The sequence below is a fragment of the Mycobacterium arosiense ATCC BAA-1401 = DSM 45069 genome (assembly GCF_002086125.1).
Taxonomy (GTDB): domain Bacteria; phylum Actinomycetota; class Actinomycetes; order Mycobacteriales; family Mycobacteriaceae; genus Mycobacterium; species Mycobacterium arosiense.
The window spans coordinates 1-56,065 of the sequence record NZ_MVHG01000025.1 but is presented as its reverse complement, the minus strand read 5'-3'; the positions used below and the strand labels follow the sequence as shown (position 1 = coordinate 56,065).

Annotated in this window: 55 protein-coding genes and 2 pseudogenes (1 of these 57 cut by a window edge); 29 read left to right on the top strand and 28 right to left on the bottom strand. The window is 69.5% G+C overall.

Features of this window, described 5'->3' with window-relative positions; all coding sequences use genetic code 11:
* Both BST14_RS12735 and BST14_RS12730 read right to left on the bottom strand, forming a co-directional pair.
* Window positions 1-223 carry the 5' portion of an alkane 1-monooxygenase gene (locus tag BST14_RS12735; protein ID WP_083064808.1) on the bottom strand. Its footprint begins 1,037 nt before the window's first position, so only the first 223 of its 1,260 coding nucleotides appear in the window; the start codon lies at window positions 221-223; its stop codon lies off the left edge, out of view.
* A 103-nt stretch (window positions 224-326) separates the two neighbouring features.
* Window positions 327-1,844, bottom strand: a complete 1,518-nt coding sequence (locus BST14_RS12730; RefSeq protein WP_083064807.1) for an amino acid permease — start codon at window positions 1,842-1,844, stop codon at window positions 327-329.
* Window positions 1,845-1,907: 63 nt separating this feature from the next.
* Between BST14_RS12730 and BST14_RS12725 the strand changes: the two genes are divergently transcribed.
* Entirely contained in the window at window positions 1,908-3,326 is a 1,419-nt protein-coding gene (locus BST14_RS12725; protein ID WP_083064806.1) for an FAD-dependent oxidoreductase, read from the top strand.
* Here BST14_RS12725 and manA read toward each other — a convergent pair.
* The 4 genes from manA to BST14_RS12705 all read right to left on the bottom strand — a co-directional run bounded on the left by manA (window position 3,304) and on the right by BST14_RS12705 (window position 7,537).
* Entirely contained in the window at window positions 3,304-4,530 is a 1,227-nt protein-coding gene (manA, locus tag BST14_RS12720) for a mannose-6-phosphate isomerase, class I (protein ID WP_083064805.1), read from the bottom strand. The genes BST14_RS12725 and manA overlap by 23 nt on opposite strands.
* A gap of 8 nt (window positions 4,531-4,538) precedes the next feature.
* Window positions 4,539-5,639: a TobH protein gene (locus BST14_RS12715; RefSeq protein WP_083064804.1), complete on the bottom strand. Its 1,101-nt coding sequence runs from the start codon at window positions 5,637-5,639 to the stop codon at window positions 4,539-4,541.
* Complete coding sequence (locus tag BST14_RS12710) at window positions 5,636-7,036, bottom strand: phosphomannomutase/phosphoglucomutase (RefSeq protein WP_083064803.1); 1,401 nt, start codon at window positions 7,034-7,036, stop codon at window positions 5,636-5,638. Before BST14_RS12710 ends, BST14_RS12715 begins: the two co-directional genes overlap by 4 nt.
* 63 nt (window positions 7,037-7,099) lie before the next feature.
* On the bottom strand, window positions 7,100-7,537 hold the full coding sequence (locus BST14_RS12705) for a DUF3499 domain-containing protein (RefSeq protein WP_211280717.1): 438 nt from the start codon (window positions 7,535-7,537) through the stop codon (window positions 7,100-7,102).
* A gap of 201 nt (window positions 7,538-7,738) precedes the next feature.
* On the opposite strand from BST14_RS12705, the gene BST14_RS12700 reads away from it, so the two are divergent.
* On the top strand, window positions 7,739-8,161 hold the full coding sequence (locus BST14_RS12700; protein WP_066868494.1) for a metallopeptidase family protein: 423 nt from the start codon (window positions 7,739-7,741) through the stop codon (window positions 8,159-8,161).
* 53 nt (window positions 8,162-8,214) lie between these two features.
* Here BST14_RS12700 and BST14_RS12695 read toward each other — a convergent pair whose 3' ends face one another.
* Window positions 8,215-8,541, bottom strand: a complete 327-nt coding sequence (locus tag BST14_RS12695) for a WhiB family transcriptional regulator (RefSeq protein WP_083064801.1) — start codon at window positions 8,539-8,541, stop codon at window positions 8,215-8,217.
* Window positions 8,542-8,942: 401 nt separating this feature from the next.
* On the opposite strand from BST14_RS12695, the gene cofD reads away from it, so the two are divergent.
* The 4 genes from cofD to BST14_RS12670 are packed head-to-tail and all read left to right on the top strand — an operon-like array spanning window position 8,943 to window position 13,411.
* Complete coding sequence (cofD, locus tag BST14_RS12685; protein WP_083064799.1) at window positions 8,943-9,944, top strand: 2-phospho-L-lactate transferase; 1,002 nt, start codon at window positions 8,943-8,945, stop codon at window positions 9,942-9,944.
* Entirely contained in the window at window positions 9,941-11,290 is a 1,350-nt protein-coding gene (locus tag BST14_RS12680; protein ID WP_083064798.1) for a coenzyme F420-0:L-glutamate ligase, read from the top strand. The genes cofD and BST14_RS12680 overlap by 4 nt, the downstream gene beginning before the upstream one ends.
* Before the next feature lie 10 nt (window positions 11,291-11,300).
* Window positions 11,301-12,875 (top strand): Eco57I restriction-modification methylase domain-containing protein, encoded by a 1,575-nt coding sequence (locus BST14_RS12675; RefSeq protein WP_083064797.1) that lies wholly within the window; start codon window positions 11,301-11,303, stop codon window positions 12,873-12,875.
* Window positions 12,872-13,411: an NUDIX hydrolase gene (locus BST14_RS12670; RefSeq protein WP_083064796.1), complete on the top strand. Its 540-nt coding sequence runs from the start codon at window positions 12,872-12,874 to the stop codon at window positions 13,409-13,411. Before BST14_RS12675 ends, BST14_RS12670 begins: the two co-directional genes overlap by 4 nt.
* A 47-nt stretch (window positions 13,412-13,458) precedes the next feature.
* Here the strand turns inward: BST14_RS12670 and BST14_RS12665 are convergent, their stop codons facing one another.
* The 4 genes from BST14_RS12665 to rfbD form a co-directional block, all read right to left on the bottom strand.
* A complete protein-coding gene (locus tag BST14_RS12665) occupies window positions 13,459-14,313 on the bottom strand; it encodes a type IV toxin-antitoxin system AbiEi family antitoxin (RefSeq protein ID WP_083064817.1) in 855 nt (284 codons plus the stop codon).
* A 123-nt stretch (window positions 14,314-14,436) separates the two neighbouring features.
* A complete protein-coding gene (gene manB / locus BST14_RS12660; protein ID WP_169926083.1) occupies window positions 14,437-15,513 on the bottom strand; it encodes a mannose-1-phosphate guanylyltransferase in 1,077 nt (358 codons plus the stop codon).
* Window positions 15,514-15,526: 13 nt separating this feature from the next.
* Complete coding sequence (locus tag BST14_RS12655) at window positions 15,527-16,450, bottom strand: glycosyltransferase family 2 protein (RefSeq protein WP_169926082.1); 924 nt, start codon at window positions 16,448-16,450, stop codon at window positions 15,527-15,529.
* The gene (gene rfbD / locus BST14_RS12650) at window positions 16,410-17,327 is read right to left on the bottom strand and encodes a dTDP-4-dehydrorhamnose reductase (RefSeq protein ID WP_083064793.1); all 918 of its coding nucleotides are present in this window, start codon (window positions 17,325-17,327) and stop codon (window positions 16,410-16,412) included. Before rfbD ends, BST14_RS12655 begins: the two co-directional genes overlap by 41 nt.
* Before the next feature lie 97 nt (window positions 17,328-17,424).
* Here rfbD and BST14_RS12645 point away from each other — a divergent pair, with 97 nt between their 5' ends.
* From BST14_RS12645 to ctpC, 4 genes are all read left to right on the top strand, one after another.
* Window positions 17,425-18,897 (top strand): LCP family protein, encoded by a 1,473-nt coding sequence (locus BST14_RS12645; protein ID WP_083064792.1) that lies wholly within the window; start codon window positions 17,425-17,427, stop codon window positions 18,895-18,897.
* Between the two features lie 6 nt (window positions 18,898-18,903).
* Complete coding sequence (locus tag BST14_RS12640) at window positions 18,904-19,632, top strand: TIGR03089 family protein (protein WP_211280716.1); 729 nt, start codon at window positions 18,904-18,906, stop codon at window positions 19,630-19,632.
* 110 nt (window positions 19,633-19,742) lie between these two features.
* Window positions 19,743-20,024, top strand: a complete 282-nt coding sequence (locus BST14_RS12635) for a DUF1490 family protein (protein ID WP_083064791.1) — start codon at window positions 19,743-19,745, stop codon at window positions 20,022-20,024.
* 11 nt (window positions 20,025-20,035) lie between these two features.
* On the top strand, window positions 20,036-22,267 hold the full coding sequence (gene ctpC, locus BST14_RS12630; RefSeq protein ID WP_083064790.1) for a manganese-exporting P-type ATPase CtpC: 2,232 nt from the start codon (window positions 20,036-20,038) through the stop codon (window positions 22,265-22,267).
* A 3-nt stretch (window positions 22,268-22,270) separates the two neighbouring features.
* Here ctpC and BST14_RS12625 read toward each other — a convergent pair.
* Window positions 22,271-22,934: pseudogene (locus tag BST14_RS12625) on the bottom strand (cation efflux transmembrane domain-containing protein).
* Window positions 22,935-23,046: 112 nt separating this feature from the next.
* Here BST14_RS12625 and BST14_RS12620 point away from each other — a divergent pair.
* Together BST14_RS12620 and BST14_RS12615 are read left to right on the top strand one after the other, a co-directional pair.
* Window positions 23,047-23,970 (top strand): class I SAM-dependent methyltransferase, encoded by a 924-nt coding sequence (locus tag BST14_RS12620; RefSeq protein ID WP_083064789.1) that lies wholly within the window; start codon window positions 23,047-23,049, stop codon window positions 23,968-23,970.
* Between the two features lie 2 nt (window positions 23,971-23,972).
* A complete protein-coding gene (locus BST14_RS12615) occupies window positions 23,973-25,175 on the top strand; it encodes a CoA transferase (protein ID WP_083064788.1) in 1,203 nt (400 codons plus the stop codon).
* Between the two features lie 4 nt (window positions 25,176-25,179).
* Here the strand turns inward: BST14_RS12615 and BST14_RS12610 are convergent, their stop codons facing one another.
* Window positions 25,180-27,171 (bottom strand): serine/threonine-protein kinase PknD, encoded by a 1,992-nt coding sequence (locus tag BST14_RS12610; protein WP_083064787.1) that lies wholly within the window; start codon window positions 27,169-27,171, stop codon window positions 25,180-25,182.
* A gap of 33 nt (window positions 27,172-27,204) precedes the next feature.
* The gene (gene pstS / locus BST14_RS12605; RefSeq protein WP_083064786.1) at window positions 27,205-28,308 is read right to left on the bottom strand and encodes a phosphate ABC transporter substrate-binding protein PstS; all 1,104 of its coding nucleotides are present in this window, start codon (window positions 28,306-28,308) and stop codon (window positions 27,205-27,207) included.
* Window positions 28,309-28,429: 121 nt separating this feature from the next.
* On the opposite strand from pstS (BST14_RS12605), the gene BST14_RS12600 reads away from it, so the two are divergent.
* The 5 genes from BST14_RS12600 to pstA are packed head-to-tail and all read left to right on the top strand — an operon-like array spanning window position 28,430 to window position 33,514.
* Window positions 28,430-29,278: an ATP-binding cassette domain-containing protein gene (locus BST14_RS12600; RefSeq protein ID WP_438502154.1), complete on the top strand. Its 849-nt coding sequence runs from the start codon at window positions 28,430-28,432 to the stop codon at window positions 29,276-29,278.
* A gap of 35 nt (window positions 29,279-29,313) precedes the next feature.
* Window positions 29,314-30,441, top strand: a complete 1,128-nt coding sequence (gene pstS / locus BST14_RS12595; protein WP_083064784.1) for a phosphate ABC transporter substrate-binding protein PstS — start codon at window positions 29,314-29,316, stop codon at window positions 30,439-30,441.
* Between the two features lie 40 nt (window positions 30,442-30,481).
* Entirely contained in the window at window positions 30,482-31,618 is a 1,137-nt protein-coding gene (pstS, locus tag BST14_RS12590) for a phosphate ABC transporter substrate-binding protein PstS (protein WP_083064783.1), read from the top strand.
* A 20-nt stretch (window positions 31,619-31,638) separates the two neighbouring features.
* Window positions 31,639-32,664 (top strand): phosphate ABC transporter permease subunit PstC, encoded by a 1,026-nt coding sequence (pstC, locus tag BST14_RS12585; RefSeq protein WP_142279385.1) that lies wholly within the window; start codon window positions 31,639-31,641, stop codon window positions 32,662-32,664.
* Window position 32,665: 1 nt separating this feature from the next.
* The gene (gene pstA / locus BST14_RS12580; protein WP_083064781.1) at window positions 32,666-33,514 is read left to right on the top strand and encodes a phosphate ABC transporter permease PstA; all 849 of its coding nucleotides are present in this window, start codon (window positions 32,666-32,668) and stop codon (window positions 33,512-33,514) included.
* 4 nt (window positions 33,515-33,518) lie between these two features.
* Here the strand turns inward: pstA and BST14_RS12575 are convergent, their stop codons facing one another.
* From BST14_RS12575 to BST14_RS12555, 5 genes and pseudogenes are all read right to left on the bottom strand, one after another.
* Complete coding sequence (locus tag BST14_RS12575) at window positions 33,519-33,962, bottom strand: response regulator (protein WP_083064780.1); 444 nt, start codon at window positions 33,960-33,962, stop codon at window positions 33,519-33,521.
* Window positions 33,959-34,258 (bottom strand): annotated as a pseudogene (locus tag BST14_RS12570) (sensor histidine kinase); the annotation flags it as partial. The gene BST14_RS12575 and the pseudogene BST14_RS12570, both read right to left, overlap by 4 nt.
* Before the next feature lie 276 nt (window positions 34,259-34,534).
* Complete coding sequence (locus BST14_RS12565) at window positions 34,535-35,704, bottom strand: acyl-CoA dehydrogenase (protein ID WP_083064779.1); 1,170 nt, start codon at window positions 35,702-35,704, stop codon at window positions 34,535-34,537.
* A gap of 15 nt (window positions 35,705-35,719) precedes the next feature.
* Window positions 35,720-36,235 (bottom strand): 5-(carboxyamino)imidazole ribonucleotide mutase, encoded by a 516-nt coding sequence (gene purE / locus BST14_RS12560; RefSeq protein WP_083064778.1) that lies wholly within the window; start codon window positions 36,233-36,235, stop codon window positions 35,720-35,722.
* Window positions 36,228-37,490, bottom strand: a complete 1,263-nt coding sequence (locus BST14_RS12555) for a 5-(carboxyamino)imidazole ribonucleotide synthase (protein WP_083064814.1) — start codon at window positions 37,488-37,490, stop codon at window positions 36,228-36,230. The genes purE and BST14_RS12555 overlap by 8 nt, the downstream gene beginning before the upstream one ends.
* 110 nt (window positions 37,491-37,600) lie before the next feature.
* Between BST14_RS12555 and BST14_RS12550 the strand changes: the two genes are divergently transcribed.
* Complete coding sequence (locus BST14_RS12550; protein WP_083064777.1) at window positions 37,601-38,260, top strand: GtrA family protein; 660 nt, start codon at window positions 37,601-37,603, stop codon at window positions 38,258-38,260.
* On the opposite strand, the gene BST14_RS12545 is transcribed toward BST14_RS12550, so the two are convergent.
* The 3 genes from BST14_RS12545 to BST14_RS12535 all read right to left on the bottom strand — a co-directional run bounded on the left by BST14_RS12545 (window position 38,215) and on the right by BST14_RS12535 (window position 41,303).
* A complete protein-coding gene (locus tag BST14_RS12545) occupies window positions 38,215-38,733 on the bottom strand; it encodes a PH domain-containing protein (protein ID WP_083064815.1) in 519 nt (172 codons plus the stop codon). The two genes, BST14_RS12550 and BST14_RS12545, sit on opposite strands and share 46 nt — an antisense overlap.
* Window positions 38,734-38,919: 186 nt before the next feature.
* Entirely contained in the window at window positions 38,920-39,741 is an 822-nt protein-coding gene (locus tag BST14_RS12540) for a biotin--[acetyl-CoA-carboxylase] ligase (RefSeq protein ID WP_083064776.1), read from the bottom strand.
* A gap of 17 nt (window positions 39,742-39,758) precedes the next feature.
* Window positions 39,759-41,303: an FAD-binding protein gene (locus BST14_RS12535; protein WP_083064775.1), complete on the bottom strand. Its 1,545-nt coding sequence runs from the start codon at window positions 41,301-41,303 to the stop codon at window positions 39,759-39,761.
* 35 nt (window positions 41,304-41,338) lie between these two features.
* Here BST14_RS12535 and BST14_RS12530 point away from each other — a divergent pair, with 35 nt between their 5' ends.
* The 7 genes from BST14_RS12530 (at window position 41,339) to BST14_RS12500 (ending at window position 47,714) form a co-directional block, all read left to right on the top strand.
* Complete coding sequence (locus tag BST14_RS12530; protein ID WP_083064774.1) at window positions 41,339-42,979, top strand: acyl-CoA carboxylase subunit beta; 1,641 nt, start codon at window positions 41,339-41,341, stop codon at window positions 42,977-42,979.
* Window positions 42,976-43,194 (top strand): acyl-CoA carboxylase subunit epsilon, encoded by a 219-nt coding sequence (locus BST14_RS12525; protein WP_083064773.1) that lies wholly within the window; start codon window positions 42,976-42,978, stop codon window positions 43,192-43,194. The genes BST14_RS12530 and BST14_RS12525 overlap by 4 nt, the downstream gene beginning before the upstream one ends.
* Window positions 43,191-43,823 carry a Maf family protein gene (locus BST14_RS12520; RefSeq protein WP_083064772.1) on the top strand — a complete coding sequence of 211 codons (633 nt, stop codon included), beginning with the start codon at window positions 43,191-43,193 and terminating at the stop codon, window positions 43,821-43,823. The genes BST14_RS12525 and BST14_RS12520 overlap by 4 nt, the downstream gene beginning before the upstream one ends.
* A 22-nt stretch (window positions 43,824-43,845) precedes the next feature.
* Window positions 43,846-44,748, top strand: coding sequence for a sulfurtransferase (locus BST14_RS12515; protein ID WP_083064771.1), 903 nt, complete (start codon window positions 43,846-43,848; stop codon window positions 44,746-44,748).
* Between the two features lie 10 nt (window positions 44,749-44,758).
* Window positions 44,759-45,178, top strand: coding sequence for a SufE family protein (locus tag BST14_RS12510; protein WP_083064770.1), 420 nt, complete (start codon window positions 44,759-44,761; stop codon window positions 45,176-45,178).
* Between the two features lie 122 nt (window positions 45,179-45,300).
* Window positions 45,301-47,097, top strand: a complete 1,797-nt coding sequence (locus BST14_RS12505) for an acetyl/propionyl/methylcrotonyl-CoA carboxylase subunit alpha (RefSeq protein ID WP_083064769.1) — start codon at window positions 45,301-45,303, stop codon at window positions 47,095-47,097.
* A gap of 179 nt (window positions 47,098-47,276) precedes the next feature.
* Window positions 47,277-47,714 carry an STAS domain-containing protein gene (locus BST14_RS12500; RefSeq protein WP_083064768.1) on the top strand — a complete coding sequence of 146 codons (438 nt, stop codon included), beginning with the start codon at window positions 47,277-47,279 and terminating at the stop codon, window positions 47,712-47,714.
* Here the strand turns inward: BST14_RS12500 and BST14_RS12495 are convergent.
* From BST14_RS12495 to BST14_RS12470, 6 genes are all read right to left on the bottom strand, one after another.
* On the bottom strand, window positions 47,685-48,473 hold the full coding sequence (locus tag BST14_RS12495) for an RNA polymerase sigma factor SigF (protein WP_083064767.1): 789 nt from the start codon (window positions 48,471-48,473) through the stop codon (window positions 47,685-47,687). The genes BST14_RS12500 and BST14_RS12495 overlap by 30 nt on opposite strands.
* Window positions 48,470-48,907: an ATP-binding protein gene (locus tag BST14_RS12490; RefSeq protein ID WP_083064766.1), complete on the bottom strand. Its 438-nt coding sequence runs from the start codon at window positions 48,905-48,907 to the stop codon at window positions 48,470-48,472. The genes BST14_RS12495 and BST14_RS12490 overlap by 4 nt, the downstream gene beginning before the upstream one ends.
* A gap of 424 nt (window positions 48,908-49,331) precedes the next feature.
* Complete coding sequence (gene usfY / locus BST14_RS12485) at window positions 49,332-49,643, bottom strand: protein UsfY (protein ID WP_083064765.1); 312 nt, start codon at window positions 49,641-49,643, stop codon at window positions 49,332-49,334.
* Between the two features lie 47 nt (window positions 49,644-49,690).
* A complete protein-coding gene (locus tag BST14_RS12480) occupies window positions 49,691-50,074 on the bottom strand; it encodes a hypothetical protein (protein ID WP_083064813.1) in 384 nt (127 codons plus the stop codon).
* 171 nt (window positions 50,075-50,245) lie between these two features.
* Window positions 50,246-51,589 carry an L-lysine 6-transaminase gene (gene lat / locus BST14_RS12475; RefSeq protein WP_083064812.1) on the bottom strand — a complete coding sequence of 448 codons (1,344 nt, stop codon included), beginning with the start codon at window positions 51,587-51,589 and terminating at the stop codon, window positions 50,246-50,248.
* Between the two features lie 52 nt (window positions 51,590-51,641).
* A complete protein-coding gene (locus tag BST14_RS12470; protein WP_066880542.1) occupies window positions 51,642-52,094 on the bottom strand; it encodes an Lrp/AsnC family transcriptional regulator in 453 nt (150 codons plus the stop codon).
* Window positions 52,095-52,124: 30 nt separating this feature from the next.
* Between BST14_RS12470 and hglS the strand changes: the two genes are divergently transcribed.
* The 4 genes from hglS to BST14_RS12450 all read left to right on the top strand — a co-directional run.
* Window positions 52,125-53,375: a 2-oxoadipate dioxygenase/decarboxylase gene (gene hglS, locus BST14_RS12465; RefSeq protein ID WP_083064764.1), complete on the top strand. Its 1,251-nt coding sequence runs from the start codon at window positions 52,125-52,127 to the stop codon at window positions 53,373-53,375.
* On the top strand, window positions 53,372-54,901 hold the full coding sequence (amaB, locus tag BST14_RS12460; RefSeq protein ID WP_083064763.1) for an L-piperidine-6-carboxylate dehydrogenase: 1,530 nt from the start codon (window positions 53,372-53,374) through the stop codon (window positions 54,899-54,901). Before hglS ends, amaB begins: the two co-directional genes overlap by 4 nt.
* Before the next feature lie 60 nt (window positions 54,902-54,961).
* Window positions 54,962-55,633, top strand: coding sequence for a TetR/AcrR family transcriptional regulator (locus BST14_RS12455; RefSeq protein WP_083064762.1), 672 nt, complete (start codon window positions 54,962-54,964; stop codon window positions 55,631-55,633).
* Window positions 55,634-55,668: 35 nt separating this feature from the next.
* Window positions 55,669-56,065 (top strand): DEAD/DEAH box helicase (locus BST14_RS12450; protein WP_142279383.1); only part of this gene is annotated, 397 nt, incomplete at its 3' end.

Sequence of the window (56,065 nt, the reverse complement as noted above, 5' to 3'; positions counted from 1 at the left end):
GCAGGTCGAGAATCGGCAACACGATCCAGAGCAGGATCGGCCCGATCCACAGCGGCACCTGCGCGGCGGCGTGCCAGCCGAACCGGTTGAGGCCCCAGACGAGCGGCAACATCACGAACAGCGCCGTCGGCGCGATCAGCCCCATCAGCCACAGGCGACGCTTCCTGTCCCGCCAGACGAGCGGGTCGGATTGCTGTCCCGGCTGCGCGTCGAATGTGGTCATCTGCCAACCCTCCCTGTGAGTCACACCACGTCGAGGTTGGACAATACCGCCGTCTACGTCTTCTGTCTAGACAAAATATGTAGCTTTGTAAAGCACGGGGTGGCTAGGGCACCGGGCTGCTCGGATCGGCCTCGAGGGCGTCGCTGGGTTCGGCCTCCCCTTCCTCCCGACGGCCCTGCACCGAGTGCCAGTAGCCGTAGCCGGCGTAGATCGCCGTGCCCACCACCAGCCACACGGCGAATCGGACCCAGGTGAGCGCGGTGAGGTTGAGCATCAGCCACAGGCAGGCGCCGATCGACGCGATCGGGAGCAACGGCACCCAGGGCGCCTTGAAACCACGTTCCAGGTCCGGCCGGGTGCGGCGCAGGACGATCACGCCGGCCGAGACCAAGACGAAGGCGAACAGGGTCCCGACGTTCACCATCTCCTCGAGCTTGGTGATGGGGAAGACCGATGCGGTCACGGCCACCACCAGCGCGACCAGCACGGTGATCCGCACCGGGGTGCCATGCGAACCCGTCTTGGCCAGTGACCGCGGCAACAGCCCGTCGCGCGCCATCGCGAACAGGACCCGGCACTGGCCGAGCATCAGCACCATCACCACGGTGGTCAGGCCCGCCAGCGCGCCGATGGAGATGATCTTGCTCGCCCAGTGGATGCCGTTCGCGGTGAAGGCGGTGGCCAGGTTCGCCTGCCCGCCGCCCGGAACCGTCTTGAGTTGGGTGTAGGACACCATGCCGGACAGCACGACGGCAACCGCGACGTAGAGCAAGGTCACGATGCCCAGCGACGCCAGGATTCCCCGCGGCACGTCGCGCTGCGGATTCTTGGTCTCCTCGGCCATGGTGGCGACGATGTCGAACCCGATGAACGCGAAGAACACGATGGACGCCCCGGCCAGCACGCCGTACCAGCCGTAGTGGCTGCTGTGCGCGCCGGTCAGCAGCGACAGGACGGACTGGTCGATGCCCTTGGCCTCCCGACCGGCCTCCGCCTTGGGGATGAACGGCGAATAGTTGGCGCGCTTGATGTAGAAGACGCCGACCACCACGACGAAGATCACCACCGACACCTTGATCGCGGTGACCACCGCCGAGAACCTCGACGACAGTTTGGTGCCCAACGCGATCAAAGTCGCCACGCCGCCGACGATCACCAGCGCCCCCCAGTCGACCTGTGCCCCGCCGAATCTGGCCGTGCCACCGGCGAATCCGAAGACCGTGCCCAGATAGCTCGACCAGCCTTTGGCCACCACGGCGGCGCCGATCGCCAATTCCAGCAGCAGGTTCCAGCCGATGATCCAGGCCAGGAACTCCCCGAAGGTGGCGTAGGAGAAGGTGTAGGCGCTACCGGCCACCGGCAACATCGAGGCGAACTCGGCGTAGCACAGCGCGGCCAGCGCACAGGTGCCCGCCGCGATCACGAACGACACCCAGATGGCGGGGCCGGTGATGTCGCCGGTGGTGGACGCGGTGACCGTGAAGATGCCCGCGCCGATCACCACCGCGACGCCGAACACGACCAGGTCCTTCCAGGTCAGGTCCTTGCGCAGCTTGGTGTCCGGCTCGTCGGTATCGGCGATTGATTGCTCGATCGACTTGGTCCGCCATCGATTGACCATGCATTCGCCCTTTCCCAACGCTGGGAGCCATTGGTCCGTCACAGTACTGGGTACTCTCCGCCAATGCCGGATAGCGCAGCAACGGCCAGGGATCACGCCGTCGTCATCGGGGGCAGCATCGCGGGCCTTTGCGCGGCGCGGGTGCTCGCCGAGGCGTATTCGCGGGTGACCGTGTACGAGCGCGACGAATTGCCGGCCGAACCGGCGAACCGGGCGACCGTGCCCCAGGACCGACACCTGCACATGTTGATGGCGCGCGGGGCGATGGAATTCGAGGACCTGTTCCCCGGGCTGTTGGACGACATGGTGGCCGCCGGCGTGCCCAAACTGCAGAACCGGCCCGACTGCATCCACCTGGGCGCCGCCGGCCACGTGCTGGGCACCGGCCACACGTTGCGCGACGAGTTCACCGCCTACGTGCCCAGCCGCCCGCACCTCGAGTGGCAGTTGCGCACGCGGGTCCGCGGCATCGACAACGTCACCGTGGCGCGGCGCTCCGTGGCCGAACCGCGCTTCGACCCGGCGCGACAGCGCGTGACCGGCGTGCTGCTGGACCCGGCCGACCCGGACGGCAACGACCGGGAGTTCGTGGCGGCGGACCTGGTCGTCGACGCGGCGGGCCGGGGCACCCGGCTGCCGGTGTGGTTGACGCAGTGGGGGTTTGCGCGTCCGGTCGAACACGAAATGGACATCGGCATCCATTACGCCACCCAGCAGTTTTGCATCCCCGACGGGCTGATCGCGGAGAAGGTGGTGGTCGCCGGCGCTTCCCATGACGAGTCCCTGGGGATGGGCATGCTGTGCTACGAGGACGGCACCTGGGTGCTGACCACGTTCGGCGTGGCAAACGCCAAGCCGCCGAAGACCTTTCCCGAGATGTTGGAACTGGCGCGGCGGCTGCTTCCGGACCACCTCAACGCCGCGCTGACGCGCGCCGAACCGCTGGGCGATCCGGCGTTTCACGCCTTCCCGGCCAGCCGGTGGCGCCGCTACGACAAGCTGGAGCGCCTCCCGGCCGGCATCCTCCCCTTCGGCGATGCGGTGGCCAGCTTCAATCCCACCTTCGGGCAGGGCATGACGATGACATCGCTGCAGGCCGGTCATCTGCGCCGCGCGCTGCGACTGCCCGACGATCAGGTGGCCGCGGCGCTGAACCGGGCCACCGCAAAGAGCACCTTCCCGGTGTGGACGATGAACGCGATCGGCGACGTCACGTTCCACCACGCCGGCACGAAGGGAACCATCCCCTGGTGGTGGCGGCCCTCAGGGGCGCTGTTCGATCAATTCCTCGGCGCCGCCGAGACCGATCCCGTTCTGGCGGAATGGTTCCTGCGGCGCTTCTCCCTGCTGGACAGCCTCTATATGGTCCCGCCGCCGCGGATCATCGGCCGCGCCATGGCGCACAATTTGCGGCTGTGGCTGCGCGAGCGGCGCGAAGCCGTCAGACGGCGGCCCGCCCTCACAGCCCCACCGTCGCCCTGAACAACTTGGTGGGTTCGTGCGCGACCAACCGGATGGGGGCGTCGTCGGCCGCGACCCAGGCGGCCATCCCCCGTTTCAGCGTCAGCGAACCGGATTTGCCGTGCACCGTGGTGCAGCCCTGGCTGCACAACAGGATCTGCGGGCCGTCGTAGTGGCACGTCGCATCCACCTCGTGGCCGACGTACTCATCGTCGAGCTGCAGCAGCGCGACGGCGAACTCGTCGGTCGGCGTCTCATAGATCAGGCCGAAGCCCTCGCGGCGGATGGGCGGTCGCAGCTGCTCCTCGGTGGTGGGCGCGAAGTCCAGCACGCGCAGCAGCTCGGGCACGTCGACGTGCTTGGGGGTCAGCCCGCCCCGTAACACGTTGTCGGAATTGGCCATCACCTCCACCGCGAAACCGCGCAGGTAGGTGTGCAGGTTGCCGGCGGAGACGAAAATCGCCTCGCCCGGGGCCAGGGTGATGCGGTTCAGCAACAGCGCCGCCAGCACCCCGGCGTCGCCGGGATAGCGCTCGCCGAGCTCGAGCACGGTCTTGGCCTCGGCCGCGAATTCGGTTGCCCCCGAGCTGAGGTACGCGATCGCGCCGTCCAGCACGGCGGTCACCAGGACGTCGACGTCGGGCTGCGGCGCGGTGATCCACGTGGTGAACAGTGCGCGCAGGCCGTCGGCGTCGGACTGGTCGTTGAGCAGGTGGATGTAGGGGTCCAGGTCGGAGACGGCCAACGCCCGCAACAGGTCGACGGTGCGCGAAGCCTGCCGGAAGCCGGCCAGCGCCTCGAACGGGTGCAGCGCCACCAGCAACTCGGGCTTGTGCGACGTGTCGCGGTAGTTGCGCACCGGCGAGGTCAGCGGAATGCCGACCCGCTCCTCGCGCATGTAGCCCTCGGCCGCCTGCGCCGCACTGGGGTGCGCCTGCAGGGACAGCGGCTCGTCGGCGGCCAGCACCTTGACCAGGAACGGCAGCGCGTCGCCGAAGCGGGCCCGGGACGCCGGCCCGAGCTGTCCTTCCGGGTCGTCGACCAGCGCCTCGAGCAACGTGATTTCGCCGTTGTCCTTCTCCAGCCAGGCCGGGTCGCCCGGGTGGGCCCCAAACCAGAGTTCGGCCTCGGGGTGTGCCGCCGGCACCGGACGATCGGTGAACTCGGCGATGGCGGTACGCGAACCCCAGGCGTACGTTCTCAAGGCCCCGCGAAGCAGTTCCACTGTCGTATCTATCCCCGCACCAGTCGCATGTAAACCGCGGCCATTTCCAGCCGGACGGCCAATACTGCCAGTTGCTGCTCGGGGCTACCGGGCCCCCCCAGCGCCGGCGAAACGCCGTAACCGGCCGAGCCGCCGGGCCCGTCGGGCACGTCCTCGGCGGCGAGCAGGTAGACGTTGTCGAGCCCGGCGGTCCGCGCGGTCACGCCCGGCTGCTCGGCCGCCAGGACGACGGCAAGCACCCGCAACCGCGGCGGCAGCGGCCCGTCGATCTGTTCGTCGTGGAACAGGGCGGCGTCGGGATCCTCGAAGCCGTCCGATGCCGCGGCGCGCAGGGCGACCAGCGCGTCCGGCAGGCCGGTGGCCGGGGTCACCTGGTTCGCGACCCGCAACAGCACCGAGCTGCCGTGCCGGGCCAGCGCCAACGTCGCGGCGCCGTCGCCGGCCAGCGCGACCTGACGCTCGGCGATCCGCGCGGCCAGCAGTTTGGCCGGATTGGTGAACAGCTCGCGGGCGGCGCTGTTGCGCAGCGCCTCGGCGTCCAGTTCGTCGGCCAGCAAGCCCAGGTCGACCTCGGGCCGCGGGTCCAGGGCGTGCACCACCGCCAGGCCGGCGGCCAGATACCGGCACAGCCCGAATTCGTCGGGGACCCAGAGCCGGGGCGCCAGCACCGCCGCGCGCCCTGCGGTGGCGTCGCGCAGCGGGCCCTCGTACGGCGCCGCCACCACCACCCGGGCGCCACGGCGCAGCCCGGTCGCGGCCGCGCCGGCCAGCGCGGGATCGCCGGCATCGCCGCCCGCGACGATCAGCACGTCGAGCGGACCCACCCAGGGCGGTGCCTGGCCGGCGAGGACGAACGGTTGCGACGCCGCTCCGCCCAGCGTCGCGGCCAGCATCGTCCCGGCGGTCTCGGCGGTACCGCGGCCGGCCACCCAGATGACGCTGCGCGGACGGTCGTCCGCGCGCAGCGGGTCCAGCGCGTCCTCGTCGACCGCGGTTGCGATCGCGCGCGCCTGCGCACCGGCCGACGACGCCGCCCGCAGCAGGCCGCCACGGTCGGCCGCCAGCAGACCCTCGGTGTCCTCGAGATCCACCGCCCGGGTGGCGTTCACGGCGCGGCCTTCGCGCCCGCCGCGTTGGCCGCGCTGATCTCGGCGCTGATCTGGGCGACCACCGCGGCCACGTCCTCGGCCGTGCGCGCCTCCACGTTGAGCCGCAGCAACGGCTCGGTGTTGGAGCTGCGCAGGTTGAACCAGCGGCCGTCGCCCAGGTCGGCCGTCACCCCGTCCACGTGATCGAGGGAGTGGATCAGGGTGCCGAACGACTTGAGCACCGCTTCGGTGCATCTCGCGGCGTCGGCCACCGTGAAGTTGATCTCGCCGGACGATTCGTAGCGCTGGTAGTCCGCGGTCAACTCCGACAGCGGGCGGTCCTGCTCGCCGAGGGCGGCCAGCACATGCAGCGCCGCCAGCATCCCGGAGTCGGCGCCCCAGAAGTCGCGGAAGTAATAGTGCGCCGAATGTTCACCGCCGAAGATCGCGCCGGTCTCGACCATCAGCGCCTTGATGTAGGAGTGCCCCACCCGGGACCGCAGCGGCGTGCCGCCGCGCTCGGCGACCAGTTCGGGCACCGCGCGCGAGGTGATCACGTTGTGGATGATGGTCGCGCCGATCTCGCGGCCCAGCTCGCGCGCGGCCACCAGGCTGGTCACCGTCGACGGCGACACGGGGTTGCCGCGTTCGTCGACCACGAAGCAGCGATCGGCGTCCCCGTCGAAGGCCAGGCCGATGTCGGCGCCGGTCTCGCGCACGAAGGCCTGCAGGTCCACCAGGTTGGCCGGGTCGAGCGGGTTGGCCTCGTGATTGGGGAACGAGCCGTCCAGCTCGAAGTACAACGGCTGCAACGTGATCGAGCCGATCGGGCCGAGGACGGCGGGCGTGGTCAGACCGGCCATGCCGTTGCCCGCGTCCACGGCCACCCGCAGCGGGCGCAGCCCGGCGGTGTCCACCAGCGACCGCAAAAACCGCCCGTAGTCGGCCAGCACGTCGCGATCGCTGACGGTGCCGGGGTCGCCGTCGTAGCCGTCGACGCCGGCGATCACGTCGTCGGCGACTTGCCGCAGGCCGGTGTCGGCGCCGACCGGTTTGGCGCCCGCACGGCATAGCTTGATGCCGTTGTAGGCCGCCGGGTTGTGGCTCGCGGTGAACATGGCGCCGGGGCAGTCCAGCAGCCCGGAGGCGAAGTAGAGCTGATCGGTGGATGCCAGGCCGATGCGCACGACGTCCAGCCCCTGGCTTGTCACGCCCGCGGCGAACGCCGCGGCCAGCGTGGGCGAGCTGTCCCGCATGTCGTGGCCGATCACGACCTGGCCGGCGCCCTCGCCGCGCATCAGTTTGGCGAAGGCTGCGCCGAGATCGGTGACCAGCGGCTGGTCGAGCTCTTCGCCGACCAGCCCACGAACGTCGTACGCCTTGACGACACGGTGGACTGTCGCGGCGGGCCGAGACATGCGGGACTCCTGACGACGTGAACTCTTGGCCGTCAGCCTATCGGGCCACGAACCAGAGGCTAGCTAGTCGCTGGGATCGGGCAACACCCGCAGATGCCCGCGGCGTCGTCCGGACCGATGCTCGGGCGGTGCGAGCACGCTGCTGCTGGGCGCGGTGGCCTGGGCGCCACCAGGATGGCAGTGCGCATCGGCGAAGCCGTTCACTGCGGGGGGCGGCGCGCCGCGACGGCCTCCCTCGCGCACCGCGTCGGCGAGGGCGACAAGGTCGTCCTCGTCGGGGTGGGCGGGCTCGGAGAGCAGGGGTCCGGCGTGGCGCACCAGCTCCCACCCGCGTGGGGCGGTGATCCGGCCGGCATGGCTGACGCACAGGTCCCAGGAATGCGGTTCCCGCGCGGTCGCCAGCGGACCGACGACTGCCGTCGAGTCCGAATAGACGAACGTCAGGGTCGCCACGGCGTAGTGCGGGCACCCGGGCCGGCAACAGCGACGGGGAACGTTCACGAGCGAAAGGCTATCGTGCGCAAACGCCGCCGAAGCGCCGGACACGCGCAACCGGCCGGCCCTCGATGTGCAACCGTTACCATCGGCTCGATGAGTGAATCCCGCGGCGATTCGCGCAGCTCCCCCCGAAGAGATCGGTTTTACGACGGACCGGCTCCGCGCCGAGCCGCTACCCATCGACTCTTCCGCCGCGGGCGCGATATGCGCGGCCCGCTGTTGCCCCCGACCGTGCCGGGCTGGCGTAGCCGCGCCGAGCGGTTCGACATGGCGGTGCTGGAGGCCTACGAACCCATCGAGCGGAGCTGGGCCGACCGGCTGGGCGAACTGGACGTGGCGGTCGACGAGATTCCGCGCATCTCGGCCAAGGACCCCGACAGCGTGCAGTGGCCGCCCGAGGTGATCGCCGACGGGCCGATCCCGCTGGCGCGTTTGATCCCGGCCGGCGTCGACATCCGCGGCAACTCCACGCGGGCGCGAATCGTGTTGTTCCGCAAGCCGATTGAACGACGGGCGAAGGACACCGTCGAGCTCGGCGACCTGCTGCACGAAATCCTGGTGGCCCAGGTCGCCATCTATCTCGACGTTGAGCCGTCGGTCATCGATCCGACGATCGACGACGAATAACCGCCCCGGCGTCGGGCGTCGCAACGCTGCGCGCGCGTTGCGATCAGCGTGCGTCAGATGATGCCGCGCTTGAGGCGGCGGCGCTCACGTTCGGACAAACCGCCCCAGATGCCGAACCGCTCGTCGTGCTCGAGGGCGTACTCGAGGCACTCATGGCGCACCTCGCACCCCAGGCAGATCTTCTTGGCCTCGCGGGTGGAGCCACCCTTTTCGGGGAAGAAGGCCTCGGGGTCGGTCTGGGCGCACAGCGCCCGGTCCTGCCACTGATCGGCGGCCGGCTCGGGCTCGAAAGCGATTGGGGCATCAGGGACCACGGTCAAATGCGGCCGAGCGGGGCGGTCCAGTGCCGGGTCGATGTCAGTGTGCGGCGTGTTCGCCATGGCGCCTCGAAATGATTCGTAAGACATACGGTCGTCCGCCTCCTCAGCTTGATTGGAGAGAGAGTGATTGGTTTCCCACTGTTCTGATGTACAGACAATTCGAACAAGTGATCGAATCTCGGTCTGCGACACCGGAGTCGGCCGGCCAACCGGGAAATGACACTGTTGTGATTAGACACGGGTTGACCTGCCGGGTCAAGCACTTCGGCGCATTTCCATACCATCTCGTGATCGAATTTCGGCGTTTCTGTTGTTTTGGGCCTTCGGCGTGTCGATCACACAACCCTCAACTTTCCCACGAGTTGCCCACAACCGCTGGGCAACCGCAACTTTGAGGCACCCCCGACGGGCCCGCCACGGCGGGCTCGCCGGGCAGTACTGTCGTGCTTTGTGAGGCTTAAGTGAAGGTCACCGTTCTGGTTGGTGGGGTTGGCGGCGCCCGCTTCCTGCTGGGGGTTCAACAGCTGTTCGGGCTCGGTCGATTTCAAACGCAACGGCATCCGGACATCGAACCCAGCAGCCACGAGCTGACGGCGATCGTCAACATTGGCGATGACGCCTGGATCCACGGACTGCGAGTCTGCCCCGATTTGGACACCTGCATGTACACCTTAGGTGGAGGTGTAGATCCGGAGCGAGGGTGGGGGCACCGCAACGAAACCTGGCACGCCAAAGAGGAATTGGCGCGCTACGGGGTGCAGCCGGACTGGTTCGGGCTCGGCGACCGGGACCTGGGCACCCACCTGGTGCGCACCCAGATGCTCAATGCCGGCTATCCCCTGTCGCAGATCACCACCGCGCTGTGCGACCGCTGGCAGCCCGGCGCGCGGCTGCTGCCCGCCAGTGACGACCGCTGCGAGACCCACGTGGTGATAACCGATCCCGACGACGGCGGCCGGCGAGCCATCCACTTCCAGGAGTGGTGGGTGCGCCACCGGGCCCAGGTGCCCACCCATAGCTTCGCGTTCGTCGGCGCCGAAAAGGCGACCGCCACAACCGATGCCACGGCGGCCATCGCGGACGCCGACGTGATCCTGCTGGCGCCGTCGAATCCGGTGGTGAGCGTCGGCGCGATCCTGGCCGTCCCCGGCATTCGCGGCGCGTTGCGCGGGGCGCGCGCCCCGATCGTCGGCTACTCGCCGATCATCGGTGGAAAGCCTCTGCGCGGCATGGCCGATGCGTGCCTGTCGGTGATCGGGGTCGAGTCCACCGCCGAGGCGGTCGGACGCCACTACGGCGCGCGCCGCGACACCGGCATCCTGGACGGCTGGCTGGTGAGCGAGGACGACCACGCCGACATCGCCGGCGTGGCGGTGCGCTCGGTGCCGCTGGTGATGAGCGACCCGAAGGCGACGGCCGAGATGGTGCGCGCCGGTCTGGAGCTGGCGGGGGTGAGCCCGTGACGCGCGCCGGCGAGCACGGCGCCGCCGCCGCGATCGAAATCCTGCCCGTGGCCGGGCTGCCCGAATTCCGGCCCGGCGACGATCTGGGCGCGGCCCTCGCCGCGGCCGCGCCGTGGCTGCGCGACGGCGACGTCGTGGTGGTCACCAGCAAGGCGGTGTCCAAATGCGAGGGCCGGCTGGTGCCGGCGCCGCGCGATCCCGAGGAGCGCGACCGACTGCGGCGCAAGCTGGTCGACGACGAAGCCGTCCGGGTGCTGGCCCGCAAGGGCCGAACCCTGATCACCGAGAACCGGATCGGCCTGGTGCAGGCCGCCGCGGGCGTGGACGGATCCAACGTGGGGCGCGACGAACTGGCGCTGCTGCCCGTCGACCCCGACGGCAGCGCGGCCGCGCTGCGGGCCGCACTGCGCGAGCGGCTCGGGGTCGATGTCGCCGTCGTCATCACCGACACGATGGGGCGCGCCTGGCGCAAGGGTCAGACCGACGCGGCCGTGGGCTCGGCGGGTCTGGCTGTGCTGCACGGTTATTCGGGGGCCGTCGACCAGCACGGCAACGAGCTGTTGGTCACCGAGGTGGCGATCGCCGACGAGATCGCGGCGGCCGCCGATCTGGTCAAGGGCAAACTGACCGCGATGCCGGTGGCGGTGGTGCGCGGCCTGTCCGTGACCGACGACGGCTCGACGGCGCGGCAATTGTTGCGGCCGGGCACCGAGGACCTGTTCTGGCTCGGCACCGCCGAGGCCCTCGAGGCGGGCCGGCGCGAGGCGCAGCTGCTGCGCCGCTCGGTGCGGCGGTTCAGCGCCGAGCCGGTGCCGGCGGAGCTGCTGGAGGCCGCCGTCGCCGAGGCGCTCACCGCGCCGGCGCCCCACCACACCCGCCCCGTGCGGTTCGTCTGGCTGCGGACCCCGGCCACCCGGACCCGGCTGCTGGACCGCATGAAGGACAAGTGGCGCGCCGACCTCGCCGGTGACGGCCGGCCCGCCGATGCGATCGATCGCCGGGTGGCGCGCGGCCGGATCCTCTACGACGCGCCCGAAGTCGTCATCCCGTTCCTGGTGCCCGACGGCGCCCACTCCTATCCCGACGCCGGGCGCACCGACGCCGAGCACACCATGTTCACCGTGGCGGTCGGCGCGGCGGTGCAGGCCCTGCTGGTCGCGCTGGCGGTGCGCGGGGTAGGCAGCTGCTGGATCGGCTCGACGATCTTCGCCGCCGACCTGGTGCGCGCCGAGCTCGGGCTGCCCGCCGACTGGGAGCCGCTGGGCGCCATCGCCATCGGCTATGCCGCCGAACCGGCCGGGCAGCGCGATCCGGCGGACGCCGATGATCTGCTGATCCGCAAGTGATACTGAGCCCATGACGTTCGCGGGCAAGGCGGCGGCCACGGCCGACAAGCTCCGCGGCGGCTACTACACCCCGGCCCCGGTGGCCCGCTTCCTGGCCGGCTGGGTCCGCGGGGCCGGGCCCAGGATCGTCGAACCCTCCTGCGGCGACGGCGCCATCCTGCGCGAGCTGGCCGGCCTGAGCGGCCGGGTCCGCGGCGTCGAGCTGATCGCGAGCGAGGCGGCCAAATCGCGCCGGTTCGCGCCCGTCGACAACGCGAGCCTGTTCGGCTGGCTGGCCACCGCCGAGCGCGGCGGCTGGGACGGCGTCGCCGGCAATCCGCCCTACATCCGATTCGGCAACTGGCCCGCGCCGCAGCGTGATCCGGCGCTGGAGATGATGCGGCGCGAGGGCCTGCGCCCCACCCGGCTGACCAACGCCTGGGTTCCGTTCGTGGTGGCGAGCACCGTGCTGGTCCGCGACGGCGGACGGGTGGGATTGGTGCTGCCGGCCGAGCTGCTCCAGGTCACCTACGCCGCACAGTTGCGCGAGTTTTTGCTGAGCCGATTCCGCGAGATCACCCTGCTGACCTTCGAGCGCCTGGTCTTCGACGGCATCCTGCAGGAGGTCGTGCTGTTCTGCGGTGTGGCGGGCAGCGGTCCCGCCCGCATCCGCACCGTGCACCTGCCAGACGTCGACGCGCTGGCGCGGGCGGACCTGAACGGCGAATTTGCACCCGCGCTGCTGCACGAAAACGAGAAGTGGACCAAGTACTTCTTGGACCCCGGCGCCATCGGGCTGTTGCGCGCGCTGAAGGGTTCCGGCACCCTGCCGAGGCTCGGCGCGGTCGCCGAGGTGGACGTCGGCATCGTGACCGGGCGCAACGCCTTCTTCACGTTCACCGACGCCCGCGCCGGGGAGCTGGGGTTGCGGCCGCACTGCGTCCCCCTCGTCTCGCGCAGCGCCCAGCTGTCCGGGCTGATCTACGACACCGATTGCCGGACAAGCGATGTCGCCGCCGGGTACCGCAGCTGGCTGCTCAACGCGCCGCGCGAGCCGGCCGACGCCGCGCTGAGCGCCCACATCCGCGCCGGCGAGGCCGCCGGGGTGCACCGCGGCTACAAGTGCTCGATCCGCAAGCCGTGGTGGCGCACACCGTCGCTGTGGCGGCCCGACCTGTTCCTGCTGCGCCAGGTCCACAAGGCGCCGCGGCTGACCGTCAACGCCGCCGCGGCCACCAGCACCGACACCGTGCACCGGGTGCGCGTGACCGCCGATGTCGACCCGGCCGCGCTGGCCGCGGTGTTCCACAACAGCGTGACGTTCGCCTTCGCCGAGATCCTCGGCCGCAGCTATGGCGGGGGCGTCTTGGAACTGGAGCCCCGCGAGGCCGAGCAGCTGCCCGTTCCCCCGGCGGCGCTCGCCGATGCCGGGCTCGCCGGCGACGTGGACCTGTTGCTGAAGGCCAACGAGATCGACAAGGCGCTCGACATCGTCGATCGGCACGTGCTGATCGACGGCCTGGGACTGCCGGGCGAGGTGGTGGCCGACTGCCGCGCGGCGTGGGCGTCGTTGCGGGATCGGCGCAACCGGCGGGGGTCGCGATGAGCGTTCGCGAGTCGGCGGTCGCGATGCTGTCCGGCTGGGAACCCCCCGACGCGGCCCAGGATTCGCTGCGGGACGCCGTGCTGGCCTTCGTACAAGCCCGCAGCGATGCCTGCAATCGCGAGTGCGTGCCCGGCCACCTCACCGCCTCGGCGCTGGTGCTCGACCACTCCGGCGACCGGGTGCTGCTGACCCTGCATCGCCGCCTGGGCCGGTGGGTGCAGCTGGGCGGTCACTGCGACGACGACGACGCCGACATCGTCGCCGCGGCGCTGCGCGAGGCCACCGAGGAGTCCGGGATCGACGGGCTGCGCATGCCGCCCCGGCTGGCCGCGGTGCACGTGCATCCGGTGGTCTGCTCGCTGGGCGTGCCGACCCGCCATCTGGATCTGCAATTCGTCGCCCACGCGCCCGCCGGGGCGCGGATCGCGATCAGCGACGAGTCCGACGACCTGCGGTGGTGGCCCGTCGACGCCCTGCCGGACGGAACGGATCACGCGCTGGCCTATCTGGTCGCCCAGGCCATGCGAGCGCGATAGCTCACCGAGATCGACGCCAGCGCGGGAAAGTTCGAGTAGATCGCGCGCTAACGTCGATCTGGGCGATAGCCGCGGCGCATGAGTGCCCGGCGCGTACGTTCGACGATCTCTTCGGGTCGATGTTCGGCGACGACGCGGATCACGATCCAGCCCATGTCGGTCAGTCTCGCCAATCGATTGATGTCCTTGACGAATTGCTTTCGATCGGTGCGATGTTGGTCGCCGTCGTACTCGACCGCGACCATGAACTCCTCCCAGCCCATATCGAGCAAACTCAGTGTCCGCCAGCCGTCGTTCACCGGAATCTGGGTCGCCGGCTTCGGGAAGCCGGCTTCGATGAGAAGCAACCGTAGCCAGCTTTCCTTCGGCGAAGCCGCGCCCCCGTCCACCAGCGGCAACACCTCGCGTAGCCGACGCAGGCCACGAGCGCCGCGGTGGCGCTTAGCGAGTACGGCAACGTCTTCGAAAGAGAACGGCGCGGCATGCATCAGCGCGTCGAGACGGGCCAGGGCGAGACCGCACGGTAGGTGGCGGCCGAGGTCAAAAGCGGTGCGGGCAACCGAGGTCACGGGTAGCCGCCTGATCGTGGTCATTTCGTCGGCCCCGAGTACTTCGTTGCGGACGATGAGTCCTGCCTGGGGGCGGGCACTTCGGGCGACCAACTCGATGGCCGCGCTCGTATCGACCCACCGCGCACCATGCAGCGCGGAAGCCGCGACGCCTGAAATCACCGCCCTTCGGCGCGACCACAACCAGGCACCATAAATGCGTTCGTCCAGTGTTGGTTCATGGCGTTTCGGCACGTACACGTCACGGAAGATCGGCCTATGCCACCGGCGTAGTTGGTAGTCGGTCAGCATTGCCGCGGCGACCGCTTCGCTGCCGATAAACACCTTGCCCATGGCCGAGATGGTGGACGAGACCACCGACACCTCACCGAGATCGACGCCAGCGCGCGAAAGTTCGAGTAGATCGCGCGCTAACGTCGATCTCGGTGCTACGCCCGAGCCACGCGCGCCGGGCCGCTAGACGTCCGACGAGTAGCGGATCCCGCCGTCGGGAATCGACACTCCCGGCCACACCCGGGCGCCACGCAACAGCTCGCAGCGCGCCCCGATATCGGCGCCGTCGCCGATCACCCCGTCGCGGATCAGCGCCCGCGGGCCGATGCGCGCGCCGAAGCCGATGATCGAGCGCTCGATCACGCTGCCCGCCTCGACCTTGACCCCATCGAAGATCACCGCGCCGTCCAGTCGCACACCCGGGCCGATCTCGGCGCCGCGCCCGACGACCGTCCCGCCGATCAGCACCGCGCCCGGTGACACCGCCGCGCCGTCGTGCACCAGCTGCTCGCCGCGATGGCCCTGCAGGGCCGGCGACGGCGCGATGCCGCGCACCAGATCCGCCGAGCCGCGGACGAAGTCCTCCGGGGTGCCCATGTCGCGCCAGTAGCTGGCGTCGACGTAGCCGCAGACCTTGACGCCGGGATCGGACAGCAGCGCGGGAAACACCTCGCGTTCCACCGACACCTCGCGCCCGCGCGGGATCCGGTCGATCACCGGCCGCGAAAACACGTAGCACCCGGCGTTGATCTGGTCGGTCGGCGGATCCTGGGTCTTCTCCAAGAACGCGGTTACCCGGCCTTCCTCGGTGGTCACGCAGCCGAACGCCCGCGGGTCGCCGACCCGGACCAGGTGCAGCGTGACGTCGGAGCCCTGCGTGGAGTGGAAGTCGAGCATCTGGCCCAGGTCGGCTCCGGAGAGCACGTCGCCGTTGAACACCATCACGGTGTCGTGCCGCAGATGCCCTGCGACGTTGGCGATTCCGCCGCCGGTGCCCAGCGGCCGCTCCTCGGTGACGTACTCGATCTGCAGGCCCAGCTTGGAGCCGTCGCCGAACTCCGCCTCGAACACCGCCGCCTGATACGACGTGCTCAGGATGACGTGCTCGATGCCCGCCGCGGCGACCCGCGACAGCAGATGCGTCAGGAACGGCAGCCCGGCGGTGGGCAGCATCGGCTTGGGCGCCGACAACGTCAGCGGCCGCAGCCGGGTGCCCTTGCCCCCGACCAGGATCACCACATCGACTTGCGGACCGCCCACCAGATCTGCCATCTCAGCGTCGCCCTTCCAGGAGTTTCTGCCGCCCGGCCTTGCGCTGCGCGTTGCGCACCATCAGGCGGGAGCGCACCGCCAGCGACACGCGCAGCGTCCAGCGCAGCGGAGCGCGCGACCAACCGGAATGCCGGTCGGCCAGGAACGTATACGTGCTCTTGTGGTGGGCGGCCAGGTGGTTGGCGGGATCCCCGCCGGTGGAGTGGCCCTTGTGGTGCAGCACCTCGGCTGACGGCACGTAGACGGAAAGCCAGCCGGCCTTGCCGAGCCGGTCGCCCAGGTCGACGTCCTCCATGTACATGAAGTAACGCTCGTCGAACCCGCCGATCTGACCGAACGCCGACCGGCGCACCAGCAGGCACGACCCCGACAGCCAGCCCACCGGCCGCTCGGTGGGCTCCAGGCGCTCCTGGCGGTAGGCCGCCGACCACGGATTGCCCTTCCAGAAGGGCCCGACGACGGCGTGCATGCCGCCGCGGACCAGGCTGGGCAGGTGCCGCGCCGACGGGTACACCGACCCGTCGGGATCGCGGACCAGCGGGCCCAGCGCGCCGGCGCGCGGCCAGCGCGACGCGGCGTCGAGCAACGCGTCGATGCTGCCCGGGCCCCATTGCACGTCGGGGTTGGCGACGATCACCCACTCGCCGTCGCGATCCAGTTGTGCGACGGCGCGATTCACCGCGGTTCCGTAGCCGAGGTTGGCGCCGGTGTAGAACAGCCGCACGTTGGGGTAGCGCTCGACGGCCGCCTGCGGGGTGCCGTCGGTGGAGCCGTTGTCGGCCAGCAGCACGCACACTTCGCGCTCGGTGGCCAGCGACAGCGAGGCCAGGAAGCGCTCCAGGTGCGGGCCCGGTGAATAGGTCACCGTCACGACCGGCAGGACGTCAGTCACGCGTAGAGGGTAACGGTCGATCGGCCGCGACATCGCCAGCTGCGTTGGTTCCAGAGGCGGCCAGCGCCGCGGTAAGCGCGGCGCGCCAGGGCCGCAGCGGCCGCAGGCCCGCCGCGACGGATTGACCGCTGCCCAGCGCGGTGTAGGCGGGCCGGGGGGCCGGCCTCGGGACTTGTGCGGTGGTGACCGGTCGCACCCGCGTCGGGTCGGCGCCGCATTCCTCGAAGACCGCGCGGGCCTGCTCGAACCGTGAGCAGGCGCCCTCGTTGGCGGCGTGCAGGATCGGACCCGGCACCGAAGAGTCGACGATCTGCAACAGCGCGGCGGCCAGGTCTCCGACGTAGGTCGGCGAGCCGGTCTGGTCGCCGACCACATCGACCGGGCCGTCCCCGGCGGCCAGCCGACGCATGACCGCGACGAAGTCCTTGCCGGTGCCGCCGGTGTAGACCCAGGCGGTGCGGACAACCACGGCCTCGGGCAGCGCGGCGAGCACGGCCCGCTCTCCCGCCAGCTTGCTGCGGGCGTAGACGCCCTGCGGCGCGGTCCGATCGGTGGGCTCGTACGGCCGGGGCGCAGCACCGCCGAAGTCCCCGTTGAACACGTAGTCGGTGGAGACGTGGATCAACCGGGCGCCCGCCTTCGCGCAAGCCGCCGCGATGTGCCCGGGGCCGGTTTCGTTGATAGCGAACGCCCGCGCCTCGTCGCTCTCGGCCCCGTCAACGTTGGTGTAGGCCGCGCAGTTGATGACGACGTCGCCGCGCTGCACGATCCGCTCGGCCGCGCCGGGATCGGTGATGTCCCACTGGGCCGACGTCAGCGCCAGCACGTCGCGGCCCTGACTCGCCGCCAACGAGGTCAAATAGCCGCCCAGCTGCCCACCGGCGCCGGCGATCACGATCCTGGCTGACATGGTTCGAGTTTGGCATGGCACGAAAAGCCGGGCCGAAGGCCGGGCACGCGGGCGCCGGCTAACCATGAAGCTCCTGTGTCGCAAGTAATGTAGTGGGATGCCTGTGCAACGTGTGGTTCGTGTGATTGCCACCGCGCTGACGCTCGCGGTCGTCGTCGGCACCGGGATCGCGTGGAGCAACGTCCGGTCCTTCGAAGACGGCATCTTTCACATGTCGGCACCCTCGCTGGGCAAGGGCGGCGACGACGGCGCGATCGACATCCTGCTGGTCGGCATGGACAGCCGCACCGACGCGCACGGCAACCCGTTGTCGCAGGAGGAATTGGAGACGCTGCGGGCCGGCGACGAGGAAGCCACCAACACCGATACCATCATCTTGATCCGCATCCCCAACAACGGGAAGTCGGCCACCGCCATTTCGATCCCGCGCGACTCCTACGTCGCGGCCCCGGGGCTGGGCAAGACCAAGATCAACGGCGTCTACGGCCAGACCCGGGAGGCCAAGCGAGCCGAGCTGGTCAGGGCCGGCGACTCCGCCACCGACGCGGCCGCCCAGGGCACCGAGGCCGGCCGCGAAGCCCTGATCAAGACCGTCGCCGACCTCACCGGCGTCACCGTCGACCACTACGCCGAAATCGGCCTGCTGGGCTTCGCACTGATCACCGACGCCCTCGGCGGCGTCGACGTCTGCCTCAAAGAGCCGGTCTTCGAACCGCTTTCGGGCGCCGACTTCCCCGCCGGCCCGCAGCGGCTCAGCGGCCCCGAAGCGCTCAGCTTCGTACGTCAGCGCCACGAGCTGCCGCGCGGCGACCTGGACCGGGTGGTGCGCCAGCAGGTGGTGATGGCATCGCTGGCCCACCGGGTCATCTCCGGTCAGACGCTGTCCAGCCCCACCACGGTCAAGCGGCTGGAGGCCGCCGTCCAACGCTCGGTGGTGATCTCCGCCGGTTGGGACGTCATGGATTTCGTGCAGCAGATGCAAAAGCTGGCCGGCGGCAACGTCGCCTTCGCCACCATCCCGGTGCTCGACGGCGCCGGCTGGAGCGATGACGGCATGCAGAGCGTGGTGCGGCTGGACCCGCATCAGGTCGCCGACTGGGTCGGTGGCCTGCTGCACGAGCAGGAGCAGGGCAAGACCGAGGAGATCGCCTACACCCCGGCCAAGACCACCGCCAGCGTCGTCAATGACACCGACATCAACGGGTTGGCCGCGGCGGTGTCAGACGTGTTGAGCGCCAAGGGTTTTGCCCCTGGCACGGTGGGCAACAACGATGGCGGGCACGTCAAGACCAGCCAGGTGCGCGCCGCCAAGAGCGACGACCTGGGGGCCAAGGAGGTCGCCAAGGAACTCGGCGGGCTGCCCGTGGTGGCCGACACCTCGCTGGCGCCGGGCGCGGTGCGGGTGGTGCTGGCCAACGACTACAGCGGCCCGGGTTCGGGCCTGTCAGGCGACGCGACGATCATGCCCGCGAAGGTGTCCACCGCCGGCGCGGTGGCGGCCGACCCCAAGGTCCCGGCGCCGTCGCCGATCCTGACCGCCGGCTCCGACAAGCCCGAGTGCATAAACTGACGACCTGTGCCGCAACCGATCACGCTGAGCGGGGCCATCCTCGATCCGATGCTGCGGGCCGATCCGGTGGGACCCCGCATCACCTACTACGACGACAGCACCGGCGAGCGCATCGAATTGTCCGGCGCGACGCTGGCCAACTGGGCGGCCAAGACCGCCAACCTGCTGCGCGACGAGCTGGGCGCCGGGCCGGCCAGCCGGGTGGCGATCCTGTTGCCCGCGCACTGGCAGACGGCGGCGGTGCTGTTCGGGGTGTGGTGGATCGGCGCCGAGGCGGTGCTAGCTGGCCCCGGCGACCTGGGCGTCGACATCGCACTGTGCACGGCCGACCGACTCGACGAGGCCGACGACGCGGTGGCCGGCGGCGAGGTGGCGGTGCTGTCGCTGGACCCGTTCGGCCGCCCGGCACCCGACCTGCCGATCGGCGTGACCGACTACGCCACCGCGGTGCGGGTGCACGGCGATCAGATCGTTCCCGAAGCGCGGCCCGGTCCGGCGCTGGGCGGGCGATACGCCGACGAGGTGCTGGCCGATTGCGAAACCTCCGCCGCGGCAAGGGAATTGACATCCGCTGACCGGGTGCTCTCCGGCGCCTCGTGGTCCGGGCCCGCCGAGCTGGTGGATCACCTGCTGGCGATCATGGCCGTCGGCGCCTCACTGGTACAGGTGGCCAACCCCGACCCGGCCGCGCACCAGCGCCGGATCGAGACCGAAAAAGTCACCCGGGTGCTGTAGCGAGCCCCGACCCCGCCCACGCCACCGATACATATTGATATCGCTATATTTCGATGTTAACGTCGTGCGGGCATGGGGTGAACGCGAGACGAGAAAGGAAGGTTGCGGCGATGGCGGTGTACGGGCTCTTGGCGAAGGCGGCAGGCACGGTGGTCACCGGCTTGGTCGGCGTGACGGCCTACGAGGTGGTGCGCAAGGCAGTGGCCAAGGCGCCGCTGCACGAGACCGCGGTGAAGGGCGCCGAGCTCGGACTGCGCGGCACCCGCAAGGCCGAGGAGGCCGCCGAGTCGGCGCGGCTGCGGCTCGCCGACGTCATGGCCGAGGCGCGCGAGCGCATCGGCGAGGAGGCCCCCACCCCGTCGGTCGCCGCCACCCACGACCACGAGCACTGATTCGGTTCGACATGGAGCTGGCCCTGGTCCCCGACATCGCAGCCGAGGAGCGAACCGAAGACTCTGGGCTGCAGGTCATTTCGGATGCGGCCGGACGGATGCGGGTGGCCGTCGGGTGGGTGCGCGCCGACCCCCGGCGTGCCGTGGCGGTCGAAGAGGCCGTCGCCAAGTGCGCGGGCGTTCGCGTGGTGCACGCCTACCCGCGAACCGGGTCGGTCGTCGTCTGGTATTCGCCCCGGCGCACCGACCGGTCCTCGGTGCTGGCCGCCATCGGCGAGGCGGCGCACCTCGCCGCCGAACTGATCCCGGCCCGCGCGCCGCATTCGGAGGAGATCCGCAACGCCGACGTGCTGCGCATGGTGATCGGCGGCGCCGCGCTGGCCCTGCTGGGGGTGCGCCGCTACGTCTTCGCCCGCCCGCCGCTGCTGGGCCCCAGCGGCCGGCTGTTCGCCACCGGCGTCACCGTCTTCACCGGCTATCCCTTCCTGCGCGGCGCGCTGCGCTCGTTGCGCTCGGGCCGGGCCGGAACCGACGCGCTCGTCTCGGCGGCGACCGTGGCGAGCCTGGTGTTGCGGGAGAACGTCGTCGCGCTGACGGTGCTGTGGCTGCTCAATATCGGTGAGTACCTTCAGGATCTGACGCTGCGGCGGACCCGCCGCGCCATCTCCGAACTGCTGCGCGGCAGCCAGGACACGGCGTGGATCCGGCTCGACGGCGGCCCCGAGGCCGGCACCGAAGTTCAGGTGCCCATCGACACCGTGCAGATCGGCGACGACGTGGTGGTGCACGACCATGTGGCCATCCCGGTCGACGGCGAGGTGGTCGGCGGCGAGGCGATCGTCAACCAGTCCGCGATCACCGGGGAGAACCTGCCGGTGGCCGTGGCTCTCGGCGCGCACGTGCACGCGGGCTCTGTGGTGGTGCGCGGACGCCTGGTGGTGCGCGCCCGCGCCGTGGGCAACCAGACCACCATCGGCCGCATCATCGCCCGGGTCGAGGAGGCCCAGCACGATCGGGCGCCCATCCAGACGGTCGGCGAAAATTTTTCGCGCCGTTTCGTTCCCACCTCGTTCATCGTCTCGGCCATCACGCTGGCCGTCACCGGAGACGTCCGCCGCGCGATGACCATGCTGTTGATCGCCTGCCCGTGCGCGGTGGGCCTGGCGACGCCGACCGCGATCAGCGCGGCGATCGGCAACGGCGCCCGGCGCGGCATCCTGATCAAGGGCGGCTCGCACCTCGAACAGGCCGGCCAGGTGGACGCGATCGTGTTCGACAAGACCGGCACGCTGACGGTCGGGCGCCCGGTGGTGACCAACATCATTGCGCTGCATTCCGACTGGCAGCCCGAGCAGGTGCTCGCGTACGCGGCGAGCTCGGAGATCCACTCCCGGCATCCGCTGGCCGAGGCGGTGATCCGGTCCACCGAGGAACGCCACATCACCATCCCGCCGCACGAGGAGTGCGAGGTCCTGGTGGGCCTGGGCATGCGGACCTGGGCCGACGGCCGGACCCTGCTGCTGGGCAGCCCCGGGCTGTTGCGCGCCGAGAAGGTGCGGGTGTCCAAGAAGGCCTCGGAGTGGGTGGACCGGCTGCGCCGTCAGGCCGAGACCCCGCTGCTGCTGGCGGTCGACGGCAAGCTGGTGGGGCTGATCAGTTTGCGCGACGAGGTGCGGCCCGAGGCCGCCGCGGTGCTGAAGCAGTTGCGCGCCAACGGTATTCGTCGCATCGTGATGCTCACCGGGGATCACCCGGACATCGCCGAGGTGGTCGCGGGCGAGCTCGGGATCGACGAGTGGCGCGCCGAGGTGATGCCGGAGGACAAGCTCGCGGCGGTGCGCGACCTGCAGGACGAGGGCTACACCGTCGGCATGGTCGGCGACGGGATCAACGACGCGCCCGCCCTGGCCGCGGCCGACATCGGCATCGCCATGGGGCTGGCCGGCACCGACGTCGCCGTCGAGACCGCCGACGTGGCGCTGGCCAACGACGACCTGCACCGGCTGCTCGACGTGCGCGATCTGGGGGCCCGCGCGGTCGACGTCATCCGGGAGAACTACGGCATGTCCATCGCCGTCAACGCCGCCGGGCTGATCATCGGCGCGGGCGGGGCGCTGTCCCCCGTGCTGGCCGCGATTTTGCACAACGCCTCGTCGGTGGCGGTGGTGGCCAACAGTTCCCGGCTGATCCGCTACCGGCTGGATGCGCCGCGCGGCGCGGCGAACGGCGATCGCGCCGGCTAGGAGTCAGCAGCCGCAGGCGTGTCCGCGCCAGGCGTGGACACGCCTGCGGGACGGCGATGCCGGCGATCCCGAGCCCGATCGTGGGGTCGATCCACCAGCCGCCGGACCACAGCGCCGTCGCCGCCAGGCCCGCCAGCACACCGGCCGACTGCGCGGCACACAGGTAGTTCTGGGTGCCCTCGCCGCGGGTGGCGCCCGAGTCCAGCCGCGTGCCGAGCCGATGGTTGGCCCAGCCAAGCGCCAGCATCAGCACCGGGGCGACGGCGGTCAGCCCCATGCCGATCACCGACGGGTCGGCGTGGTGTCCGTCGGTCAGGTCGCGCAGCGACTCGGCGGCGACGTAGGGGGCCGTCAGAAAGAACGACACCGCCACGCCCCGCTGCGCGCGTCGCTCGGCCGACTTACTCAGCGTGCGGGAGCCGCTGAAGCGCCACACCACCATCGCGCTGCCCAGCGCCTCGGCCCCGCCGCCCAGCGCCCACCCGGTGAGCGCGACCGATCCGACCGCCAGCCCCTGCCACAGCCCGACGACGCCTTCGACGAGCACCGCGGCCAGGCTCAGCCAGGCGAGCCGCCGCGCCGCGTGGGCACTGCGCCGCCAGGCGATATCGCGCGTGACCGCGCGCGGCGACTCGGCGATCGGGGCCAGCGTTTCCACTCGGCCCATGCTAGGGCGGGCCGGCTCGGGGCCGGGACGCGAAACGGCCGGGAGACCGTATCGTTATTCTGGCTAACCAGCCTCGCAAGGGGCTCGAAAGGGATTGCGGAAGGATTGGGGAGTGGCGCGCACCAACGACGACACCTGGGACCTGGCGACCAGCGTGGGAGCGACGGCCACCATGGTGGCCGCCGGGCGCGCCCGCGCCACCCTGGACGGGCTGATCGACGACCGGTTCGCCGAGCCGCTGGTACGCGCTGTCGGTGTCGACTTCATGACCCGCTGGGCCGCCGGCGAACTGGACTCCGCCGATGTCGACCAGCCCGGCGCCCCGTGGGGCATGCAACGCATGACCGACATGATGGCCGCCCGCACCCGCTACATCGACGCCTTCTTCGCCGAGGCGGGCGCCCAGAAAGATCCGGCCATCGACCAGGTGGTCGTCCTGGCCTCCGGCCTGGACGCCCGCGCGTATCGGCTGGCGTGGGCGCCGGGCACCACGGTGTTCGAGATCGACCAGCCGCAGGTCCTCGAGTTCAAGGCCGCCACCATCGCCCAACTCGGCGCCCAGCCCACCGCCGAGGTGCGCGCCGTTGCGATCGACCTGCGCCACGACTGGCCGTCGGCGCTGCGCCAGGCCGGCTTCGACACCGGGCGCCCCGCCGCCTGGGCGGCCGAGGGACTGGTCGGCTTCCTGCCGCCCGAGGCCCAGGATCGCTTGCTGGACAACATCACCGCCCTGTCCGCCGACGGCAGTCAGCTGGTGGTGGAGGTCTTCGCGAACACGGGGATCAACGGCGACGCTTTGAACGCCGCGAGCGAGAAGTGGCGGCGCAATGGCCTGGACATCGCCCTGGGCGAGCTGGGCTTCCCCGGCGAGCGCAACGACGTGGCGACCTATCTGCAGCAGCGGGGCTGGCAGCCGGTCCGCACCCCGCTCAACCAGCTGCTGGCCAACCACGGACTGCCGCTGCAGTCGACCGACCCCGATGCGCCCTTCGCCCAGAACTACTACTGCACCGCGGTGCTGAACAAGACGGGGTGACGATGCCGAACAGCAAGCCCGCCAAGCCACTTGACGGATTCCGGGTGCTCGACTTCACCCAGAACGTCGCCGGCCCGATGGCCGGACAGGTGCTGGCCGACCTGGGCGCCGAAGTCATCAAGATCGAGGCACCCGCCGGCGAGGCCGCCCGGCACATCACGGCCGTCCTGCCCGGGCGCCCGCCGCTGGCCACCCTGTTCCTCCCCCACAACCGCGGCAAGAAGTCGGTGCTGGCCGACCTGCGCAGCGACGAGGTCACCGAACAGATTCTGCGGCTGGTCGATACCGCGGACGTTGTGTTGGAAGGGTTTCGGCCCGGAGTGATGGAACGCATGGGCCTGGGCCCCGACGAGCTGCAATCGCGCAATCCCAAGCTCATCTACGCGCGCCTGTCGGCGTACGGCGGCAACGGGCCGGAGGGCAGCCGGCCGGGCGTCGACCTGATGGTGGCCGCCGAGTCGGGCATGACCACCGGAATGCCCACGCCCACCGGCAAACCCCAGATCATCCCGTTCCAGCTCGTCGACGCGGCCAGCGGTCACGTGCTGGCCCAGGCGGTGCTGGCCGCGCTGCTCAACCGCGAGCGCCATGGCGTCGCCGACGTCGTGCGGGTCGCCATGTACGACGTCGCGGTCAGCCTGCAGGCCAGCCAGCTGACCATCCATCTGAACAAGCCGACCGAGACCCCCAAGCCCGATGCACCAAAACCTAAGCGGCGCAAGGGCGTTGGCTTCGCGACTCAACCATCGGACGCCTTCAAGGCCGCCGACGGTTACCTGGTGATCAGCGCGTACGTGCCCAAGCACTGGGACAAGCTGTGCGAGATCATCGGCCGGCCCGACATGCGCGACGACGAGCGGTTCGTCGACCAGCGCGCGCGGGCGCTCAACTATCCCGAACTGACCGAGGAACTCGAGAAGGCGCTGGCCGCCAAGACCGCCGACGAATGGGTGCGGCTGCTACAGGAGGGCGGCCTGATGGCCTGCCACGCCTACACCTGGAAGCAGGTGGTCGGCACCGCGCTGTTCGCCGAGAACGAGCTGGCCCTGCCGGTCGGCGAGGGCGAGCACGAGGTCACGGTAATCCGCACCCCGGCACGGTATTCCAGCTTCGAGGCCTCATCGGCTGGCTGGGTCACCGACCCTCCCCCGGCCCTCGGCCAGCACACCGAGGAGTACCTGGGCGCGTCTCAGCCCACGCCGTAGGCTCTCACGGCGTGAGCTTGACCACCCGGTCGTTGCCGCGGTCGGCGGCGTAGACGTTGCGGTCCTTGTCGACCGCCACGGCCAACGGCGTGTTGAGTCCGTCGAACGGCAGGACGGTCGGCGCGTTCGAGCCCGCCGGGAACTTCACCACGTCACTCTTGTCGTGTTCGGTGACGTAGACGGTGCCGCTGTTGTCCACCGCGATGCCCCATGGCACAGAGATGTTTTGAAACGGCAACTCCGTCTGAGTGTTTGAATTGACGTCGAGCTTCACGATCCTGTTGTTGTCGGTGTCGGCGACGTACACGGTGCCCGCGGCGTCGACGGCCACGCCGTCGGGATTCTTGAGCCCGTTGAACGGCAACTCGATCTGGGTTTTGGATCCGGCCGCCAGCTTCAGCACCCTGCTATTGCCGCGGTCGGCGACGTACACGCTGCCCTGGCTGTCGATCGCGACGCCCTCGGGATAGCTCAGACCGGTGAACGGCAGCACCTTCTGGTCGTTGGAGCCGGCGGCCAAACTGACCACCCGGTTGTTGAAGTCGGCGACGTACACCGTGCCCGCCCCGTCGACCGCCAGACCCTGGGGCTGGTAGAGCCCGTGGAACGGCAGCACCGTCGTGGCGTTCGAACCGGCCGTCAGCTTCACCACCCGGCCGTACATGCCTTCGCTGGTGACGTAGACGTCGCCGGCGCCGTCCAGCGCCACCCCGCCCGGGGACAGGCGGAAATCAATACCGTTGAACGGCAACACACTTTGACCGGACGCCTGCTCTGGCCCCGAGGACCGCGTGGACAGGTAACCGGTGACCGCCATGATGAAAGCGACGAGGGCGACGAGCGCGATCGCACCGACGATGATCCACTGCCTTCGCTTGCTGTCGATCGGCGCAGGGCGCCTCCCGAAGTCCGGCCCGGACCCGTAGGCGTGGCCGAATGTCGTTGGTGCGGGGCGAATCAGCGACGGGTTGCGGCCGGAGCGCTCCGACCAACCGGCGCCACCCGTTCTCGACGCCACCGGACCGGCCATGGTCTCGGCGCCGGGCCATGGGACCACGGAGTGTGGCTCGCGCTCCGGTCGCTGGCCCGATGCCTCGGCGCGCTGGGCCGCGCTCTCCCCCTCGCGCAGGATCGTGGTGGCCTTCCGCTGCTCGGATGTGGTCAGCGCGTCGTGGGCGGCGGCGGCGAATTCGCCGGCGGTGCGATAGCGCTCCTCGGGATGCTTGGCCATGCCCTTGGCGATCACCTGATCCAGGGCGGGCGGAAACGCGCCGGGACGCATTTGGCTGGGCGGTAAGGCCGTCTTCGTCAGATGCGCGGCGACCAGCCGTTCGACGGTGTCCGCCCGGTACGGGGGCGATCCGGTCAGGCACTCACTCAAAACGCATGCGAGGGAATAGATGTCGACGCTGTGGGTGACATCGTCGTCGGTGAATCGTTCCGGGGCCATGTAGTAATACGTTCCGATCGCGGTCCCGACCTGGGTCAGCCCCGGATCGGACGCGGCCCGCGCGATGCCGAAATCGGCCAGGTACGCGAAGTCGCTGGGAGTGACCAGGATGTTGCCCGGTGTGACGTCACGGTGGGTCACCCCGGCGGCGTGCGCCGCGTCCAGCGCGGCGGCCACCTGGCTGATGATGGCGATCGCCCGCGGCGCGGCCAGCGGGCCATCCCGGTGCAACAGCGTGCCCAGGTCGACGCCATCGACGAGGCGCATCTCCACAAAGAAGCGCCCGTCGATCTCGCCGTAGTCGTGGATCGGCACCACATGCGGTTCGGTCAGCCGCCCCGCGATGTCGGCCTCGCGCTGCAGGCGGGCGCGGAACTCCGGATTGCCGGAGAACTGCAGCGAAATCAGTTTCAGGGCCACCAAGCGCCGCTTGCGCGTGTCCTCGGCCTCGTACACCTCACCCATGCCGCCCTGACGCAGGAGCCGCACCAGCCGGTAGGGGCCGAACCAGGACCCGACCCGCGAGGCCGGCCCGTTATCGCTCACCGTCGAGCCCCTTTCACTCGTCCTTTACGTCGGTCAGGAAATCGCATTGACCGCGCTCGACAGCTTCGTGGTGAACGAGCTGGGCAACGGGATGGAACCGTACTGGTCCAAACCGTCCTGACCCGGACCGATCGCGGCCTGCATGAACGCCTTCACCGCCTTGCCCGTGGCCGCGTCCGGATAATTCGAGCAGACGATTTCATAGGTCGCCAGCACGATCGGGTACGCGCCCGGCTGTGTCGGCTTGTAGAACGACGACGTGTCCAGCACCAAATCCTTGGAGTCCGAGCCCTGGCCCTGGAAGGTCGCCCCGGCAATCGTCTTTTCGACGGAGTCCTTGGTGATCGGCACCGCGTCCGGACCCGCCGACGTGATGATCGACGCCATGCTTAACTGCTTGCCCACCGCGAAGGACCACTCGTTGTAGGTGATCGACCCCTCCGTGTTCTGCAGCAGCGCGGACGTGCCGTTGTTCCCCTCCGCGCCCTGCCCGACGCCGCCGTTGAACGTCTCGCTGCCGCCCTTGCCCCAGGCCCCGTCGGACGCGCCGTCGAGATACTTCTGGAAATTGGCGGTGGTGCCGGATTTGTCGCTGCGGAAGATGACCGTGATGGGCGTCGACGGCAGGTTCAGGCCCGGGTTGATGGCCTTGAGCGCCGGATCGTCCCACTTGGTGATGGTGCCGTTGAAGATCTTCGCGGCGGTGGGCCCGTCCAGCTTCAGCCCGCTGACGTTGCTGAGGTGGTAAGTGATCGCGATCGGCCCGAACACCGTGGGCAGATCCCACGCCGACGAACCGCATCGCTGCGCCGCCCGGTCGTTCTGGCCGGTCGACGGGTCCAGGGGGACATCTGAACCCGCGAGATCGGTTTGGTTGTTCAGGAATTCGGTCACGCCGGCGCCGGATCCGTTGGCGTTGTAATCCAGCGTGTAACCCGGGCAGGCCCGCACGTAGGCGTAGACGAACTGCTCGATGGCGTTTTGCTGCGCGGTCGAGCCGCTGTCTTTGAGCACCTTCTTGCCGCCGCAATCCACCGACGCCTTGGCGCCGGACGAGTTCGAGTCGCCGCATCCCGCCAGCGCGAGGGCCACGGCGGCCACCAGGCTCGGTGCGACGCCAACTCGAGCGAACCTCACAAAACTCCTTCGATCGTCAACAAAAGTTAACCAATCGCGAATATACAAACCCTTGACAAAGAATGAGAGGTTAATGAGTGGTGACCGCGGGCCGGGCGCAGACACGTAGCATCGGTTGTCAATGCGTCGCGAACAACAGTTACCGGCCGCAGGTGCGGCTCCTGTCGCCGATGATGGTGGCCGGCCCATGCGGGCGATCGACCTGACTCTGGGGTTCGGCCCCAAAACGGTCCTCGAGCAGGTCAGCCTCGACTTTCCCGCTCGTTCCGTCACCACCCTGCTGGGTCCGACCGGCTCGGGCAAGACCACCTTCCTGCGCACCCTGAACCGGATGAACGACAAGGTCTCCGGATTCCGGCACAGCGGTGACGTCCTGCTGGGCGGGCGCACCATCTTCGCCGACCGCGACCTGATGGAGTTTCGCCGCAGCGTGGGCATGCTGTTTCAGCGGCCCAACCCCTTCCCGATGTCGATCATGGACAACGTGGTGGCCGGCGTGCGCGCACACAAACTGGCGCCGCGCAAGCAATTCAGAAATGTCGCCGAGGCCCGGCTCACCGAGGTCGGCCTATGGGACGCGGTCAAGGATCGGCTCGGTGACTCCCCGTTCCGGCTCTCCGGGGGCCAACAGCAGTTGTTGTGCCTGGCCCGCGCGCTCGCGGTGAACCCGGACGTGCTGCTGCTCGACGAGCCCACCTCGTCGCTGGACCCCACCACCACCGAGAAAATCGAGGGACTCATCCGGTCCCTCGCCGACCGGCTGACCGTGATCATGGTGACCCACGATCTCGCGCAGGCCGCCCGCACCGGCGACCGGACCGCCTTCTTCTTCGAGGGCAGGCTGGTCGAGGAGGGGCCGACCAAGCAGTTGTTCCTGTCGCCGAAGCATGAGGAGACCGTCCGCTATTTCGCGCCGTTTCGGCCGGCGGCGGGGTCCTCGCACGCGGCCGGGATCGCGGAAAGCCCATAGCGGGAAGGGCTCGCCGGGGAAGAGGAAGCGAGGACGTGAAGAGTCGTCTGGGCACGCTGCTGGGGCTGCTGGCCATCGCGCCGCCGGCCCTAGGGGTCGCGGCCTGTGGTTCGCATGCCGCCAGGGGCGGTGCGCCGAGCACCGGGCCGACCGCCGGCAGCGTCGCCACCACCCCGGCGACGTCCACGATGGAGCTCTCCGAAACCGGCAGCACGCTGCTCTATCCGCTGTTCAGCGAGTGGGGCGCCGCGTATCGCGCGAAATACCCGAACGTCACCGTCACCACCCAGGGCAGCGGCTCGGGCGCGGGGATCTCCCAGGCCGCGGCCGGGGCGGTCGTCATCGGCGCCTCCGACGCCTACCTGTCCGCGGGCGACACGGCCGCGCACCAGGGGCTGATGAACATCGCGCTGGCCATTTCGGCGCAGCAGGTCAACTACAACCTGCCCGGCGTCCACCAGCACCTCAAGCTCAACGGCAAGGTGTTGGCCGGCATGTACCGGGGCGCGATCAAAACCTGGAACGACCCGCAGGTCGCCGGCATCAACCCCGGCCTGCAACTGCCCGACACCCCGGTGGTTCCGCTGCACCGCTCCGACGGGTCCGGCGGCACGTTTCAGTTCACCCAGTACCTGTCCAAGCAGGATCCCGACGGCTGGGGCCGCTCGCCCGGCCTCGGCACAACGGTCGCCTTCCCGGCGGTGCCCGGCGCGCTCGGCGAGAACGGCGACGGCGCCATGGTGACGGGCTGCGCCGCGAACCCCGGCTGTGTGGCCTACACCAGCATCGGCTCGCTCGACGAGGCCGACGAGCACGGCCTCGGCGAGGCCAAGCTGGGCAACGCCTCCGGCAAATACCTGCTGCCCACGGCTAAGAGCATCCGGGCCGCGGCGGCCGCTTTCGCCGCGAAAACCCCGCCGAACCAGGCAGCCTCGCTGATCGACGGCCCGGCCGCCGACGGGTATCCGATCGTCAACTACGAGTACGCGATCGTCAACGAGCACCAGCGCGACGATGCCACCGCCCAGACGCTGCAGGCCTTCTTGCACTGGGTGATCACCGCCGGCAACGGCCCGTCGTTCCTGGACACGGTTCACTTCCAGCCGCTGCCGGACCCGGTGGTGAAGTTATCGGACGCCCAGATCGCCAAGATCGGCGGGTGAGCACGGTAACGCGAGGCGCACAAAGGAAAAGGAGAAGAAGGTGAAAGTTCGCTTGAGTAAGTTGGCGGCCGCCGCCGCGACGGCGCCCTTGGTGTTGGCCCTCGCGGTCGGCATGGCGGCGTGCGGTTCGAACTCGCAGAACGGTTCGCCGACTCAGGGCGGGGGCGGGCCGGTGGCGACGACGCCGGCGTCATCCCCGGTGACGTTGGCGGAGACCGGCAGCACGCTGCTGTACCCGCTGTTCAACCTGTGGGGCCCGGCCTATCACGACAAGTACTCGAACGTCACGATCACCACGCAGGGCACCGGCTCCGGCACCGGGATCTCCCAGGCCGCGGCCGGGGCGGTCACGATCGGCGCCTCCGACGCCTACCTGTCCGAGGGCGACATGGCCGCGCACAAGGGATTGATGAACATCGCGCTGGCCATTTCGGCGCAGCAGGTCAACTACAACCTGCCCGGTGTCACTGAACACATCAAGCTCAACGGCAAGGTGTTGGCCGCCATGTACAACGGCACCGTCAAAACCTGGAACGACCCGCAGATCGCCGGGCTGAACCCCGGCGTGAACCTGCCGGCCACGCCCGTGGTTCCGCTGCACCGCTCCGACGGTTCCGGTGACACCTTCCTGTTCACCCAGTACCTGTCCAAGCAGGACCCCGACGGCTGGGGCAAATCGCCCGGCTTCGGCACCACCGTCGCCTTCCCGACGGTGCCCGGCGCGCTGGGCGAGAACGGCAACGGCGGCATGGTGACCGGCTGCGCGGACACCCCAGGGTGCGTGGCCTACATCGGCATCAGCTTTCTCGACCAGGCCCAGCAGAAGGGGCTCGGCGAGGCACAGCTGGCCAACGCCTCGGACAAGTACCTGCTGCCCGACGCCAAGAGCATCCAGGCCGCGGCCGCCGGCTTCGCCGCGAAAACCCCGGCGAATCAGGCGATCTCGCTGATCAACGGCCCGGCCGCCGACGGGTATCCGATCGTCAACTACGAATACGCCATCGTCAACAGCGGTCAGAAGGACGGCGCCACCGCCCAGACCCTGCAGGCCTTCCTGCACTGGGCGATCACCGACGGCAACAACGCCTCGTTCCTGGACAAGGTTCACTTCCAGCCGCTGCCGGCCGAGGTGGCGAAGTCGTCGGACGCCCAGATCGCGAAGATCAGCGGCCAGTAGGGGGTTCGGTGACCGACTTGATGGCGGGCGCGCTGGAGCGGGTCCGCGGCGCGCGCCGCCCGGGCCTGGCCATCCGTTCCCTGGGTGCGGTGGGCGCGGTGGTTCCGCTGCTCGCGCTCGTGTTCGTGCTCGCGACCCTGCTGCTCGAGGCGCTGCCCGCGATCAGGGTCAACGGCCTGCACTTTTTCACCGCCACCGAGTGGAACCCCGGCAACACCTATGGCGACGCCGTCGTCACCCGTGGCGTGCGACATCCGGTCGGCGCCTACTACGGGGCGTTGCCGCTGATCGTGGGCACCCTGGCGACCTCGGCGATCGCCCTGGTCATCGGGGTCCCGGTGTCGATCGGGGCGGCGCTGGTGATCGTGGAGCGGTTGCCCAAGCGTCTCGCGTCGGCCATCGGGATGGTGCTCGAATTGCTCGCCGGCATCCCCAGCGTCATCGTCGGCCTTTGGGGGGCAATGACATTCGGGCCGTTCATCGCCCACCACGTGGCCCCGGTGATCGCCCGCAACGCCCCGGACGTGCCGGTGCTGCGCTACTTGCGCGGCGACACCGGTAACGGGGAGGGCTTGTTGGTGTCCGGGCTGGTGCTGGCGGTGATGGTCATTCCCATCATCGCCAGCACCACCCGCGACCTGATCCGGCAGGTGCCGGTGCTGCCGCGCGAGGGCGCCGTCGCTCTGGGGATGACCGACTGGGAGTGCGCGCGGCGGGTCACCCTGCCGTGGGTGTCGAGCGGCATCGTCGGCGCCGTGGTGCTCGGGTTGGGGCGCGCGTTGGGCGAGACCATGGCCGTCGCCATGGTGTCGGGCGCGGTGCTGGGCGCGATGCCCACCAACATTTACGCGACGATGACCACCATCGCCGCCACCGTTGTGTCGCAGCTGGATTCGGCGATGACCGACTTCACCAACTTCGCGGTGAAGACCCTCGCCGAGGTCTCCCTGGTGTTGATGGTGATCACGTTGCTGACCAACGTCGCGGCCCGGGCGATGGTGCGCCGGGTGTCGGGCACGGCGCTGCCGGTGGGACGAGGTGTCTGAGATGGTCCGTGCCCGGCGCAAGGTCGTCAACGCGCTGTCTTGGGGCGCGTGCGTGTGCTGCCTGGCGGTGGTGGTCGGGCCGACGCTGTGGATGCTCATCGAGGTCGTCGGGCGGGCCCTGCCGGTCTTCACATGGAATGTCCTGACCGAGAGCACCCGCGGCAACGGCGGCGGGCTGCGCAACGCCATCATCGGCACGGTGGTCATCGGTGTCGGCGTCCTGCTGGTCGGCGGCACCGTCAGCGTGTTGACCGGGATCTATCTCTCCGAATTCGCCGGCGGCAGAACGCGTTCCATCCTGCGGGGCGCCTATGAGATCTTGTCCGGCATCCCGTCGATCGTGCTCGGCTACGTCGGCTATCTGGCGCTGGTGGTCAAGTTCGGATGGGGGTTTTCCCTGGCGGCCGGGGTGCTGACGCTCTCGGCGATGAGCATCCCGTACATCGCCAAGGCCACCGAGTCCGCCCTGTCGGCGGTGCCCACGTCCTACCGGGAGGGAGCGGAGGCGCTCGGGTTGCCGCTCGGTTGGACCCTGCGCAAGATCGTGCTCAAGTCGGCGATGCCCGGCATCGTCACCGGCCTGCTGGTCGCGCTCGCGCTCGCGGTCGGCGAGACGGCGCCGATGCTTTATACGGCGGGCTGGTCGAATTCCGCCCCGACCGGCAAGCTCACCGACTCACCGGTGGGCTACCTGACCTATCCGATCTGGACGTTCTACAACCTGCCGTCGAAGGCGGCTCGCGACCTGTCCTACGACGCGGCCTTCCTGCTGATCATCTTGGTGTTCCTGCTGATCGTGCTCGGTCGGCTGATCACCTGGTTCGCGCGGCGGCACTCCGAATCCGGGTAGCCCGTCAGCCGGTCGCCAGCCGCACCACCTGAACGAAGAACTCGTCGATCTGCCGGACGGCCTTCATGAACTGATCGAGGTCGACGGGCTTGGTGACGTAGGCGTTCGCGTGCAGCTTGTAGCTGCGCAGGATGTCTTCCTCCGCCGAGGAGGTGGTGAGCACCACGACTGGGATGCGGGAAAGGTCGGGATCCGACTTGATCTTCTCCAGCAGCTGGCGGCCGTCGTATTTGGGCAGATTCAAATCGAGCAGGATGAGATCGGGCCGCGCCGCGTCGGCGAATTCGCCGCGCCGGTAGAGGTAGTCCAGGCCTTCCTGCCCGTCGTGGGCGACGTGCAGCCGGTTCTTGAGCTTGTTGTGCTCGAACGCCTCTCGCGTGATGAGCTCGTCGCCCGGATCGTCCTCGACGAGCAGGATGTCGATCACTCGGCCTTCGGGTGTCGTCATTGATGCACTCCTTCCAAAGCGACCGAGTCTGCGTCCTCGACCGGTTCGGGCATGGGCAGGGTGAATTCGAATCGGGTCCCGTCGGTGTAGGACGTGTCGATCCGGACCGTGCCGCCGTGGTGCTCGATGATCTTCTTGACCAGCGCCAGGCCAACTCCGGTGCCGGCGTACACATCCCGGCCGTGCAGCCGCTGGAAGATCACGAACACCTTGTCGGAGAATTCCTCAGAAATGCCGATGCCGTTGTCCGCCACGCTCAGCAGCCACTGCCCGTCGTGGGTGCCGGTGCCCGGCGCGGTCGTCCTCGACCAGCAGCAACGACAACGACTGCCAACCCGCCGCCGGGGCGGCAACAGCGTGCGTCGGTGTCAATTCCCGGCCATCTGTGAACGGGCAGGGGGCGTCACGTTCTGCAGCGCAGACCCCCTTGCCGCGAAGACCCTTTGCTCTGTGACGGTTGGTCGGACGTAGTCGGTACCTGTTTACCGGCTGTCGGTGTGGACTTCACGCACCGAGTGGAGAACCTGGGCGGTCCGGCGCACCATTTCGCAACGGCACCGCCGGAAAAGGGATCAGCGCAGCAGCGCCCGCGACATCACGACGCGCTGAATCTGGTTGGTGCCCTCGTAGATCTGGGTGATCTTGGCGTCGCGCATCATCCGCTCGACGGGGAAGTCGACGGTGTACCCGGCCCCACCGAACAGCTGCACCGCGTCGGTGGTGACCTCCATCGCCACGTCGGAGGCCAGACACTTCGACGCCGCGGAGATGAAGCCCAGGTTGGCTTCGCCACGCTCGGCGCGTGCGGCGGCGTGGTAGACCATCAGCCGCGCGGACTCGACCTTCATGGCCATGTCGGCGAGCATGAACTGCACGGCCTGGTTGTCGCTGACCGGGCGGCCGAACTGCTTGCGCTCCTTGGTGTAGGCGATCGCGGCGTCCAGCGCGCCCTGGGCGATCCCGACCGCCTGGGCGCCGATGGTGGGCCGGGTGTGATCCAGCGTGGCCAAGGCGGTCTTGAAACCGGTACCGGGCTCGCCGATGATCCGATCACCCGGGATGCGGCAGTTCTCGAAGTACAGCTCGGTGGTCGGCGAGCCCTTGATGCCGAGCTTTTTCTCCTTGGGCCCGACGGTGAACCCCTCGTCGTCCTTGTGGACCATGAACGACGAGATGCCGCCTGAGCCCTTGTCGGGATCGGTCACCGCCATCACCGTGTACCAGCTCGACTTGCCGCCGTTGGTGATCCAGCACTTGGCGCCGTTGAGGATCCAGTCGTCGCCGTCGGCCTTGGCCCGGGTCCGCATCGAGGCCGCGTCGCTGCCGGCCTCCCGCTCGGAAAGCGCATAAGACGCCATCGCCGTGCCGTCGGCGATCGAGGGCAATACCTGCTTCTTCAACTCGTCAGAACCGCGCAGGATCAGCCCCATGGTGCCCAACTTGTTGACCGCCGGGATCAGCGACGCCGACGCGTCGACGCGGGCGACCTCCTCGATCACGATGCACGCCGCTACCGAGTCCGCGCCCTGCCCGCCATACTCCTCGGGCACATGCACCGCGTTGAACCCCGACGCGTTCAGCGCCTCGAGCGCCTCCTGCGGGAACCGCGAATTCTCATCGACATCCGCGGCGTGCGGAGCGATCTCCTTCTCCGCCAGCGCCCGGATCGCCGCCCGCAACTCCTGGTGCTCCTCGGGCAATCCGAACAGATCAAACGTCGGGTCTCCGGCCCAACCAGCCATCGTGGCCTCCTATTACTACTCGCCGGTAACTTTACCCTGACGCTGCTGCAGCGCCTCATCCTTGGCCTGCACGCTGTCGGCCAGCCGCTGCTGGAAGTCCACAATCCGCGCCCGCAGCGCCGGGTCCGACGATGCGAGGATGCGCACCGCCAGCAGGCCGGCGTTGCGGGCTCCCCCGATCGAGACCGTGGCCACCGGGACCCCGGCGGGCATCTGCACGATCGACAGCAGCGAGTCCAGGCCGTCCAGGCGCGCCAGCGGCACCGGCACACCGATCACCGGCAGCGGCGTCGCGGACGCGACCATGCCCGGCAGGTGCGCGGCTCCCCCGGCCCCGGCGATGATCACCTCGATGCCGCGCCCGGCCGCGTCGCGCGCGTAGTCGAACATCACCTGCGGGGTGCGGTGCGCCGAGACCACCCGAACCTCGGCCGGCACGTCGAACTCGGCCAGCGCCGCCGCGGCGTCGGCCATCACCGACCAGTCGCTGTCGCTGCCCATGATCACGCCGACCCGAGGAGCTTTACCCATGCGGATCCCATCCGTCCGTCCACTGCGCGCGTGACAACCAGTGTGCCGCCAGCTCGGCGCGCTCCCGCAGCTTCGCGACGTTATCTCGATCCGCCGGCCCGGAGCCGACGAAGTTGACGTGGCCGACCTTGCGGCCGGGTCGTTCCTGCTTGCCGTACAGATGGACGCGCGCGTCGGGCATCCGCGCGAACAGGTGGTGCAGCCGCTCGTCGACGCTCATCCGCGGGATTTCGGGGGCGCCCAGCACGTTGGCCATCACCGTCACCGGCGCCAGGGCATCGGTGTCACCGAGCGGGTAGTCCAGCACCGCCCGCAGATGCTGTTCGAACTGGCTGGTGCGCGACCCGTCCATGGTCCAGTGCCCCGAGTTGTGTGGCCGCATCGCCAGCTCGTTGACCAGCAGCTCGCCCTCCACGGTCTCGAAGAGCTCGACGGCGAGCAGCCCTACCACGCCGAGCTCGGCCGCCAGCCGCAGCGCCAGCTCCTGCGCGGCGGCGGCGCGTTCGCCGGACAGCTCCGGCGCGGGCGCGATCACCTGCACGCAGATCCCGTCCCGTTGCACCGTCTCGACGACCGGCCACGCGGCACCCTGACCGAACGGCGACCGGGCCACCAGGGCGGACAGTTCCCGGCGCAGGTTCACCTGCTCCTCGGCCATCACCGGCACGCCATCGGCCAGCAACGCCGTCGCGATCTCGCGGGCGTGCAACGGATCACGCGCCATCCGCACCCCGCGCCCGTCGTAGCCACCGCGGACCGCTTTGACGACCACCGGCCCGGCGATGCGCCGCGCGAAGGCGTCGAGTTCGTCGACGCTGCCGATCCCGGCGTAGCGGGGGACGGGGACGCCGAGGGCCTCGAGCCGGCGGCGCATGACGAGCTTGTCCTGCGCGTGCACCAGGGCCTGCGGCGGCGGCGCCACGTTGACGCCCTCGGCGACCAGCTTGTCCAGCAGTTCGTTCGGCACGTGTTCGTGGTCGAAGGTCAGCACGTCGGCGCCCGCCGCCACCCGGCGCAGGTCGTCGATGTCGGTGTGCGAACCGATGACGACGTCGGGCGCGACCAGCGCCGCCGGCTCGTCGGCGGAGGTGGCCAGCACCCGCAACGTCTGCCCCAGGGCGATCGCCGCCTGATGGGTCATCCGGGCAAGCTGGCCGCCGCCGACCATCGCCACGACGGGGACGTCGCGGGGGACGGTTCGGGAGGCGGCGCAGGGGGCGGCGCCCGGCGGGCGTGTACTCGGCACGGCCATCATGGTGTCACGGCGAAACAATTCGGCGCTAAAGGCGTGTTGACCGGGGTCGACACCGAATTGTTACGCACAATTTTGCGTCGAATTTGTGTCCGTCCGTACACTGACGTGTTGTGTCCTTCGCCGAAGCCACGATTTCGCGTCTGCCTAGGGTTATGCAGCCCTATTTGCTACGCCACCACGAACTGATCAAATTCGCCATCGTCGGCGGAACCACATTCGTCATCGACTCGGCGATTTTCTACACGCTGAAGCTGACAATTCTGGAGCCCAAACCGGTGACCGCAAAGGTGATCGCCGGCATTGTCGCGGTGATCGCGTCCTACGTGCTGAACCGGGAATGGAGCTTCCGCAATCGCGGGGGCCGTGAGCGTCACCACGAGGCGTTGCTGTTCTTCGCGTTCAGCGGCGTGGGGGTGCTGCTGTCCATGGCGCCGCTGTGGTGCTCCAGCTACGTGCTGCAGCTGCGCCAGCCCACGGTGTCGCTGGCGGTGGAGAACGTCGCCGACTTCGTCTCGGCCTACATCATCGGCAACCTGCTGCAGATGGCGTTCCGGTTCTGGGCGTTTCGGCGCTGGGTGTTTCCCGACCAGTTCGCGCGCGACCCGGAGAAGGCGCTGGAATCCGCGCTTACCGCCGGCGGCATCGCCGAGATCTTCGAGGACGAGATCGAAAACGACAACGTCACGCTGCTGCGCGCCTGGCGCAGCCGGGCCGATCGGCCGGGTCAGCTGGGCGATTCGTCGGAACCCAGGGTGTCGAAGACTTCGTGATACAGCAGCGCGTGCACCTCGCGCAGCCGCGGAATGTCGTAGAACTCCAACGGATCTTGTGACGCCGATTCGATGATCAGCGTCCCGGTGCGGAACATCCGTTCGGTGATGCGGTCGCGGAATTCCACGCTGTTGATGCGGGCCAGTGGGATGTCGATCCCGGTGCGCGTGGCCACCCCGTGCCGAAACATCACCCGCCGGTTGGTCACCACGAAGTGGGTGGTCAGCCAGCTCACAAACGGCCACAGCGTCAGCCAGCCCACGATCACCAGCCAGACGCCCCAGATGACGCCGTGGATGATGTTCTTGGCGAGCTGCTCGAAGTGCGTCGAGTCGAGGTAGCCGGAGCCGAACGCGGCCAGTCCCGTCACCGCGATGAGCACCAGCACCGGCCAGATCAGCCGTTTCCAGTGCGGGTGGCGGTGCACGATGACGTGTTCGCCGGCGGCCAGGACGTTATCCGGATAGCCCATGCCCGCCGACATTAGCTGCGCGCCGCGCCAATCCGCGCACAACTAGCGCAAATGGTGGCGAGCCGCATCGCCCGGCTCGTGCTGATGTGGCGACCCGCATCGCCCGGCTCCGCCGCGCTTGCGATCGCCACTAGCGCAAATGGTGGCGACCCGCATCGCCCGGCTCCGCCGCGCTTGCGATCGCCACTAGCGCAGATGCACCACGTCGCCCGCCGCGACGACGACGGTCTGCCCGCTTGCCCCTCCCGTTTCCAGGCACAGTCTGCCCTGATCGTCGATGGCGCCGGCGATCCCGTCGACCCGTTTGCCGCCGGGCAGGTGCGCGCGCACCCGGTTGCCGATGGTCAGGCTGCGCTCCCGGTAGTCGGCGGCCAGGCCCCAGTCGGCCCCCCGCGCGGCGCGCCAGCCCACGATCCGCCGCCCCAGCTCGCGCAGCAGGGCCGACACCAACGCGGTGCGGTCCGGCGCCGCGACGCCCAGGTCGAGCAGCGAGGTGGCCCCGTCGATGCCGGCCGGAGCCTCAAACACGTTGAGCCCCAACCCGATTACCACGACCGGCTTGGCCACCTCGGCCAGAATTCCGGCCAGCTTGCCCGGCGAATCCGGCGGGCCGGCCAGCACGTCGTTGGGCCACTTGAGACCCACCCGCGCCCACGCCAGTAACGGCGTCACGGTATCGACCACCGCCACGCCGGTGGCCAGCGGCAGCCAGCCCCATCCGGTGGTCGGGACGTCGACCACGCTGACCCCGACCGACATGGTGATCTGGGCCCGCGGCGTGGCCGACCAGCCGCGGCCGTGTCGGCCGCGCCCGGCGGTCTGGTGCTCGGCGATCAGCACCGCGCCGGCGACGTCGTCGCCCGCCGCCGCGCGTGCCAGCAGGTCGGCGTTGGTGGAGCCGGTCCGCTCGACGACCTCGAGCTTGCGCCAGCCCAGCCCGGTGCCGATCAACTCGGCGCGCAACGCGCCCTCGTCCAGCGGTGCCCGAAGCGGATCTCGTCCCGTCACCGCACCCAGCCTAGAACTCAGGGCCGACGGTCACGCATGTCCAGCACGGCCAAATGGCTGAACAGCATGCTGGTTCCGATCGGGTTGCCGCCGCCGGGATACGCCGTGCCGCTGGGCGCGGCCATGGTGTTTCCCGCCGCGTAGAGGCCGGGGATCGGGTCGCCGGCGGTGTCGAGCACCCGCGCCGCGGCGTCGGTGCGCAGACCGCCCTTGGTGCCCAAATCGGAGATGCCGAACGCGGCGGCGTGATACGGCGGTGAGTCGATGGGCACCAGCGGCGACGCGCCCGCCGAGAAGGCGCGGTCGAAGGCCTCGTCGCCGCGGCCGAAGTCCTCGTCGACGCCGGCGGCGGCAAAACCGTTGAACCGGGCCACGGTTGCGGCCAGCCGCTGGCCCGGCACCCCGATCTTGGCGGCCAGCTCCTCAAGGGTGTCCGCGGTGTGCCACAGGCCGGCGGCGACGTACTTCTCGGTCTCGACGATGGCGACGTTGGCCGCCTTGACCGGCGGCACCTCGCCCTCCTTGTGGTCGTAGATCATCCAGTACGGCAACGTGATCGAGCCGTCGGCCAGTTGGGCGAGGATCTCGCGCCCGGCCCGGTCGTAGGCCCGGGATTCGTTGACGAACCGGTCTCCGTGCTGGTTGACGAAGATGCCGCCGGTGAACCACAGCGCGAAGGCGGACCGGCCGTCGGGATGCGTCATGCCCGGCGACCACCAGGCCTGGTCCAGCAGGTCGGTGTCGGCGCCCGCGGCGATGCCGGCCTGCAGCGCCAGGCCGAGGCTTCCCGGGCCGCCCATGGTGTCCCGCGACGTTCCCGGCACGCCGTAGCGGCGACGCAGCTCCTCATTGGCTTCGAAGCCCCCGGCGGCCAGCAACACCCCCCGCCGGGCGCGGATCGCGCGGCGCTCGCCGGCGGTCTCGACGATGGCGCCCGCGACGCGACCGTCCGAGAGCACCAGCTCGACCAGCGCGGCGTCGCGGCGCAGCGACGCCGTCGGGTACTGGCCGATGGCCTTGAGGAACCGCGCGATCAGGGCGCGGCCCCCGACGTAGTAGTCAGGCGGGGGCTCGATGCCGAGCCGGTCGGTGTCCAGCGGCCCGCGGATCGCCTCGCGGAATTCCGGGGCGGCGGCCACCGCCAGCGGCTTGGCCGCGATGTGGCGCTGACCGTCCAGCCGCGCCTTCGGCGCCTTGCCGTAGTAGTCGGGCCAGGGCAGCGGCACGAACTTCAGGTTCGGGTCGGCCTCCAGGTACTCGATCAGCCGGGCGCCGCCGCGGACATAGGTCTCCTGCAGCTCGCGCGGCGTGCGGTCACCGACCACGGCCCGGTAGTAGGTCAGCGCGTCCCCGATGGTGTCGTCGGTGCCGGCGCGCAACAGCACGGGATTGCACGGGAACCAGACGCCGCCCCCGCCGGAGTAGGCGGTGGTGCCACCGAATTTGGGCGTCGCCTCGACCAGCAGCACGTCGAAGCCCTCGCGGGCCGCGGTGTAGGTACCGGTCACTCCGCCGCCGCCGGAACCCGCGACCAGCACGTCGCATTCGGCCGCCCAGTCCATCAGCGGAGACTAGCGCGCCGCTAAGCTCGACTCCCATGACGAGCGTTACCGACCACACCGCGGAACCCGCTGCCGAACACACCGTCGACATCCACACCACCGCGGGCAAGCTGGCCGAGCTGCACAAGCGCCGGGAAGAGTCGCTGCACCCGGTGGGCGAAGAGGCCGTCGAGAAGGTGCACGCCAAGGGCAAACTGACCGCCCGCGAGCGCATTCTCGCCCTGCTCGACGAGGACTCGTTCGTGGAGCTCGACGCGCTGGCGCGGCACCGCAGCAAGAACTTCGGCCTGGAGAACAACCGGCCGCTGGGTGACGGCGTGATCACCGGCTACGGCACCATCGACGGCCGCGACGTGTGCATCTTCAGCCAGGACGCCACGGTGTTCGGCGGCAGCCTCGGCGAGGTGTACGGCGAGAAGATCGTCAAGATTCAGGACCTGGCGATCAAGACCGGGCGCCCGCTGATCGGCATCAACGACGGCGCCGGCGCGCGCATCCAGGAAGGCGTGGTCTCGCTCGGCCTCTACAGCCGCATCTTCCGCAACAACATCCTGGCCTCCGGCGTCATCCCGCAGATCTCGCTGATCATGGGCGCCGCCGCGGGTGGGCACGTGTACTCTCCCGCGCTGACCGACTTCGTGGTGATGGTCGACCAGACCAGCCAGATGTTCATCACCGGGCCCGACGTCATCAAGACCGTCACCGGCGAGGACGTCACCATGGAGGAGCTCGGCGGCGCACACACCCACATGGCCAAGTCGGGCACCCTGCACTACGTCGCCTCCGGCGAGCAGGACGCCTTCGACTGGGTTCGCGACCTGCTGGGCTACCTGCCGCCCAACAACGCCACCGACGCGCCCCGCTACGCCGAACCGCATCCCCCGGGCGCCATCGAGGACAACCTCACCGAGGAGGACCTCGAGCTGGACACGCTGATCCCGGACTCGCCCAACCAGCCCTATGACATGCACGAGGTGATCACCCGCATCCTCGACGACGACGAGTTCCTGGAAATCCAGGGCGGTTACGCGCAGAACATCGTCGTCGGGTTCGGCCGCGTCGAAGGCCGGCCGGTGGGGATCGTGGCCAACCAGCCCACCCAGTTCGCCGGCTGCCTGGACATCAACGCCTCGGAGAAGGCGGCCCGGTTCGTGCGAACCTGCGACTGCTTCAACATCCCGATCATCATGTTGGTGGACGTTCCGGGCTTCCTGCCGGGCACCGGCCAGGAGTACAACGGCATCATCCGCCGCGGCGCCAAGCTGCTGTTCGCCTACGGCGAGGCCACCGTCCCCAAGATCACCGTCATCACCCGCAAGGCCTACGGCGGCGCCTACTGCGTGATGGGTTCCAAGGACATGGGCTGCGACGTCAACCTGGCATGGCCGTCGGCGCAGATCGCCGTGATGGGCGCCTCGGGTGCGGTCGGGTTCGTCTACCGCAAGCAGCTGAGCGAGGCGGCCAAGGAGGGCCGCGACGTCGACGCGCTGCGCTTGCAGCTGCAGCAGGAGTATGAGGACACTCTGGTCAACCCGTACGTCGCCGCCGAGCGGGGCTACGTCGACGCGGTGATCCCGCCGTCGCACACCCGCGGCTACATCGCCACCGCGCTGCGCCTGCTGGAACGCAAGATTTCCCACCTGCCCCCCAAGAAGCACGGGAACATTCCGCTATGACCCAGCCGCACGAGCCGCACATCCAGATCCTCAAGGGCGAGCCCACCGTCGAGGAGGTGGCGGCCCTGGTCGCGGTGCTCGGTTGCGCCGGCGACGCGCCGGCGCCCGAACAGTCCGAGCGGACCCGGTGGGGTCTGCCGGTCGACCGGCTGCGGTTCGCGATGACCAACTATCAGCGGCTCACGTTCCAGCAGATGACCCACATGCGGCATTGACCCGCCTGGTGCTGGCCTCGGCCTCGACCGGCCGGCTCAAGGTGCTGCGCCAGGCCGGTGTCGATCCGCTGGTCGTGGTCTCCGGCGTCGACGAGGACGCCGTCGCAGCGGCGCTGAGCCCGGACGCGTCGCCCGCCGATGTGGCGTGCGCCCTGGCCGAAGCCAAGGCGCACCAGGTGGCCGGCGAGCTGGACGACGACGTTGCGGCCGATTGCGTCGTCCTCGGCTGTGATTCGATGCTGTCGGTCGGCGACCGGCTGTGTGGCAAGCCCGGGACGGCCGAGGCCGCCGCGACCCAGTGGCGCCTGATGGCCGGACGCTCCGGCGGCCTGCACACCGGGCACTGCCTGCTGCGGATGCACGGCGGCGCCATCACCCACCGCGAGGTCGAATCCCGCTGCACCACAGTACATTTCGCTACCCCTTCGGATCCGGACCTGCGGGCCTACGTCGCACACGGGGAGCCTCGGCGGGTGGCCGGGGGCTTCACGCTGGACGGCCTGGGCGGCTGGTTCGTCGACGGCATCGACGGTGACCCGTCGAACGTGATCGGCGTCAGCCTGCCGCTGCTGCGGTCGCTGCTGGCGCGGGTCGGGCTCTCGGTGTCCACGCTGTGGGCCACCAACTGAGCCTGGCGGTAGGCTCGGCAACGTGGCATTACCCCCCGATCCAAGCCCGACATTGTCGTCCTACGCCCACCCCGAGCGACTGGTCACCGCCGACTGGCTGTCCGCCAACCAAGGCACCCCCGGTCTGGCGATCGTCGAATCCGACGAGGACGTGCTGCTCTACGACGTCGGTCATATCCCCGGCGCGGTGAAGGTCGACTGGCACACCGACCTCAACGACCCCCGGGTCCGCGACTACATCGACGGCGCGCAGTTCGCGGAGTTGATGGACCGCAAGGGCATCGCCCGCGACGACACCGTGGTGATCTACGGCGACAAGAGCAACTGGTGGGCCGCCTACGCGCTGTGGGTGTTCACGCTGTTCGGCCACCCGGACGTGCGGCTGCTCAACGGCGGGCGCGACCTGTGGCTGGCCGAACGCCGGGAGACCACGCTGGAGGTCCCCACCAGGACCTCCAGCGGCTACCCCGTCGTGACCCGCAACGACGGGCCCATCCGCGCCTTCAAGGACGAGGTGCTGGGCATTCTCGGCAGCCAGCCGCTGATCGACGTGCGCTCCCCGGACGAGTACACCGGCAAGCGCACGCACATGCCCGAGTACCCGGAGGAAGGCGTGTTGCGCGGCGGCCACATCCCCACCGCGCGGTCGATCCCGTGGGCCAAGGCCGTCGACGAGAGCGGGCGGTTCCGCAGCCGCGAGGAACTCGAGGAGCTGTACGGCTTCATCGAGCCCGACGACAAGACCGTGGTGTACTGCCGCATCGGCGAGCGGTCCAGCCACACCTGGTTCGTGCTGACGCATCTGCTGGGCAAGCCCGGGGTGCGCAACTACGACGGATCCTGGACCGAGTGGGGCAACACGGTGCGCACGCCGATCGTGGCGGGCGAAGAGCCGGGGCAGGTGCCGAGCCCCGCTCGGGTTTGATGACACCGCGATGAGCATGCCCGCTCCCCTGGCCGAGGTGGTGTCCGACTTCGCCGAAGTCGAGGGCCAGGACAAGCTGGCGCTACTGCTGGAATTCGCCAACGAACTTCCGGCGCTGCCGCCCGATTTGCAAGAGGCGGCCATGGAGCCGGTGCCCGAGTGCCAGACGCCGCTGTTCTTGCATGTCGACGCCAGCGACCCCGACCGGGTGCGGCTGCACTTCAGCGCGCCGGCCGAGTCGCCCACCACGCGCGGGTTCGCGTCGATTCTGGCCACCGGCCTGGACGAGCAGCCCGCCGCCACCATCTTGGCGGTGCCCGAGGATTTTTACGCCGACCTCGGGCTGGCCGCTCTGATCAGCCCGCTACGGTTGCGCGGCTTGTCGGCGATGCTGGCCCGGATCAAGCGCAAGGTGCGCGAGTCATCCTGAACGAGGACCGCCTCGTCGGGCCCGACGGCGCGGTGCTTAGACTTCCCAAGAACTCGTTGTAAGAAATTTTCTTAGAGACGCCCGCAGAAATACGTCTGCGGTTACGCCAACCAGGAGGCGCTGTGGCTAATCACGCCAGCTCGAGGATCTCCAAAGTGCTCGTCGCCAACCGCGGCGAGATCGCTGTCCGGGTGATCCGCGCGGCCCGCGATGCGGGCCTGTCCAGCGTGGCGGTGTATGCCGAGCCCGACGCCGACGCGCCGCACGTGCGGCTGGCCGACGAGGCGTTCGCGTTGGGTGGTCAGACGTCGGCCGAGTCCTACCTGGACTTCGCCAAAATCCTTGACGCGGCCGCCAAGTCGGGCGCCAACGCCATCCACCCCGGCTACGGGTTCCTCTCGGAGAACGCCGATTTCGCCCAGGCGGTGCTGGACGCGAACCTGATCTGGATCGGCCCCAGCCCGCAGTCCATCCGCGACCTCGGTGACAAGGTCACCGCCCGCCACATCGCCGCCCGCGCGCAGGCCCCGCTGGTGCCCGGCACCCCCGACCCGGTCAAGGACGCCGACGAGGTGGTGGCGTTCGCCAAGGAGTACGGCGTGCCGATCGCCATCAAGGCGGCGTTCGGCGGCGGCGGCAGGGGCATGAAGGTGGCCCGCACCATCGAGGAGATCCCCGAGCTGTTCGAGTCGGCCACCCGCGAGGCCGTCGCCGCCTTCGGTCGCGGCGAGTGCTTCGTCGAGCGCTACCTGGACAAGCCGCGCCACGTCGAGGCGCAGGTGATCGCGGACCAGCACGGCAACGTCGTCGTCGCCGGCACCCGGGACTGCTCGCTGCAGCGCCGGTTCCAGAAGCTGGTGGAGGAGGCTCCCGCGCCGTTCCTGACCGACGCGCAGCGCAAGGAGATCCACGAGTCGGCCAAGCGGATCTGCAAGGAGGCGCACTACTACGGCGCCGGCACGGTCGAGTACCTGGTCGGCCAGGACGGTTTGATCTCCTTCCTCGAGGTCAACACCCGCCTGCAGGTCGAGCACCCGGTCACCGAGGAGACCGCCGGCATCGACCTGGTGCTGCAGCAGTTCAAGATCGCCAACGGCGAGAAGCTGGACCTCACCGAGGACCCGGCGCCGCGCGGCCACGCCATCGAGTTCCGGATCAACGGCGAGGACGCCGGCCGCGGCTTCCTGCCCGCGCCCGGTCCGGTCACCCGCTACGACATCCCCACCGGGCCCGGCGTCCGGCTGGACTCCGGTGTCGAGGCCGGTTCGGTCATCGGCGGCCAGTTCGACTCGATGCTGTCCAAGCTGATCGTGTACGGCGCCACCCGCGGGGAAGCGCTGGCGCGGGCCCGCCGGGCGCTCGACGAATTCCACGTCGAGGGCCTGGCCACGGTCATCCCGTTCCACCGCGCCGTGGTCAGTGACCCGGCGTTCATCGGTGACGGCGAGGGCTTCTCGGTGCACACCCGCTGGATCGAGACCGAGTGGAACAACACCATAGAACCGTTCACCGGCGGCGAGCCCCTGGACGAAGAGGACGCCCGGCCGCGCCAGAGGGTGGTCGTGGAGGTCGGCGGCCGCCGGCTCGAGGTGTCGCTGCCCGGCGACCTGGCGCTGTCGGGCGGCGGCCCCGCCGATCCGGCCGGTGTCATCCGCAAGAAGCCCAAGCCGCGCAAGCGCGGGGCACACGCGGGTGCGGCCGCCTCCGGCGACGCGGTGACCGCCCCCATGCAGGGCACCGTGGTCAAGGTCGCGGTCGAGGAGGGCCAGGAGGTTGCCGCCGGCGACCTGGTGGTGGTGCTCGAGGCGATGAAGATGGAGAACCCGGTCACCGCCCACAAGGACGGAGTCATCACCGGGCTCGCCGTCGAGGCCGGCGCCGCCATCACCCAGGGCACCGTGCTCGCCGAGATCAAGTAGCGGTTGCCTGAGAGTTTTCCCAGACAGCGTTGTCGGCCCCCGCGATCGCGAGTAGGGTCACGGACAAGGTTGAGTTCACAGCCGCCCGGGATACGTCCACGACGTGGGGGTAGGCGGAATTCCCTCCTCTTTAAGCTTTTTGCACGGCTGACGTATCCATAGCACGAATCCCTCGAGGGATGGAGTCAGCGATGTCTGTGGCCCAATCTTGGCAACAAAGTCGCACAGCACAATTCACCGCCCGCTGGGGCCCGACGGGCACCCTCATCACGGTCGACGGTGAGCTCGACGCGGCCAACGCCGACCAACTCGTCGCCTACGTGCGGCAAAGCACCAATCGTTCGCGGCGGCGGGTGATACTTGACCTGCGCGGCCTGAATTTCATTGGCACGGCGGGCTTTTCAGCCCTGCACCGGATCAACGTGGCGTGCTCGGAAGCCCAGGTGTCCTGGGCCATGGCGCCCAGCCCCGCGGTGGCGAGGTTGTTGCGGATCTGCGACCCGGATGCCACGCTGCCGGTGACGGCGCCGCGGGCCGAGCCGCTGCTGGAACCGCTGCGGGTTGATGACGACGAAGAGCCCCGGCCGCTACTGCAACTGGTCCCGGAGCCGCGTTAACGACTTCGCCAGCAGTCGCGACACGTGCATCTGGGAGATGCCGACCCGCTCGGCGATCTGGGTCTGTGTCATCGACTCGAAGAATCGCAGGATCAACACCGTTCGTTCCCGCTCGGGCAGCGCCTCGAGCAGGGGGCGTAGCGATTCCTGGTCCTCGATGCGGTCCAGTCCGGTGTCGACGTCACCCAGGGTGTCCGCGATGGCGCGGGCTTCCTCTTCCTCACTCCCGCCGCCGCTGTCGATGGACAACGTGTTGTAGGAGCTCCCGGCCACCAGGCCCTCGACCACCTCTTCACGGTCCATCTCGAGCTCGGCGGCGAGTTCGGTCGCCGTCGGCGCCCGGCCGAGCCGCTGCGACAGGTCGGCGGTCGCGGTGCCCAGTCGCAGGTGCAGTTCTTTGAGCCGCCGCGGAACCTTGACCGACCAGCTGTTGTCGCGGAAGTGGCGGCGAACCTCGCCCATGATGGTCGGCACCGCGAAGGACACGAAGTCCGAGCCGGTGTCGACGTCGAAGCGGACCACGGCGTTGACCAGTCCGACGCGCGCCACCTGCACCAGGTCGTCGCGCGGTTCGCCGCGGCCCTCGAAGCGACGCGCGATGTGGTCGGCCAGCGGCAGGCAGCGCTCGACGATCTTGTCCCGTTGACGTTGAAATTCCAGGGAGTTGGGCGTGACATCGGCCAACTCACGGAACATGTCCGGAACATCGGCGTATTCGTTCGGACGCGAAACCGAACCGCCCGCAGCTCGCGCTGTCACCTGGTGGAGGCCGCCCGTCGCGCCGTCAGCGTGATGCCGAACACGCTGCCGGTTTCATTCGGTTGGCGACCGTCATAAAAGGTCTGGACGTCGTCAGCCAGCGACGTCAGCACGTGCCAACTGAAGCTGCCGGGCGCCACCACGTCATGGGTGTCGCATGCCGCGGAAGCCTCCACCACCAATTGGTCGTCTTGCGGGTCGACCACCACGATCAGGGTCGCGTCGGGAGTGGCCGAACGAATCAACCGGGTGCACACTTCGTCGACCGCGAGCCGCAAGTCCGCCACCGCGTCGAAATCCAGGTCCTCGAACGTGCCGATGGCACCGACCAGGGTGCGCAGCATCGCGAGGTTCTCCAGTCGCGCGGCAACGTGCAGTTCGACGGCGCGGTGGCCGCGCGGACGCTTGTTAGCGTGCAATCCAGCATCGTTCATATGGTCTCCCGGCAATGTTCGACTGACACTACTACTGCTTCGCAGAGCGCCCTGGACCTCGCGTTCGAGCCGGTTAGTCATGATCGCCGCCGGGTATTCGGCCCGATGTGGATGGGCCTGGCACGACCGACACAGACGCGACGCGCCGGTATAGGCGCGTCGCATTGATCGCCGGAATCACGCTGGTCGTCTTGATCCTCGTCGCAGTAGGTGTTTATGTCGGTGTGTTCGTGATTTTGTCCCCCATGATGGGGTGACCACGCAAACGCAACCGTTCCGGCACTCATCATGGTGCAGACTTGATACCCACTAGTCCCCGCCCGTAATCCCGCAATTGGCTTTCTTGCGCCATTTCACACGGCACGGTGCCGGGGCAGGTCACCGCCGGAAATGCCGTCACACGCGACCGAGTATCGTGCCGGCGTTAGCTGGCCGGCCACTGCCGGTGCACCTCGGGATGTTCGGTGTACCAGCGATCGGCGATCCGGCGAATCCTGCGGTGCTCCACCGCCAGCCAGGCCAGCCCCAGCACCGCGGCGATGACCGCGACGATCCCCGCGGTCATGCCCTCATGGTGGTGGCCGCTGCCGAAGGCCGCGAGACTGCCGCAAGCCCCGATCACGCCCCCGACGACTAAGAGGTACCCGGGCCAGTGCAGGACGTCGATCAGCGACTCGCCGGCGAGCGGCCGCGTGGTCCTCAGATGGTCGACGGGATCGTGATAGGTGTCTCCCATAGCTGCTCCTCACCGCACCATCCACGTTAGATCGCGGGAGAACAAAGCTAAAGAGCCAGCACCGGCCCCGCGATCGGAGCGACACCCATGGCGACCATGAGCGCCATCTCGGTCAGCAAAAACCAGCCCGCGCCGTGCCAGCCCCACCAGGTTCCCTCGGCCTTCCATACCCGATAGGTGCGCACGAACGCCCAGATTCCGCCCGCCAGGGCGATCAGCGGGCCGCCGAAGGCCAACAGGGTGCGCTGCGGCGGACCGCACGCCACGGTGTCCACATTCACTCCCGGGCAGGTACTCACCCACACCGCCGCGATCAACAGGAAGCCGACGGCAGCGAGCGTGGCCAGCACGGTGAACCGGACGGCGGCCAGCACCTCGCCGTCCTCCTGCCCCAGGCGATCACCACCGGATCGCGCATCCGCTTTCTGCATCGTTGTCACCTCCCCTTCGGGCTCCACGCTTAACTTTTATCGTCCGCCGCGTCGCATTGGTTACGCGCTAGCTTGTGGACGGCAATCCCGCGCTCATAGCGACGGGATGCGCACGGGGTCAAATACCCCGCGGCAAACCGGGGTAAACCGGCTCGGCGCGAGGTCAAGGGCCTACGGCAGCGCCCGCAGCGCGCCGCGGATGGCGCGGATCGCGGCGTCGATCTCCGCGCGTGACACGGTCAGCGCCGGGCGGAACCGGACACCGTCGTCACCCGAGGGCAGCACGATCACCGCCCGCCGCCACAGCAGGCGGAGCAGCTCGTCGCGGTCAGCGGCGCTCGGCAGGCTGAACGCACACATCAGGCCGCGCCCGCGGGGGTCGAGCACCAGGCCGGGGAACTCGCCGGCGAGCTCGTCGAGGCACTCGCGCAGGTGGGCGCCCTGCTCGGCGGCGTGGTCGAACAAGTCGTCGGCCTCGATCACCTCCAGGATGCGGCGGGCGCGCACCATGTCGGCCAGGTTGCCGCCCCACGTCGAGTTCAGCCGCGAGGAGACCGCGAAGACGTTGTCGGTGACCTCGTCGACGCGGCGGCCCGCCATGATGCCGCACACCTGGGTCTTCTTGCCGAACGCCACCACATCGGGCTGAACGCCCAATTGCTGGTAGGCCCAAGGCGTTCCGGTCAGGCCGCAGCCGGTCTGCACCTCGTCGAAGATCAGCAGGGCGTCGTGCTCGTCGCACAGCTCGCGCATCGCCGCGAAGAACTCGGGCCGGAAGTGACGGTCGCCGCCCTCGCCCTGGATGGGCTCGGCCACGAAGCAGGCGATGTCGTGCGGGTGCGATCGGAAGGCCGCGCGGGCCTGGCGCAGCGACTCGGCTTCGGCCGCCGCCATGGCCGGCGCGTCCAGGCCGGGCCGGATGAACGGGGCATCGATGCGCGGCCAGTCGAACGTGGGGAAGCGGTCCACTGTGACCGGGTTGGTGTTGGTCAGCGACAGCGTGTATCCGCTGCGGCCGTGAAACGCCCCGCGCAGGTGCAGCACCCGGGTCCCCAGCCCCGGATCGATCCCGCGCGCTTCGTTGAACCGGCTCTTCCAGTCGAACGCCACCTTGAGCGCGTTCTCCACCGCGAGCGCGCCGCCGTCGACGAAGAACAGGTGCGGCAGGGCCGGGTCGCCCAACACCCGGGCGAAGGTCTGCACGAAGCGGGCCATCGCGACCGAGTACACGTCGGAGTTGCTGGGCTTGTTCAGCGCGGCCCGGGTCAGCTCCACGCGAAACTGCTCGTCGTTCACGAGCGCGGGGTGGTTCATGCCCAGCGCCGACGAGGCGAAGAAGGTGAACATGTCCAGGTAGCGCCGCCCGTCGCGGGCGTCATACAGGTAAGAGCCGGCGGAGCGGGCCAGGTCGAGCACGAAGTCGAAGCCGTCGACAAGGATGCTGCGCGCCAGCACCTCGTGCACCCGCGCCGGCCCGATGCGCCGACCGGTGCAGCGGTCCATGGTCGCGGTCATGCCGCTCATGGTAGCCGACTTTTACGGAATCATAAGGCAAATACCGTATATTTTATGGTATTCGTTGCCTATCTGTGTAAAAAGTATTCAATATGATGGTGCTTCGCGTCCTGACGTTCGCGGTGGTCCGGATCCGCTGCAGCAGATCTTCCAGCGCCCGGGCGGACTCGACGCGCACCAGCAGGACGTAGCTCTCCTCACCGGCCACCGAGTGACACGATTCGATCTCCTCGATGTGCTCGAGGCGGGCGGGCGCATCATCGGGTTGAGAGGGATCCAAGGGAGTGATGGCCACGAACGCCGACAGCAGGTGCCCGACCGCCTCCGGGTCGATGCGCGCCGAGTATCCCGAGATGACGCCGCGCGCCTCGAGCCTGCGCACCCGCGACTGCACCGCCGAGACCGACAGCCGGGCGCTGGCGGCCAGCTCCGCCAGCGTCGCGCGGCCGTCGGCGACCAGCTCGCGCACCAGGATCCGGTCGACCTCGTCGAGCGTCTCACTCATGGCCGGAGACTATCGCAGGAACGGGCCGCCGTGACCCGCACGAACTGGCTGGACGCCTGGCAGCTTCGGGAGCGGTTCGCCGCGGGGTTGTCGGCGATGTACGCCGCCGAGGTGCCGGCATATGGCACCCTGGTCGAGGTCAGCGAGCAGGTCAACGCCGATTACGCGGCGGGCCATGCCGACGCCGAGCGTTTCGGCTCGCTGCGGCGGGTCACCGCCGAGCGGCACGGCGCCATCCGGGTGGGCAGTCCGGCCGAATTGGCCGCCGTCGCCGACCTTTTCGCCGCGTTCGGCATGCTGCCGGTCGGCTACTACGACCTGCGTCGCGCCGCGTCACCCGTCCCGGTGGTGTCGACCGCGTTTCGGCCCATCGATCCAGAAGAGTTGTCGCGCAACCCCTTCCGGGTGTTCACCTCCATGCTGGCCACCCGCGACCCGCGCTACTTCGACGGCGACCTGCGCCGCCGCATCGAAACCTTCGTGGCCCGGCGCCAACTGTTCGACCCCGCGCTGCTGGCCCGGGCGCGGGTCATCGCCGCCGCGGGCGGCTGCGACGCCGACCAAGCGCCGGGGTTCGTCGCGGCGGCGGTGGCGGCGTTCGCGCTGTCCGGTGAGCCGATCGAGCGGTCCTGGTACGACGAACTGTCGCGGATCTCGGGTGTGGCCGCCGACATCGCCGGCGTCGGCAGCACCCACATCAACCACCTGACGCCGCGGGTGCTCGACATCGACGAGCTGCACCGGCGGATGACGCAGCGCGGCATCACCATGATCGACGCCATCCAGGGCCCGCCGCGCACCGACGGCCCGGCGGTGCTGTTGCGTCAGACGTCATTTCGCGCCCTGGCCGAACCCCGCCGCTTCCGCGACGACGGCCGCATCACCGAGGGGACGCTGCGAGTGCGCTTCGGCGAAGTGGAGGCGCGCGGTGTCGCGCTGACGCCGGAGGGGCGGCGACGCTACGACGCCGCGATGGGCGCCGCGGACCCGGCCGCGGTGTGGGCGCAGCACTTCGGCGGCACCGATGCGGAGATGGCCGCCGACGGGCTGGCCTATTACCGCGGCGGTGACCCGTCGGCGCCGATCGTCTACGAGGACTTCCTGCCCGCGTCGGCGGCGGGCATCTTCCGGTCGAACCTGGATGCCGACGCCGGCCTCGAAAACGCTGATGGCCCCGACGATTCCGGTTACGACGCCCCGTGGCTGGCGGGGGCCATGGGCCGCGAGATCTACGATCCGTACACCCTTTATGAGGCGCTCTGCCAGGAGGTCTCCGGATGAATCTCCCGACCGCTGACGAGTTGCGCGCCCGGGCGCGTGATGCCCTGCGTGCGATGGGCGCCGAGGTCGCACTCGGCGAGCCGGACGGCCACGGGATGCCGGCCAGCACACCGATCACCGGCGAGGTGCTGTTCACCGTCGCGCCCACCACGCCCGAGCAGGCCGAGCACGCGATCAGCGAAGCCGCTCAAGCGTTTTCGGCGTGGCGCGACACGCCGGCGCCGGTGCGCGGCGCGCTGGTGGCTCGGCTCGGCGAGCTGCTGACCGCGCACCGCGGCGAGCTGGCCACCCTGGTGACCCTCGAGGTCGGCAAGATCGCCTCCGAGGCGGCCGGCGAGGTGCAGGAGATGATCGACATCTGCCAGTTCGCGGTGGGGCTGTCGCGCCAGCTCTACGGTCGCACCATCACCTCGGAACGCCCCGGCCACCGGCTGCTGGAGACCTGGCACCCGCTCGGTGTCGTGGGGGTGATCACCGCGTTCAACTTCCCGGTCGCCGTCTGGGCCTGGAACGCCGCGCTGGCCCTGGTGTGCGGCGACCCGGTGGTGTGGAAGCCCTCGGAGCTGACACCGTTGACGGCGCTGGCCACCCAGTCATTGATCGACCGGGCCGCGGCAGACGTCGGGGCCCCGCCCGCGGTGAGCTCGCTGGTGCTGGGCGATCGCGACCTCGGGGAGCTGCTGGTGGACGACCCGCACATCGCGCTGGTGTCGGCGACCGGTTCGGTCGGGATGGGCCGGGCCGTCGGTCCCCGCGTCGCAGCACGGTTCGGCAGGGTGCTGCTGGAGTTGGGCGGCAACAACGCCGCCATCGTGACGCCGTCGGCCGACCTGAACCTCGCGGTGCGGGCGGTGGTGTTCGCGGCCGCCGGCACCGCCGGGCAGCGCTGCACCACCCTGCGCCGGCTGATCGTGCACCGCTCGGTGGCCGACGAGGTGGTTGCGCGCGTCGCGTCGGCCTTCGGGCAGCTGCGGATCGGCGACCCGTCGGCGCCGGACACGTTGGTCGGACCGCTGATCCACGAGACCGCCTACCGCGACATGGTGGGGGCGCTGGAACAGGCCCGCGCCGACGGCGGCGAGGTCATCGGGGGCGAGCGCACCCATCCCGAGGTTCCCCAACACCCGGGTTCCTACTACGTCGCGCCGGCGCTGGTGCGGATGCCCGCGCAGACCGCGGTCGTGGCGACCGAGACGTTCGCGCCCATCCTCTACGTGCTGACCTACGACGAGCTCGATGACGCGATCGCCCTCAACAATGGGGTGCCGCAGGGGCTTTCGTCGGCCATCTTCACCACCGACCTGCGTGAGGCCGAGCGCTTCCTGGCCGAATCCGACTGCGGGATCGCCAATGTCAACATCGGCACGTCCGGCGCGGAGATCGGCGGCGCGTTCGGCGGAGAGAAGGAAACCGGCGGCGGACGCGAATCCGGCACCGACTCGTGGAAGGCCTACATGCGTCGAAGTACCAACACCGTCAATTATTCCGGCGAGCTACCGCTGGCCCAGGGCGTGCAGTTCGGATGAATCCACAGTGGTGAATCCATAGTGGTCGGCGTCTCACGTCGTATGAGTACTATCTGACACATGCCGACAGCCCGCAGGCGCTTATCCCCCGAGGATCGACGCGCTGAGCTGCTCGCTTTAGGGGCGGAGGTCTTCGGGAAGCGGCCCTACGACGAGGTCCGCATCGATGAAATCGCGGAACGCGCCGGGGTGTCGCGGGCCCTGATGTACCACTACTTCCCCGACAAACGGGCATTTTTCGCGGCGGTGGTCAAGGACGAGGCCGACCGCTTGTATGAGAACACCAACATGGACGACGCCACCGGCCTGACCATGTACGAAGAGGTCCGGACCGGGGTGATGGCCTACATGGCCTACCACGAGCAGAACCCCGAGGCCGCGTGGGCCGCCTACGTCGGCCTGGGCCGTTCCGACCCGGTCCTGTTGGGTGTCGACGACGAGGCCAAGAACCGTCAGCTCGAGCACATCATGAGCCGGATCAGCGACCTCGTGGCCAAGACCCCCGCGGGGAAGCTGGAACCCGACGTCGAGCGGGACCTCCGGGTGATCTGCCACGGCTGGTTGGCGTTCACCTTCGAGCTGTGCCGGCAACGCATCATCGACCCCACCACCAGTGCCGATCGCCTGGCCGACGCCTGCGCGCACTCTTTGTTCGACGCCATCGCCCGGGTCCCCGAGATCCCCGAGGAACTGTCCCACGCGATGGCGACCGCTCGTATCGAGCCGCGCTAGCGTCCCGTGTCGGTGCCCGTTGGCACCATGGACAGGTGAGCACTCGCGTCGATTCCGCACCGGTTGGCCGTCCCGATCCGTTGGGCCGGTTCAGCGCGATCACCCGCGAGTGGTTCACCAGCACCTTTGACGCACCCACCACCGCGCAGGCCGACGCCTGGAACGCCATCGCCGACGGCCACAACACCCTGGTGATCGCCCCCACCGGGTCGGGCAAGACGCTGGCGGCGTTCCTGTGGGCGCTGGACAGCCTCGCCGGCTCGGCCGAGCGTCCGCCCGGCACCCGGGTGCTCTACGTCTCCCCGCTCAAGGCGCTGGCCGTCGACGTCGAGCGTAACCTGCGCACTCCCCTGGCCGGGCTCACCCGCATCGCCGCACACCGCGGGGTGCCCGCCCCCGACATCAGCGTGGGGGTCCGGTCCGGCGACACCC

Coding starts and splice junctions, on each gene's coding strand:
- pstC (WP_142279385.1), top strand. CDS start 31,639: ATGGCGGGCGCGCTGGAGCGGGTCCGCGGCGCGCGCCGCCCGGGCCTG.
- lat (WP_083064812.1), bottom strand. CDS start 51,589: ATGACCGCGACCATGGACCGCTGCACCGGTCGGCGCATCGGGCCGGCG.
- BST14_RS12645 (WP_083064792.1), top strand. CDS start 17,425: ATGCCTGTGCAACGTGTGGTTCGTGTGATTGCCACCGCGCTGACGCTC.
- BST14_RS12565 (WP_083064779.1), bottom strand. CDS start 35,704: ATGGCTGGTTGGGCCGGAGACCCGACGTTTGATCTGTTCGGATTGCCC.
- BST14_RS12545 (WP_083064815.1), bottom strand. CDS start 38,733: ATGGGCTATCCGGATAACGTCCTGGCCGCCGGCGAACACGTCATCGTG.
- rfbD (WP_083064793.1), bottom strand. CDS start 17,327: ATGTCAGCCAGGATCGTGATCGCCGGCGCCGGTGGGCAGCTGGGCGGC.
- BST14_RS12700 (WP_066868494.1), top strand. CDS start 7,739: ATGCGCGGCCCGCTGTTGCCCCCGACCGTGCCGGGCTGGCGTAGCCGC.
- BST14_RS12480 (WP_083064813.1), bottom strand. CDS start 50,074: ATGCAGAAAGCGGATGCGCGATCCGGTGGTGATCGCCTGGGGCAGGAG.
- BST14_RS12525 (WP_083064773.1), top strand. CDS start 42,976: ATGACCCAGCCGCACGAGCCGCACATCCAGATCCTCAAGGGCGAGCCC.
- BST14_RS12725 (WP_083064806.1), top strand. CDS start 1,908: ATGCCGGATAGCGCAGCAACGGCCAGGGATCACGCCGTCGTCATCGGG.
- ctpC (WP_083064790.1), top strand. CDS start 20,036: ATGGAGCTGGCCCTGGTCCCCGACATCGCAGCCGAGGAGCGAACCGAA.
- BST14_RS12575 (WP_083064780.1), bottom strand. CDS start 33,962: ATGACGACACCCGAAGGCCGAGTGATCGACATCCTGCTCGTCGAGGAC.
- pstA (WP_083064781.1), top strand. CDS start 32,666: ATGGTCCGTGCCCGGCGCAAGGTCGTCAACGCGCTGTCTTGGGGCGCG.
- BST14_RS12670 (WP_083064796.1), top strand. CDS start 12,872: ATGAGCGTTCGCGAGTCGGCGGTCGCGATGCTGTCCGGCTGGGAACCC.
- BST14_RS12615 (WP_083064788.1), top strand. CDS start 23,973: ATGCCGAACAGCAAGCCCGCCAAGCCACTTGACGGATTCCGGGTGCTC.
- purE (WP_083064778.1), bottom strand. CDS start 36,235: ATGGGTAAAGCTCCTCGGGTCGGCGTGATCATGGGCAGCGACAGCGAC.
- BST14_RS12635 (WP_083064791.1), top strand. CDS start 19,743: ATGGCGGTGTACGGGCTCTTGGCGAAGGCGGCAGGCACGGTGGTCACC.
- BST14_RS12470 (WP_066880542.1), bottom strand. CDS start 52,094: ATGAGTGAGACGCTCGACGAGGTCGACCGGATCCTGGTGCGCGAGCTG.
- BST14_RS12510 (WP_083064770.1), top strand. CDS start 44,759: ATGAGCATGCCCGCTCCCCTGGCCGAGGTGGTGTCCGACTTCGCCGAA.
- BST14_RS12675 (WP_083064797.1), top strand. CDS start 11,301: ATGACGTTCGCGGGCAAGGCGGCGGCCACGGCCGACAAGCTCCGCGGC.
- BST14_RS12490 (WP_083064766.1), bottom strand. CDS start 48,907: ATGAACGATGCTGGATTGCACGCTAACAAGCGTCCGCGCGGCCACCGC.
- amaB (WP_083064763.1), top strand. CDS start 53,372: ATGAATCTCCCGACCGCTGACGAGTTGCGCGCCCGGGCGCGTGATGCC.
- BST14_RS12655 (WP_169926082.1), bottom strand. CDS start 16,450: ATGTCGCGGCCGATCGACCGTTACCCTCTACGCGTGACTGACGTCCTG.
- BST14_RS12600 (WP_438502154.1), top strand. CDS start 28,430: ATGCGTCGCGAACAACAGTTACCGGCCGCAGGTGCGGCTCCTGTCGCC.
- BST14_RS12665 (WP_083064817.1), bottom strand. CDS start 14,313: ATGGGCAAGGTGTTTATCGGCAGCGAAGCGGTCGCCGCGGCAATGCTG.
- usfY (WP_083064765.1), bottom strand. CDS start 49,643: ATGGGAGACACCTATCACGATCCCGTCGACCATCTGAGGACCACGCGG.
- BST14_RS12695 (WP_083064801.1), bottom strand. CDS start 8,541: ATGGCGAACACGCCGCACACTGACATCGACCCGGCACTGGACCGCCCC.
- BST14_RS12555 (WP_083064814.1), bottom strand. CDS start 37,490: ATGATGGCCGTGCCGAGTACACGCCCGCCGGGCGCCGCCCCCTGCGCC.
- BST14_RS12455 (WP_083064762.1), top strand. CDS start 54,962: ATGCCGACAGCCCGCAGGCGCTTATCCCCCGAGGATCGACGCGCTGAG.
- BST14_RS12500 (WP_083064768.1), top strand. CDS start 47,277: ATGGAGTCAGCGATGTCTGTGGCCCAATCTTGGCAACAAAGTCGCACA.
- BST14_RS12535 (WP_083064775.1), bottom strand. CDS start 41,303: ATGGACTGGGCGGCCGAATGCGACGTGCTGGTCGCGGGTTCCGGCGGC.
- BST14_RS12530 (WP_083064774.1), top strand. CDS start 41,339: ATGACGAGCGTTACCGACCACACCGCGGAACCCGCTGCCGAACACACC.
- BST14_RS12710 (WP_083064803.1), bottom strand. CDS start 7,036: ATGTCTCGGCCCGCCGCGACAGTCCACCGTGTCGTCAAGGCGTACGAC.
- BST14_RS12730 (WP_083064807.1), bottom strand. CDS start 1,844: ATGGTCAATCGATGGCGGACCAAGTCGATCGAGCAATCAATCGCCGAT.